The sequence below is a fragment of the Lysobacter humi (ex Lee et al. 2017) genome (assembly GCF_054781815.1).
Genome location: NZ_BAAGTR010000006.1, coordinates 1 through 57,037, shown reverse-complemented (window position 1 = coordinate 57,037; position 57,037 = coordinate 1). Strand labels below are relative to the sequence as shown.

Here is a 57,037-nt window from a genome sequence, read left to right as displayed (position 1 = left end):
CGCGGTCACGACCGATGCGAGCGCCATGCCGATTGCCGCGCCGAGCGCGCACAGCAGCAATGCCTCGGCGAGCACGAGCCACAGCACGGTGCGATCGGTGAAGCCCAGGCACTTGAGCACCGCGAGCTCGGGAATCCGCTCGCGCACGGCTTGGCTCATCGTGAAGCCGGTGAGGATCAGGATGGTGAAGAACACCGCGCCGCAGATGGCGTTCATGATGAAGCCGATGTCGCCGAACTGGTTGATGAAGCCGAGCTGGAAGTCCTGCTCGTTCTGGCTCTTGGTCTCGTCGGCGGAGTTCGCGAAGCGGCGGTCGATGTCGGCGGCCACGCGGGGCGAGTCGAGCGGATCGCGCACGCGCACCACGAAGACGCCGGCCAGCCCGCGCGCACGCTCGCTGCGCCCTTCGTCGAACTGACCGAAGTTGAGATACATCAGCTGCGTCTGGTCCTGCCACTTGCGGTCACGGCCGTCGAAGATGCCGACGATGCGCCATTCCCACAGGCGATCGCCGTCGGCCTTGGTCCAGATGAAGGAATTCAGCGGCACGATGTCGCCGAGCTTCCAGCCGTACTGGTCGGCGAGCTTGCGGCCGACGATCGCGCCGTCCTGCGTCGAGATGAAGCCGCGCCATTGGTCGTCGGGCATCACCCACTCGGGATAGGTGTCGCGCAGGCGCTGCGGATCGACCGCGAACTGCGGGAAACCTGCTCGCTCGTCCCGATACTGGCCGCCGAAGAACTGTGACCAGCCGACCCGCTCCACGCCGCGCACCGATTCGATCTGCGGGAGCATGCGCAGTGGCAGCGGCTGGGTGAACGAGGTCTTGGCCTGCACGATCAGGCGATTGGCGCCGAGGAAGTCCGCGCCGCTCGCGAACAGGGAGTTCACCGCCTGCAGAAGGCCGATCAGCAGGAACGCCGCGGCGAGCGAGAGCAGCGTGAGCACGGTGCGCGTCTTCTTGCGGAAGAGCGAGCCCCACACCAGCGGCGCGTACTTGCGGATCATCGGGTGACCCCGGGGTGCAGGGCCGCGACGCGCGCCGAGCGCGCGTGCCAAGGCATTGCATGCGACCGCGATGCGCACAGGGCATCCGCCGCTGTGCACCCGATCCGATCAGTGCGCGCCCGGATCATCGACCAGCGTGCCCTTGTCGAGATGCACGGTGCGCCGCGCGTAGTCGGCCGCCTTCGGATCGTGCGTCACCATCACGATGGTCTTGCCGAAGTCCTCGTTGAGGCGCTGCAGCAGCGTGAGCACCTCGTCCGCCGTCTTGCGGTCGAGGTCGCCGGTGGGCTCGTCGCAGATCAGCAGCAACGGATCGGACACCAGCGCACGCGCGATCGCCACGCGCTGCTGCTGGCCGCCGGAGAGCTCGTTGGGCTTGTGCCGCCCACGCTCGCCGAGACTGACGAGCTCGAGCGCGATCGCCGCGCGGCGCGCGCGCTCGCCGGCGCCCATGTCGGTGAGCAGAAGCGGCAGCTCGACGTTCTTCTGCGCCGTCAGCACCGGCATCAGGTTGTAGCTCTGGAAGATGAAGCCCACCGTGTTCGCACGCCAGGCCGCGAGATCGTCGCCGGAGAGGTCGTCGATCGCGACGCCGTCCACGCGCAGCTCGCCGCCGCTCGGCGAGTCGAGCCCGCCGATCAGGTTCAGCAGCGTGGTCTTGCCCGAGCCGGACGGGCCCATCAGCGCGACGAAATCGCCGCGCGGGATGTCGAGGTCGATGCCGTGCAGTACCTCGACGCGTTCCTTGCCGCGCTCGTAGGCCTTGGTCAGCGCGCGGATCTCGACCAGCACCGGCGCATCGCGCGAGGGGTCGGCCACGTCACTTCGCCCCGGCGCCGACCGTCACCTTCTGCCCGTCGCGCACCTTCGCCGGGTCGACGATTACCGGCGTGCCCGCGGTAATGCCCGATGGAACACGCCGGTCGGCATCGCGCACCTCGGCGAGCGGTACCTCGCGCGCATCGGCGCGCCCGTCGGCGACCACGAAGACGGTGCCCGTGCGCGCCTTGGCGGCCTCGCCGTCCGACGTGCCTTCCGGCAGCCGGATCGCGCGCGCGGGGATCCAGACGCCCGTCGGCTTCGGCGCGTTAGCGCCCGCACGCTCGAGGAAGCTCACGCGGACGCCCATGTCCGGCACGATCCGCGCGTCGCGCACCTTCAGCGCGATGCGCACCTTCACCGTCGCCTTGGTGCGGTCGGCGGTGGGGATGATCGCGATCACGTCGCCGGGGATGCGCCACTCCGGATACGCATTGAGCACGGCCTCGACCGGCATGCCCGGCTGCACGCGGCCGATGTAGGCCTCGTTGACGTCGACCTGCACCTCGAGCGAGTCCATGTCGACGATCGTGCCGATACCGGTGCGGGTGAAGCCGCCACCGGCGCTGATCGGCGAGACGATCTCGCCCGGCTGCGCGGCCTTCGCGGTGACCACGCCGTCGAACGGCGCGCGCACCACGGTGTTCTCGACGCCGATGCGCGCCACTTCGAGTTGCCGGCGCGAAACGTCGGTGCTGCTGCGCAGGGCACGCAGCTGTGCGGCGAGCGCATCACGCTGCGCGACGGCCGCCTCGAACTGCGCACGGGAGACGAGCTTCTGACGCGCCAGGGGCGACAGGCGGCCGACGTTCGCATTCGCCTCGCGCAGCTGCGCCTCGACCTGCCCGGCCTGCGCGCGACTTGCGCCCACCTGCGCACTTGCGAGCGCCTCCTGCGCGCCGGCCTCCAGCGGATCGAGCGTGGCGAGCACCTGCCCTTCGCGCACGCGCTGGCCTTCCTCGATCAGCACCTCGCGCACCTTGCCCGTCACCTTCGACGAGACCGTCGCCATGCGACGCGCGACGATGTAGCCCGAGGCATCGAGCACCGAGGCATTGGCCGGATCCGCGGCGTCACGCGCGGGCGTCGTCTCCACGGGCGCCGCGCGCATCGCGCCGAGCGCGACGACGGCACCGATCGTCAGAAAGGCGAGGCCGCCGACGATCCACGGCCAGCGACGGCGGCGCCGGGCGGGCCCGCCCGGGCGGCGCTCGATCTTGAGTTCCTTCAGGGCGTCCTGCGTCGTGCTCATGGCATCCGTCTCGTGGTCGACGCGAGGATGGGGGCGCCGGCCCCGTTCCACCAGCCTGCCGGAAGTCAGTTTCCGCCGGAGGCCACGTCCTGCAGGAGCCGGTACATGGTACGCAGGCCCTGCGCCTCGCCGCCCGCGGGCTTGCCCGGTCGGTCGGCATCGTTCCAGGCGTAGACGTCGACGTGCAGCCACTTCTGCTGCGCCGGCACGAAGCGCTCGAGGTACAGCGCCGCGGTGATGCTGCCGGCCATGCGCGAAGGCCCGCTGTTGGCGAAGTCGGCGATGCCGCTGGTCAGGTAGCGCATGTAGGGGCGCCACAGCGGCATGCGCCAGAGCGGATCGCGCAGCATCGCGCCGGCCTCGAGCACGCGCGCGGCGAGCGCCTCGTCGTTCGCGTACAGCGCGGGCAGGTCCGGCCCGAGCGCGATGCGCGCGGCGCCGGTGAGCGTGGCGAAGTCGAGGATGAGCGCGGGCTTGAGCTCGCCGGCGAGCACCAGCGCGTCGCCGAGGATGATGCGGCCTTCGGCGTCGGTGTTGTCGATCTCGACGTGCACGCCGCTGCGCGTGGCGATCACTTCACCTGGGCGCAGCGAATCGGGCCCGATCGCGTTCTCGACCGCGGGCACGAGCAGCGTGACGTGCAGCGGGAGCCGACGCGCCATCACCAGTTCGGCGAGCGCGAGGGCATGGGCCGCGCCGCCCATGTCCTTCTTCATGTTGCGCATGCCCTCGCCGGGCTTGATGTTGAGCCCACCCGTATCGAAGCAGACGCCCTTGCCGACGATCGCGACGTGCGGATGCGCGGCATCGCCCCAGTCGAGGCGGATCAGGCGCGGCGCCTGCTTCGCCGCGCGGCCGACCGCATGGATCGCGGGGAAGCCGCGGTCGATCAGGTCGTCGCCGCTCACGACCTCGATGCGCGCGCCGTGGCGCTCGCCGATCTCGCAGGCGGTGCGCTCGAGGTCGTCCGGCCCCATGTGCTGCGTCGGCGTGTTGACGAGGTCGCGCACGCGCACGCAGGCGGCCAGCACGTCGAGCAGCGCGACGTCGGCGTTCTCGACGACCAGCGTGGCAGGTGCGCGCGGCGCGGCGCGGTAGCGGCTGAAGCGGTAGGCACCGAGCCCCCAGCCGAGCTGCAGCGCGTCGCGCTCGGGCGCGGGCAGGTCCGTGGCCAGCGCCCAGGCGCGCGGCGGCAGGGCCATCGGGCCGTGCGCATAGGCGAACGGATCGAGCGGATCGTTCACTGCGAGCAACGCCCCGCCGATACCGCCGGCACTGTCCGGCAGTGTGAGCACCGACGACGGCGCCGCGTCGAAGGCCTGCGCATCGAGCCAGGCCTGCACGTGCGCCGGCTGCGCTTCGCGCCAGGCCGGCAGCCGCGCGCGATCGACGACGTGCAGGGCGAGTGCGCCCTCGGCGCGCGAGGTGAAACCGTTCGGAAGGTTCATGCGGCGGTGGGATCCTGGCGGAGGTGCGCGTCGACCCAGTCGGCGAGCGCGGTGAGATCGGTGAAGGTGAGATCGGGCCGCGGATCGCGGTGCGGCCACTCGCGTGCCTCGCGATCGATCCAGCAGGTGCGCAGGCCGGCGCGCGCGGCGCCGACGACGTCGAGCTCGATGTCGTCGCCGACGTGCAGCACCTCGTGCGGCGCGACGCCGAGGCGCTCGCAGGCCGCGAGGTAGATGCCGGGCTCGGGTTTCGCGGCGCCGAATTCGCGTGCGCCGAGCTGGAAGCGGAACAGCGGCATCAGGCCGATGCGCGTGAGGCAGGCATTGCCATTGCTCACCGCGGCGAGCGGCAGCCGTGCGGCGAGGCGTTCGAGTGCGGGCACGGTGTCGTCGTAGTGCTCGACCTCGCAGCGACCGGCGAAATAGGCCTCGAAGGCGCCGTCGGCGAGCGTGGCGTCCTCGCCGGCCTCGGCGAGCATGCGCTCGAGCATCCAGCGTCGCTGCGCGGTCATGTCGTGCGCCATCCGGGGACGCTCCGCGTCACAGGCCAGGCGCAGTTGCTGGCGCCGCGCGAGAGGCCAGCGTTCGGCGGCACGCGGTGCATGCGTCGTCAGCCAGGCGTCGAGCGCGGCCTCCGCGCGATCGATCGCGGGCATGATCGGCCACAGCGTGTCGTCGAGGTCGAGGGTGATCGCGCGGACGGTGAAGGCCATCGCCCTATTCTAGCGACCGGCCGTCTTCCGACGCCGGCTCACAGGCCCGGCGGCAGGAGCGCCTCGAAGCGTGCACCGCCGAGCTCCTCGGACGCGGTGACATCGAGCGAGCCGCGATACGCGCGCACCAGGTCCTGCACGATCGCCAGGCCGATGCCGTGGCCCTGCACGCGCTCGTCGCCGCGCACGCCGCGCTGAAGGATCAGTGCGACCTTCTCGGGCGGAATGCCGGGGCCGTCGTCGTCCACGGCCATCAGCAGGCCGGGGCGGCGGCCGTCGCTGCAGGGCACGGCCTTGACGGTAAGCAGCACGCGCGACTTCGCCCATTTGAAGGCGTTCTCCAGCAGGTTGCCGAGCAGCTCCTGCAGGTCGCCGGCCTCGCCGAAGAATTGCAGGCCCGGCTCGAGCTCGAACTCGCAGAGCACGCCCTTGGCGGCGTAGACCTTCTCCAGCCCCTTCACGATCTCCTCGGCATGCGGCTCGATCGCGATCGGCGCGGAGAAGAGCGCATGCCCGCGACTGGCGCCGCGCGCGAGCTGGTAGGAGACGATGTCGTTCATGCGGCGTACCTGCGTGTCGACCTCCTCGCGCAGGGCGGCTTCGCCGGCGGTGGTGTCGTCCAGGCGCGAGCGCAGCACGGCGAGCGGCGTCTTCAGGCTGTGCGCGAGGTCGGCGAGCGTGTTGCGCTGGCGGTCGAGGCCCTCGCGCTCGCTCTCGATCAATGCGTTGATGCTGTCAGTGAGCGGCTGCAGCTCACGCGGATGCTGCTCGCTCATGCGCGAGGCCTGCCCGCGTTGCACGCGCTTGAGCTCGGCGATCACCTGCCGCAGCGGCAGCAGGCTCCATCGCATGATGATGCCCTGCAGCAGCAGCAGGATCAGGCCCGCGCCGCCGAGGTTGCGCCACAGCGCGCCACGGAAGATCTGCACCTGCTCGCCGAGTGCGTCGGCGCTTTCGTAGACGTAGATCGTGTACGGGAATTCGGCCGACGGGTTCTCCTCGCTCGACCAGATCAGGCCCATGCCGTAGCGGTAGACCTCGCCGGCGCGGCCGTCGATCTCCTTCATCGGCAGCGGGCCGTCGAAGCGCTCGGTGCCGGCAGGCAGCAGTGCGGCATCCGGAAGCGCCGGGCCCTGCGCGGACTCGGAGTCCCAGTGCCCGTTCGGGAACACGACCTCCGCGTACAGGCCGCTGCCGGGCCGCGCAAAACGCGCATCCGGCGGGTCGTACGGCTCGACGAACGACCCGTCACGCGCGAAATCGCTCTCGCGCACGAAGGCGAGCGCATGGCTCGCCAGCCGCTCACGCAGATAACTGCGCGCCGTCTTGGTGAAGGCACGATCGAGCGCATAGCCCGCGAGCGCGAGGAACGCGATCAGGCCCAGGCTCGCCGCGAGCAGCTGGCGGGTCTGCAGCGAGCGGGGCTGGCCGATCCTCATCCGGGCGATCATGCGTGAACGTCGTTCAGCCGGCTACTGGCGCGTCGATCACGTACAGCCGCAATTGCGGCTGGCGAAGAACACGTCGATAGAGCCCAGAACGCACGACGCCGCGCGGACGCGGCGTCGGAAAGCGGCGGGCGCCACGCGGGCGCGCGGTTCACTCGCCGCTGCGCGGAATCGCGAAGCGGTAGCCGCGACCGCGCACGGTCTCGATCGGCTTGAGCGTGCCGTCGGGATCGAGCTTCTTGCGCAGGCGGCCGATGAAGACCTCGAGCACGTTTGAATCGCGGTCGAAGTCCTGCTGGTAGATGTGCTCGGTGAGATCGGCCTTCGAGACCAGCTCGCCCGCATGCATCATCAGGTACTCGAGCACCTTGTACTCGTAGCTGGTCAGGTCGACGTTGCTGCCGTTGACGGTGACCGTCTGCGCGGCGAGGTCGAGCACCACCGGCCCGCATTCGAGCTGCGGCTTGCTCCAGCCGGCCGCGCGGCGCACCAGCGCGTTGATGCGCGCGAGCAGCTCCTCCACATGGAACGGTTTGACGAGGTAGTCGTCGGCGCCCTGCTTGAGGCCCTCGACCTTGTCCTGCCAGCTCGAGCGGGCGGTCAGGATCAGCACCGGGAATTTCTTCCCCTGCTCGCGGAGCGCCCGGATGAGCTCCATGCCCGACATCTTGGGCAGGCCGAGGTCGATGATGCCGACGTCGAACGGGACTTCGCGGCCCATGTAGAGGCCTTCCTCGCCGTCCTGGGCGGCATCGACGGCGAAACCTTCGCGCCGCAGGCGCGCCGCCAGCGTTTCGCGCAGCGGGGCCTCGTCTTCGACCAGCAGAATTCGCATCGGTGAGCTCCTGAGCAACGGCCCGTCGGCCTCGGGCGGCAGGTCCGCCCGCTGTTCAGGTAGCTTAGCCGCTTCAGTCGTCGTCGCGGCGTGTAGGCGCGGGGCCGCGCGGATCCTCGGTGATCACGCGCACCCGACCGGTCGAATCGAGCACCTTGATCCGGTTCATGTCGCGGCCGTCGAAGGGCACGCGCTCGGCGCTGAGGATCCGCCCGCCGGTGGCGCGCTCGACCCGGCGGACCGCCTCGGCGAGCGACTGCGGGTCCGGACGCTGGTCGTGCACGCGCGTCGCCCGGGCCTCCGGGCCATTTCCGCGGCCGCGGTCATTGCCCGGATCGGCCATCGCCGGCGCAGCGGCGAACAGCAGGACGGGCAGGAGGACGCGACACACGGGGGAGACGGACATGGACGGACTCACGCGGCGACCGGGCAGATCACCTTGCCCGCGAATTCTTGGAATTGTGCGGTGAATCCGATCTGAACTTTTTCTTCACGAATCGAGTCCATTCAGCCCCTCAAAAAATCTCGGCGACGCAGCAGCGCAGCGAGCCACCGGCCGCTTCGATGGCATCGAGCGCGACACTTTCCACACGCAGGCCCGCCGCGTCCAGCCGCTCGCGCGTCGACACCGACAGTGCGCCGGCCGCGCGCGCGCTCATCCACACCCGCCCCGGATCGAGGCTGATCGCATTGCCGGCGAAGGCCGCGTGCTCGACGTCGGCGAGCTCGATCGCATGCGGTGCGTAGAGCGCTGCGATCGCGTCGACGGCGGCGCGGTCGGCGAAGCCCGCGGGACAGACCAGCGCAGCGCGGCCGGCGAGTACGGCGAGCACGACGTTGGTGTGGTACTCGCCCGGCGCGAGGTCGAACATCAGCGTGGCGCGCAAGCCGAACGCCTCGTGCATGAGCCGCGCACCCGTCTCGTCGCAACGCTCCGACAGGCCGGCGAAGCCGATGCCCCGCGCGCGGTCGATCACCAGCGCACCGGTGAGCTCGCACGGATGCGGCTGGGTCGACAGGTCGACCGTCGGGTAGCCGAGCACGTCGCCGAGGAACCCGCGGATATCGGCGCGCTGCGACTCGCGTTGACGCACCGGGTGGCGCATCCGCCCGATGATCGCGCGCCCTTCGCCGGCCACGCGCGCCGTGGCGAAGACATTGTTCGGGAACGTGGCGTCGGGCGTGTCGGGCGCGCCGGGAAAGCAGAGCGTCGGCACGCTCGTGGCGAGTGCCTGCTGCAGGGCGCGGTGCTGCGCGAGCGCCGCGCCGGGATCGAAGCCGTCCGCGCCCGCCATGTAGCGGTTGTCGCGTGCGGATTCGTCGGCGCGACGGAAATCGTCCGGCGCGACGAGGAAGGCCGCGCGCGCGGTGGCCGGTCCGAAATCCGGCGCGAGCCCGCGCGTGGCCGCGAGGAAGGCGGCGACGTCGCGGGTGACGAGGCCACCTGCCGTGGAGGGCACGACCGGATCCGGGCTGGCTCCAGCCTGCCGGTGTTTCGCCGCCGAGCCGGAGCTACCCGGGGATCTCACTGCCGTCACGAGGCCTGCCTCCAGTCGGGATCACGCGTGCAGTCGAGCGCGCGCTCGACCAGGGAGAAGTCTGCACCGGGACGATGCGCACCTTCGCTCAGCACCTGGCGGAAACCGCGCCCGCCACGCTCGCCCGAGAACAGCCCGAGCACGTGGCGCGTGATGTGCTTGAGCGCGACGCCGCGGGCGAGCTGCGCCTCGACATAGGGCCGGAACGCGAGCAGCAGCGCCTCGCGCGACTGCAGCGGCGCACCGGTCATCGCGGCGTCGAGCTCGTGCAGCCGATACGGGTCGTGGTACGCCGCGCGCCCGAGCATCACGCCGTCGACGTGCGCGAGATGGTCCAGCGCGGCCGGCACCGTCGCAATCCCGCCGTTCACCACGATCTGTAGGTCCGGGCGCTCGCGCTTAAGCCGGTAGGCCCAGTCGTAGCGCAGCGGTGGCACCTCGCGGTTCTCCTTCGGGGACAGGCCCTTGAGCCAGGCATTGCGCGCGTGCACGACGAACAGCCCACACCCGGCCGCCGCGACGGTATCGACGAAGCGCAGGAACAGGTCGAAGTCGTCGTCCTGATCGACGCCGAGGCGGCATTTCACGGTGACCGGCACGGCACGCGACGCATCGCCGGACGACCCGGCGACGGCTTCGCGCATCGCCGCCGTGCAGTCCGCAACGAGCGCCGGCTCCCGCATTAGGCAGGCGCCGAATCGGCCGGCCTGCACGCGGTCGGACGGGCAGCCGCAATTGAGGTTGACCTCGTCGAAGCCGTGCTCGACAGCGATGCGCGCTGCCTCGGCGAGCAGGGCCGGGTCGCTTCCTCCCAGCTGCAGCGCGACCGGATGCTCGGTCGGATCCATCGCGAGCAACTTGCCGCGATCGCCATGGATCACGGCATTCGCATGGACCATCTCGGTGTAGAGCAGCGCCGACGGCGCAAGGATCCGGTGGAACGCGCGGCAATGCGTGTCCGTCCAATCCATCATGGGGGCGACGGAGAGGGGGGAGAGGAGACAGGTACTTGCGTCCCGCAGGGGCACGGCTCGATTCACTTCATCAGCTGGCGGTTCACATGATACCCGCGGGTAGCTATAGGCATCGATGCACGCGCATATCCCGGCAACTAACGAACGCGCACTGGCTCCACGCAATCTGCGAAGAAAACTTCGCAATCTTGGGTATCAGCACTGCACTCGCGGCGCGCCTTCTCGGCAGCTTCAGCGACCGTCGCTGCCGTGGCTAGGGTGCGAACCGTGCGGCCCCACACAATTACGCCGCATTGATTTCCAAAGGAAAAAACGAGCTTGCAGTCGTCTCCTCCTCGAGCTCGGCAGCCTCGCACCGCATCCTTTTCAGCCTTCCGCTGTGAAGCTAGAGGTCCAACGGCCGTGAACCCCGAGGCAGCCTTGCCCATTGCCACTGCAGCGTATCTGCTCTCCCACTGAGCGCTCGGGCGAAGCGGCTGGACCGAGCGCCGATAAGGAGAGCTAGGATGATCCGGGGGCAGGCAGTTTGGCTGCCCTGCGAGACCCGTAGGACATTGCTGCGCAAAAGCCTGGCCGCAGGTAACCAATAGCCCCACAGCTAACCACAGTTCTCTCATTAGACCTCGCCCCGTGCACCCGATCTAGGAAGCGTCTTTACCGCATCCTGCGTTAATGAAGGCGTACTAGGTTGATAAACACCTTGTCCGAGCATTGGCTTGGGCTCAATTGCTTTGGTCCCTGCCGGAAGGTTGTCAGTTCGAGCTACCGCTGCACCACCGTGGGCAGTTCTCCCCTGCTGAGCGTAATCCGACATCTGCCGCCCGGTCACACCAAACATCGAGTACGCACTGAACTGACCAAGCGTGCCCTGGAAGAACTGCGCCGCCATCGGCGGCGTCGTCACCAGCAACACCGTAAGGATCAAGCCGAGTCCGCCCTGCTGCATTGCCATGCTGCTGATGCCTTCCGACACGCCGCCACCGCCGGCCATCGCGACGAGATACTGGGCGACGAAGGCCGCCGCGACTGCGCCGATCAGCTTCATCGCGACCGAGACCATGAAACTCAGGACAGCGAGCGAGAACATCGTGCCGATACCGTAGTACAGCCATCGGCTGAAGAGCTGCTTGGTCTGCTCGAACAACAGGCTCAGAACGAACAGCGGTCCGAGACCGATGAAGAGCGCCAGTGCGATCTTGTAGAGCAGCAGCATCGCGCCACCGACGATCGCTGGGCCGGCCACGCCGATGCCCGTCAGCCAGATCGCGCGGTCCTTGTCGCCCTTGTTGTTCTCGTTCGTGGCGGCGATCGAGTCGATGCCGATCATCGCCAGCTGCATCACCTGGAGCGCATCGTCGATGGAGTCCGCCGGGCTCTCGTCGTCGCCGGTGACGATCTGGTTGATCTCCTTCGGCATCTTGTCACTGAACATCTCGTACAGGTCGGAGCCGCCCATTGCCATCGACGTGGCGATGGTGAGCACCAGTACCGAGCGCAGTGAATTCGTGACCAGCACCATCATCGAATCACGGGACTGGCCCGTGACGATCCGGAACGCCTGGAAGAAGATCCACATCGCCAGCAGGATGAGCGCAACGCCGGATACCCAGGTCAGGCTCTCCCCGAGCATGTTGTCCCGGAACACCGCGACCTCATCGTCGAGAAACTCGAAGATGAGCTTGAAGAAGGCCCATTGCGCGACGCCATTGAGGAAGGCGCCGCCTGCGGCCAGCGGGGAAAAGCCGAGCCCGCCGAGAATCATTTCCATCGATGCAAATACTCCGAGACTGGGCGGGCGTATGCGGCGGGGCCGCGCTTACTGCTCGCCGGTTCGCCAGTTGCCGTTCCGCTGCGTCTTCAGCGCCTCGAGGGCGCCGGCGAGGACCGCACCGCCGGTGATGGCTCCGGCCACGCCTCCGCCGGTGGTCTGCTTGCTGCCGTTCAGCGCTTCCTCGCTCAGGGTGTCCTGGGCGACGGTGAGGTACTGGATGCGCGCGTCATACGCGGCCATGTAGGCGGCGTGCTGCTGCCGGTCGAGCTGCATCAGCGACATCAGGGCAAGCAGCTGGTTGCTGTTGCTTTCGAGCTTGCCGTAGTCGTGGCTTTGCAGATTGCTGCGCTCGCGCTCGAGATCCTCGAGGCGACGCTTCCGCGTCTCGGTGAGCTTGTACATGCGCAGCGAGTACATGTACTTCGCTTTTTCCGTCTTCATCAGCTCTTCGCAGATCAGGCGCTGCTTGACGGCCATGGGACTCGCGCTCATTGACGGGCAACGCTGGTCGGCGTTGATGGTCACCGGGCTGATCACCGCCTGGTTGAGGCGCTCGTCGCCCGTGGGCTCGGGCTCGAGGCTCCCCGCGGTCTGCGACGAGCCGATCTGGTGCGAGTCGTAGATCTGCCCGAGCTTCTCGTTGGCGTTGCCGTTGCCGATCCGGTCGTTGATCTGGTCGAGGATCCGCTGCGAGTTGCGGTCGTTCACCTCCCAGGCCGCCTGCGCGCCGCCGATGGCGACGCACGAGGCCACGAGGGCGGCGAGCCGGAGGCTGCGGCGGGTACGGGTGAAGCTGGGTCGATGGGTCATGGCACGTCCCTGTCGGCGGTGGACGGAAGTCGGATTCAGGAAGCCTGTGCGAAGGCCTGGCGGCTGCGCGACGGCGACGTCGGCGCGGCCTTGCCCGAGCCCTTTCGTTGCGCATAGAACTCGTCGAGCCAGTCGGCCGGCCGGAGATCGTCGGGCGTGACGCCCAGCGCCGCGGCGCGCTCGTCGAGCACGCGGTGCATGATCTCGATGTTGTCGGTGGACGCGGAGATCACCGCGAGAGCGTCGTCCATGCCGCGCAGGTTGAGCTGGCAGACGCTCGAGGCGTGGCCTTGCTTGACCAGGAAACAGCGCGATCGCTCGTCGAGGCTCACGACGACTTCGTACTCGGCCTCGGTCAGCTTGAGGCCGTCGATGTAGTCCTCGCGACTCGCATTGGGATTGGGGAGCAGGATCATCGTCGCGGTCTGCTCGATGAGTGCGGCGGCGATGTCGCTGGCGAGTGCGTCCTCCGGGCTCTGCGTCGCGAAGATCCCCATGCCGTTCTGCTTTCGGATCGTCTTCTGCTTGTTCTTGGCGAACTCCTTGAGCCCGCCCTTGCCGTCGAGGATCTTCCAGAACTCGTCCATGACGTAGATCAGTGGACGACCGTCGATCAGCGCTTCGAGACGGTGCAGCAGGTAGTTGATCACCGGCACGCGCACTTCGGGGTTGTCGATGATGTCGGTGTAGTCGAAGCCGATGATCGACGCGCGCGAGAGGTCGACGGTGTCGCGCGGATTGTCGAAGACCCAGCCGAGCGAGTTACCCGCGGTCCACTTGCGCATGCGTGCGAAGAGGCCGTCGTCACCCATGTTGGGCAGGCTCTTCTGGAAGTTCGTCATCGTGCGCAGGTGGATCGGCGTGTCGAGCATGTTCTCGACGGCCCGGAAGATGTCCTCCTCCTCGCGGGCGGTGTAGATCGCCTTGCCGGCCAGCACCTTGACGAGGTCGGCGAGGAACTGGACGTTCGCCTCGTTCGCCTCGCACTGGAACGGATTGAAGCCGGTGGGCTGGCCGTTCTCGAGTGCGAGGTAATTGCCGCCGCAGGCGCGCACGAAGATCTCCGCGCCGCGGTCCTTGTCGAAGAAGAAGATGGTGGGCACGGGATCGAACTTCTGCGCCTGGCTCAGCAGGAAGTTGATCAGGGCCGTCTTGCCGGTGCCGGACTTGCCGATCACCATCGTGTTCGCGATCGCCTTCTCGCCGAAGGAATTCTCGGCCGGATGCGTCGCGTGGAAGTTGAAGAAGTAGGGCTGCCCGTTGGTCGTCTGCAGCGTGGTGACGCAGTCGCCCCAGGGATTGTTCTCGCGCTTCCCCGAGGCGAAGTTGTGCAGCGGCGAGAGCCCGAGGAAGTTCAGCGAGCTCACGTTGGCCAAGCGCGTGCGGTACTTCCAGTTGGCCGGCAGCTGCGAATAGAACGAGGCCACGACGGCGAGGTCTTCCTTGGTGGAGACGAAGCCGGCGTTCGACAGCTCCGCGCGGCCGGTCGCGATCACCTGCGAGAGGCGCTCCTGCGAATCGGCGTAGAGCGTGAGGGTGAAGTGGTACTCGCCGAGCACGAAGTTGCCGGACGCGAGCTGGTCCATCGCATGGTCGAGCTCGACGATCTGGCTGACCGCCTTGTCGCCCGACGAGATCATCATGCCCTTGGTGCGGTCGAGCACCTTGAGCGCATCCTGACGGCCCATCGGGCTGAAGGAATGCGTGATCACGTATTCGACGTCGAGGTACTTCAGGCGGTTGAGGATGCCCGGATAGGTGCCGTCGGCGTATTCCTTGATATTGAGGATCGCGCCGAAGTGGTTCACGCCGTGCGGCGTATTGATGATGAAGTCGCCGGTGCGGCTGGAGAACAGGTGGCGACTCACCGGCAGGTAGCTGTGGACCGGCGCGTCGAGCACGGGGACCGGCTCGTCGATCCGGTTCATCAGGTAGCCGAAGAACTCGAGGGCTTCGGAGAAGACGATGCCGTTCGAGGCCTCGTACATGCCGAGCCGGTACGGCGCGTAGTCCTTGAGCACGGCTTCGAGGTTGCCGGCAAGTTCCTGGATCTTGGCGATCGCCTCGTCCTGTTGCGCCTGCAGCCGCGCGACGTCGGTCGACTTCTCGACGAAGCGCTTACCGGCCACCACGGGCCGGTAGATCATCGTCAGGTACAGCTCGTTCTGCATGATCTTCTGCGACGACAGCGACTCGAAGTAGCCGTCGGACAGGGTCTGGTTGAAGGCCTGTCGGAACGCGGGACGTTCCTCGACGCGGCGGCGGCGGCGCACGTCGTGCACCCAGAAGGCGACGTTCACGAAGTCGGGCGCGCGCAGCGTCTGCAGCATGCGGTTGAACGTGGCGTGGCGGTGCTCGATCTCCCATTGCTCGCGTCCCACGAACGGCAGCCCGCCGAGGCGCCACACCATGAGGAAGTCGCCGCTGGTCGTCTTGATGACCGTCGGCGAGACATGGGTGGACAGCGGGATGAATTCGCTGATCGGGGTGTCGGGCGTGAACATGGACGGCGTTTCTCGAGGGTCGGCCGGTCACCCGGCCGGACTGCCGGGCCTCGCGGCCCGGCAGGGGTCACTTGCGTGTCTTGTCGCGCGGATCGCGATAGGCATTGGGGGTGAAAACCCACATGCCCTGGTGATGCGGGATGTTGCGCACCCGCGTCCGCACCTGCCAGCGCAGCCCGAGCATCCGGAAGATCATCTCGTCGCGACGCGCCATCTGGCGCATGACGAAGATCGCCGGCGGGATCAGGAACAGGCAGAACAGGTTGGTGTAGAACGTGAGCAGCAGCAGGCCGCCCGCGACCAGGAAGAACGGGACGTAGGGCACGCCCAGGAACATCGCCGGCCGCGTGCAGCCGCGGAAGAGCACGTCCTTACGCATGCGTCGCCGGCAGGGCGTTGAGCACGGCGGTGATCGCGGTGCTGTCGTCGCCCGAGCCCAGGAGCATGTTGGCGATCTGCGCTGCGGCGCCGATCAGGAAGCCGCCGATCAGGATCGGTGCGACGTCGGAGATGCGCTTATGCGCGAACGCGATCTGGTAGCCGGCGAAGATCACCGCGATGGTCACGACGGCGACCGAGGCGATGTTCAGCAGGCCGTTGATGTTCTTGAAGAACGACTTGACCGTGCCGTCGGTGCCTTCGAACGCGCCGCCACTCGTCGCCATGGCGATCTCCGGGAGCGCGAGCACGGCGACGAATGCGGCGGCCTTGAGGAAGGCCGAAGCGGCGCCACGGGACGCGCGAACGGCCGAGGTGTTCTTGGACTGCATGGTGGATCTCCTTGTCGAAAGCGCCCGGACGGGCATGCGGGTGGTTCAGAACACGAAGGCGGCGTCGGACGGCGCAGCCTCGATGCGGGGGGCGGCGGACGCCGGTGCGGGCGTCGCCGGAACGAGGGTCGGTGGGCCGGAGGGGCTCAGTACCGCGACGCCATCCGCGGCGGGTGCGGCCGTCGCGGGCGTCGGCGCGGCGGGGCCTGCCATCGCGGGCGCAGGGGCGGATGCGATCGGGGTCGTCGGGGCCGCCGAGGCCGGGACGATGCGCCGCGACCAGGTCGCCGCTGCCGCGGGCAGCGCGGACGCGCGTCGCGGCGTGGCCGCCGTGCGCGGCTTCGGCGCGCGCGGTGCCGATCCGGCGGCCAGCGGGATCGCGCCCGGATATCCGGCGGAGGGTGCGGAAGGCGTGGCCGCCTGCATCGAGGCGAAGACCTTCTGCACGTAGCCATGGCGGAAGCCGGTCGTGAAGTTGCCGGAGTAGTAGCAACTGAACGCCTTGCCCCAGTCGCCGCCGGAGCGCGACTTGCATTCGGCGAGGATGCGCGAGCCGGCCTGCAGGTTCGGGCAGCGCTCGAACGCTTGCTCGTACGACGCGAGGCCGTACTTGGCGAGGTTGTAGCGATTCACCTGCGCCAGGCCGAGCGAGAAGTTGTAGCCGCGCGCCTCGAGCATCCGCGCGGTCGCGACGGCCTCGACGAGGTTCTTGGGCTGGCGCACGAGGCGACCGCCGACCACGCCGATCGCGTACGGGTTGAACGAGGACTCCACGCGCACCACGTGCTGCATGACGTGGGGTGGCACCGCCATCGCGGGGCAGGCCATGACTTCCATGCCGGGCAACATGGGTTCCCTCCCTAGTGACTCGTCGCCGGACGGGCGACTTCGAGGATTCCTTCCTTCACGCGGACCGCCCGAAATCGAGCGATCCACGCGGACGATTTACCCACAGCCCCGAAATTGGTGTCAACGCACACGTTCGGGGCGACGGACGGCTTGAAATCGGGGGTCATGCGGCTTGCGCCTGCAGTGAGCGTGCCGGGTCGAAGTCGATCCCGGTGATGCAGCGTCGGCCCGCATGCGCCTTGATATGCACCACGATGTCGATCGTGAGCTTGAGGAGGCGCTTGATGACCTCGAACTCGAGACCGGAGCCCTCGTTGGACGCCTTCACCATCAGCGCGAGCTGGTCCCAGGTCTGCGACGTGCTGCCCGCATGGCAACTGGTGATCGAGCCCGGATGGCCGGAGGCGCAGTTGCGGATGAAGTAGAACGACTCGTCGCCGCGCAGCTCGGCCAGGATGATGCGGTCGGGCTTCATGCGCAGGCAGGCTTCCATGCAGCTCTTCGCCGTGACGTTGCTCGTGCTCTGCCCGCCCTTGGAATACAGCAGGTGGACGACGTTGGGCTGGTTGAGGAAGAGCTCGCGCGCGTCCTCGATGGTGACCAGGCGCTCGTCGGGCGGGATGTGGTCGACCAGCGACTTCATGAAGGTGGTCTTGCCGCTGCCGGTCGCGCCGGCGACCACGATGTTCTTGCGGTAGGCGACCGCCTTGCGGAAGAAGCCCGAGTAGTCGCGTGCGCGACGCAACTCGAGCAGCTCGCGATCGTGCTCGGAGATCTCGGGCGCATCCTCGAGGATCTGGCGGAAGAAGCCGTCCTCCTCGTACTGCTGCAGCGTGCGCGTCTGCCGCGAGGGCAGGCGGATGGTGATCGAGACCTTGCCCGCGTCGCAGGCCGGCGGAATGACGAACTGCGCGCGCTGGCCGGTCGGGAAGGTCAGCGAGACCACCGGGTCGGCATCGGTGATGCGCTGGCCGGTGTTGCTCTCGTTGACGACCGCGGTGCAGAACTGCCGCGCGCGCTCGAACGTCAGGCCGGGCACCTCGACGCGCCGCCAACCGTCGCGGCGCTCCAGGTAGACCTCGCCCGGCCGGTTCACGCAGATCTCGGTGACGTCCGGCGACTTGAGGAACTCGGCGATGCCGAGCACCTCGTACTGATAGTCGAGGAACTCCGAGGCGATGCGCGCGACGGGCGAGGTGTCGTCCATGGCGATCGTGCTCAGCGGCTCGCCAGCACGCCGGTGAAATCGATGTCTCGCGCCACGTAGACGTTCACCACCGTGCCCTGGTGGATCGTCACCGTCGGGCGACGCGCGGCGCCGGCCTCGAGCGCCTGCTGCGCGAGCCGCTCCATCGTGCGTGCGGTGTTGCTCTCGAACGGCATCTCGACGACGTTGGTGCCGTACGACACCACCGTCGGCGGGCCATTCTTCGCGGCGGCGTACTTGAATGCATCGCTGACGAGCGAAATCATGAGCGCAGAGGCAATGCGCGAGCCCCAGTGCGCGTCGTAGTCGCCGGGATGGCCGGCGCCGCCGAGGCCGTCGACGCCCGGGCTGGCCATGTTCACGTCGATGCCGTTCGGCGTGGTGATGCGGTCCCAGACCACCGAGACGCGCGGGCCGTTCGGCGTGTCCTGGTACCGCCCGGAGACCTTCGAGCCCTTCGGCAGCAGCAGGCGACGACCGTTGATCGAGTACACCGGCTCGGTCACGACGCAGGATGTGAAGCCGGGGATGTCCGTGACGATGTGCGTCTCGAGCACGCAACGGATGTACGTGCCACGCACCAGCAGCCCGTCCGGGTTCTGCAGCACGCGCGCACTGCCCGCGGCGCGCGCCGGGGCGGCCGCGACCGGCGCACCCGGCATGCCGGGCACGCCCTGCGGGCCGTAGGCCTCCGCGGCGCCGTCGACGTTCGCCGGGTCGCCGGCGGCGACGCCCATGCGGCGCTCCATCAGCGACGGCGGACGCGGCGCGGGCGGCGGCACCGCTGCGGCACTCGCGCCGTAGCTCTGCGAGCCGCCCATGTCGGGATCGGCCGGCGGCAGTGGCGGGAGGCCGCCGTCGACGCCCGCCGAGCCTGCGCCATAGCCTTCCACCGCGATCGGCTCCGCCGGTGCGACCGGGCCGGCCGCGGCCTGCGGCAGCTCGGGGATGCTCACCGCTTCAGCACTCGGCTTCGCGACCTTCTTTTCGTCGTCGCGGCCGCCGGCGAAGACCCACGTCGCCATCAGAACGAGCAGCAGGACGATGCCGGCGAGGAAACCGAGCGCCTTGCGGTTGAGGCGCTGCACGTCGCTCGCGCGCAGCAGCGGCGCCTGCGCGTCGAGGTCCGGCGTCGGCGCGGCCTGCGCCTGCTGCAGGTACGGGTTGACCGGCTCGTGCGGCGGCGGCGCGGCGACGGTGTCGGCGCCCGCGTCGGGCGTGCCGTAGGGATTGGGCGTCTGGGGATTCACTGGGCGGGCTTCCTGCGCAGGCCGACGATCTCCTTGCCGTGGCGGATCACCAGGTAGGGATAGGTGCCGTGGACGATGAGCGTGTCGTTCTCGACCGTGGTGTTGAGCACGAAGTCCTCGCCGCGCAGGCGGTCGCGCCCGAACACCGCGGGGAAGTTGCCGCTCGGGAACGCGGTCATGTCGTTGAGGCGGATGTAGGTGAACTGCCCGTCGTCGTGCACGCTCACCGGCACCAGCCAGCGGTTCTTCGTGCGCGTGGCGTAGTCGTAGGCGAAGTGGTACGGGCGGCCCGGCTCGAGCGTGGTGCTGAGCTTGGGCGCCTCGTCGGCCTTCGCCTTGAACTTGGTGTCGTTCGGATAGCGGAAGCTGATCTTGTACTGCACGCCCGCCTGCTTGGCCTGGTCGAGCGCCTTCCAGTCGGTGGCGACCACGCGCAGCTCGAAGATGTAGGAGTGCGTCTCGGTGCGGACGACGAGATTGGTGTCGACGTCGACGTTCTTCGGCTTGAGGTAGAAGACGTTCTCGCGGCGCGTGAGCTCCCAGCCGCTCGAGAAGCCCGTGCTGTAGTCGACGACGACCTCGTCGGGGCTCAGCTCGATCTGCGTGGTGATGCCCAGGCCCGTGCGCACCGGATAGATGCGGTTGGGGGCGTATTCGTATTCCTGGATCGCCTGCTGCGCCGAAGCGTCGTGCATGCCCGATCCGAGCAGCAGCGCGAGGGCCAGCAGGGGCGTGGCGAGTCGGATCATCGCGGCGCGGCTCCCTGCGCGGTGGACGGAAGAGTGGCGGGTGGGACAGTGGCCGGCGCGGCCGCGGTACCGGGTGCCGCGACCGGCGCGGCGCCGGGTTGCGCGGGCATGCCCGGCTGCACCGGCGGTGCCTGCATGGCGGCGGGCAGCATGTCGGCGCCGGCAGGCTGGCCCGGCATCGCAACCGCGGCGGTCGTGGGGCGCGGCGTCGCCGGCGGCGGCGTGCTCGAGTAGTCGCGGTCGACGCGGTAGGAGGTCACCTGGAATCCGAGCGGATTCTCGATGCGCTGCTTCTCGTCCAACGCCAGGTCCTTGTAGGTGAACGTGAGCGTGGCGATGCGGTTGTCGAGGAAGTCGGTCCAGCCGTTGGTCTTGTCGTACCGCGTGCGCTGGAAGCGCACCGTGGCGCCCTTGGGCATCGCGCCGTCCTCGCCACCGATCATCTGGATGCTGTTGATCTGCACCCGGATGGCCTTGTCGTTGCGGTAGAGGTTGAACGGGCTTTCGGGGTTCTGCGAGGAATTGGCCGCCGTGTACGAGCGCGCCACTTCCGGCGCGGACATCGTGTAGACCACCGTCCAGTCGCGCAGCTTCAGCAGCGCGAGGTCGTAGGCCTCGCGGGCCTGGATGTAGTGCGCGACGTTGCTGCGGTGGATCGCCTCGCTGCGCGCGATGCTCGTCTTGCCCAGGTCGCCCGTCAGCCGCGCGACGGTCGCGGTGCCGGACGAGGCGTCCGCCATCACGAGGTAGGGCACCTTCTGCTTGAGCGGCAGCATGTAGAAGTAGCCGCCGGCGAGGATCAGCGACATCACCGTCGATGCACCCGCCACGCGCCAGGCGCGGCGCTCGCTGCGGCGCGCCATGTCGGCGACCGTCACCTCGTAGTTCACCGCGCGGCCGACGGCATGCTCGACCTGCGCGGAATCCTTGATCTTCTTCGTGCCCATGGTCGTCTCCGCCTCAGGGCGTGCCGGTGCGGCGTACGACGATCCGGTCGCCTTCCACGGCGACCTGTACCTGCTGCGGCGCATAGACCTCGTTGATCCGCGCCACCGCGCTGCCGAGGTCGCCGGTGCGCAGGTCGGCCATGGGCGCGTGCAGGGTGAAGTCCGAGCCGTGCTGCCAGGCGAGCGTCATGCGCTTGTCGCGCGCCCAGCGCTCGAGCATCGCTTTGAGCGTGCGGTCCATCGGCGTGGCCTGGTAGACGTAGGGCGCCTGCAGCGGAATCTCCTGCGTCGTCGGGCTGAAGCGGTTCACCGGCACCCAGCGCCCGCGGATTTCCGAGGTGGGCGTGGTGCCGCAGGCGGCGAGGACGAGGGCGAGGCCCGCCGGCATGAGGCCGAGGCGGACGGAGGCGCGGGCGGATGGAATGCGGTTCACGGTGCTCTGGATGCGACGTGCCGGCCGCCGCGAAGCGCGCGCGAATGCGCGGCGCCGTTCGACGTCCCGGTCGATGGATGAGAGCAGGTGCGCACGTACTGACGCGGCATCCTGCCGACGGAATTCGAGTCCCTTTTCGTTCCCCCTGACGACCCCTTCCCTGTCCGACGGTCACTCGACGGTCCGCGATACGGACCGCCCTCCCTGGCGATGCATCAGCACACGCCGGCATGCAAGGCCCGGCGCCGTGATGGAGGTTACGTTATCGAAACGTTCAGGCCAGCGTCAATGGTCGGAATGTTTCAAACCTGAAGATGCGGAACGGCGACCTTCGGGCGCAGGCGCGCGGTGTAGCGCGGATCCTTGTAGTAGCGGATCTTCTCGCACATCACCGGATGGGCGACGCCCTCGTAGAGCACGACTTCCTTGTCGGGGCCCATCGCCTTGAGCTCCTGCGGCAGCATCAGCGCACGACGCTCCTCGGATTCGCTGCGCGAGAACTCGCGGCCGCGGGTGACGTTGTGGCGGCGCACCGTGGTGTAGCCGAGCATCTCGGAATAGTCGTTCGCGTCCTGCTGCTCGCGCGGGGCGTAGAGGATCTGCAGCGCGTGGTTGGTGATCAGCGTGCGCGCGAGCTCGCGGCCGTAGGTCGCGTCGAGCTGCGCCATCGACTGGATGATCGGCAGCAGGCGCAGGTTGTAGCCGGCCATGTAGGCGACGGCGGAGGCGATGATCTCGACGCGGCCGATCGAGGTGAACTCGTCCATCAGCAGCAGGCACTGATGCTTCAGCGCGGGATTGTTCTGCGGCAGTTCGCGCGTGTTGAGGTTGATCAGCTGGCTGAAGAACAGGTTCACGATGAGCCGGCTCTCGGCGAGCTTGTTCGGCTGGATCCCGACGTAGATCGTCATGCGCTTGCGGCGCACGTCGGTGAGAAGGAAGTCGTCGCCGCTGGTGGCGGCGTCGAGCACCGGGTTCACCCACGGATTGAGCGGCTCCTTGAAGGTACCGATGATCGAGGCGAAGGTCTCGTCGGCCTGCGAGAGCAGCGTGGCGAAGGCGAGCTTCGCCGCCTCGCCGAGGAAGGCCTGCTCCGAGAGCGTGCGCAGGTAGGCCCGCAGGTCGGTGCCGGTCCCGGAGGAGAGGCGGTACACCGCCCCCAGCGTAGGCGCGCGTGCGCCGGGAAAGCCGCAGCGCGTCTCGTAGTCGTGCTTGTCGAACAGGTAGAGCGTGAAGGCCAGGAAGGCATTGCGGCCCTGGCTCACCCAGAATTTCTGGTCGTCGGCGCCGTCGGGATAGAGCATCGCGCCGATCGCCTGCACGTCGGAGACGCGGAAGGCCGGGTCTTTCGAGACGTAGGTCAGCGGGTTCCAGCGATGCGTGCGGCGGTCCTCGGCGAAGGGATTGAACAGGTAGACGTCATGGCCCTGCTCGGCGCGCCAGCCGCTGGTGAGGTCGAAGTTCTCCTGCTTGATGTCGAGCACCACGACCGAGTCGAGGTACTCGAGCAGGTTCGGGATCACGATGCCCACGCCCTTGCCCGAGCGGGTGGGCGCGGCGAGGATCGCGAACTGCTGGCCGGGCAGGCGCACGAGCTTGCCGCCGTGCTTGCCGACGACGAGGCTGGTCGGGCCGTCGTCGAACAGGCCGTGGCGCGCGAGGTCGCTGCCGCGGGCAAAGCGCGCGTCGCCGTGCAGCGCCTTCGACGGCCCGCGCAGCGCGAGGACCACGAACGCGACGTAGGCGAGCGACGGCACGCCGAAGCCGACGTAGCCGGCCGCGCGGATCTTCGCCGCGTGCGGACGCACCTGCGGCAGGTCGAGCGTCTTCAGGTACTGCAGGTAGACGGACCAGTCCGCGCCGTGCCCCTCGATGCCGAGGAAGGCGATGGCGAGGCGCCCGGAAAGGTAGAGACCCGCGACTGCGGCCAAGGCCAGCAGGACGAACGCGAACAGGAGCTTGTAGCGCGCCATCGGCAGGCCTCAGCGACGCCGCGCGCGCGGCGCGGTGGACACGAACGCGGGTTCGAGACGGCCGTCGACCCACGCACGGGCCGCGTCGAAGCTCGGCTCCTCGCGCAGGCGGGCGCCGGCGGTGTCGGTGACGACATAGGCCCGGGCGGGAACGTCGTCGCCGGCCGGGTCGAGCGCCGCGGCGGCGAGGACGCGGTAGGGGCCGCGGGCATAGAGGGGGGTTGTGGTGTCCATGGCGGACCTCCCTATCCGCTCACGCGCCCGTCCCGGGCGCCGGTGCCGCGACGGCGGCCCGCGTAGCCTAGCGCAAGTGGATGGCGGTCCGGCAAGCACCGCATGCGCACCGCACATGCGCGATCGGCGATCATGCGGCGATGAGCCCCGCCTCCGACCTGATTTCCCCGCTGGGACAGCTCGAGGCCGTCTGCGAGAACGCGACGGTCGCGCTGTTCGTCATGGACGAGCACCAGCACTGCATCTACATGAACGCCTCGGCGCAGGCGCTGACGGGCTTCACGCTCGACGAGGTGCGCGGCCGGCCCCTGCACGACTTCGTCCACCACACGCGCCCCGACGGCCGCCCCTACCCGCTGGCCGAGTGCCCCATCGACCGCGCCGCGCCGCAGAACATGCAGGAGCAGGGCGAGGAGGTCTTCGTCCACAAGGACGGGCATTTCTACCCGGTGGCCTTCACCGCCAGCCCGATCCGGCGCGACGGCGCCGTCGTCGGCACGGTGATCGAGGTCCGCGAGCTGAGCGTCGAGCGCCAGCGCGAGGCCGAGAACGATGCGATGCGCGAGCTCGCCGAGGTCATGCTCAACGAGCTCGACCTCCCGCGCATGGTGCAGGCCGTGACCGATACCGCGACGCGCCTGACCGGGGCGCAGTTCGGCGCGTTCTTCTACAACACGTTCGACGAGCAGGGCGGCGTGCTGATGCTCTACGCGCTGTCGGGCGTGCCGGCGGAGCACTTCTCGAAGTTCCCCCATCCGCGCGCGACGCCCCTGTTCGGCCCGACGTTCCGCGGCGAGGGCACCATCCGCATCGCCGACGTGCGGCAGGACGCGCGCTACGGCCGATGGGCGCCACACGGCGGCATGCCGCCGGGGCACCTGCCCGTGTGCAGCTATCTCGCGGTTCCGGTGATGTCCGATACCGGCGAGGTGCTCGGCGGTCTGTTCTTCGGGCACGGCGACTGCGGCGTCTTCGACGAGCACCACGAGCGGCTCGTGGAATCGCTGGCGGCGCAGGCGGCGGTCGGCATGAGCCGGCTGCGCCTGTTCCGCGCGCTCGAGGCCGAAGTGCGCGAGAAGGAGCGCCTCTACCAGGAGGCCGCGCGCGCGAGCCAGATGAAGGACCAGTTCCTCGCCACGATCTCGCACGAGCTGCGTACGCCGCTGACGTCGATCCTCGGCTGGAGCGAAATGCTCGCCTCGGGGCGCCTCGCGCCGGAGATGCGCGACAAGGCGGTGGCGACGATCGACCGCAATGCACGCGCGCAGGCGCAGATCATCGAGGACCTGCTCGACATCTCGCGCATCGTCAGCGGCAAGCTCAACCTCGATGTCCGCGACGTCGACCCGCGGCTGGCGGTGGACGCCGCAGTGGAGTCCGTGCGCCCGGCGGCGCTCGCGCGTGGCGTCGAACTGCATGTGGCACCGGCCGAAGGCCTCGGCATCGTCCGCGCCGACCCCGACCGCCTGCAGCAGGTGGTCTGGAACCTCGCGACCAATGCGGTGAAGTTCACCGACCGCGGCGGTCGCGTCGACGTCCTGCTCGCGCGCGACGCCGAAGCCCTCGAGATCCGCGTGCGCGACACCGGCCGCGGCATCGATGCCGCGTTCCTGCCGCGCGTGTTCGAGCGATTCAGCCAGGTCGACTCGTCCTCCACGCGCGAGCACGGCGGGCTCGGGCTCGGCCTGTCGATCGTGCGGCACCTGGTGGAGATGCACGGCGGCACCGTGCGCGTGGCGAGCGAAGGCACCGGGCGCGGCGCCGAATTCACCGTGCGCCTGCCGCTCGCGGCCGCGCCACAGGCGCCGCGCCCGATCGGCCGCCCGGGCGTCGAGTCCGACAGCGCCGCGCCGGACCCCACGCTCGCGCACGATGCGCTGCGCGGCTGCCGCGTGCTGGTGCTCGAGGACGATACCGACACGCGTGCGATGCTCGTCTCGCTGCTGGAGGGCCACGGCGCGGAGGTCGACGCGTGCGCGTCGGCGTCCGATGCACTCGAGCGCGTGCCCGTGTTCCAGCCGACGCTGATCGTGAGCGACATCGGCATGCCGGGCATGGACGGCTACGACTTCATCCGCGCAATGCGCAGCTGGGAGCAGTCGACGGGCCGCGACGGCCTGCCGGCGGTCGCGCTCACCGCCTATGCGCGCGCCGAGGACCGCACCCGTGCGCTCGCGAGCGGCTTCCAGATGCACGTCGCCAAGCCCGTGCAGCCGTCGGAGCTCGTCGCGATCGTGCATTCGCTGTGCGGCTGGCGAGGGCTCGCCGGCGGTCGCTGACCGCAGCGGGGCGCTACCCTATGCGCCCCACGCAATCCGGAGCCTCCCATGAGCCTCAAGCAGCGCCTCACCGACGACATGAAGGCCGCGATGAAGGGCGGCGACAAGGCGTCGCTCGCCGTGATCCGCCTGATCAACGCCGCGATCAAGCAGAAGGAGGTCGACGAGCGCATCGAGCTCGACGACACCGCCGTGGTCGCCGTGCTCGACAAGATGGTCAAGCAACGCCGCGACTCGGTGACGCAGTACGCCGCCGCGGCGCGCGAGGACCTCGCACAGGCCGAGCGCGACGAGATCGTCGTGATCGAGCGCTACCTTCCGCAGAAGATGGGCGAGGCGGAGATCACCGCCGCGATCGATGCCGCCGTCGTCGAGTCCGGCGCGCAGGGCGCCGCCGACATGGGCAAGCTGATGGCCGTGCTCAAGCCGCGACTCGCCGGCCAGGCCGACATGGGCCTGGTCTCCAAGCTGGTGAAGGCGCGCCTGGCGGGCTGAGCCCGTGTTCGGCCTGTTCCGTCGCAGCCCGCGCGCCGCGCGGATCACGCGAGTCTGGCGCGACGCGGAGGCGCGCCTGGCCGGCCTTGCCGCCGAGGCCGGTCGCGCCGATCGGCCGATGCTGATCGCGGTGCGCGATGCAGCCGCACTCGACGGGGTCGCGCAGGCCCTGCGCCTGCCGGCTGCGGCGATCGTCGACGACGGCTACGCGCTCGCCGATGCGCTCGATCGCCGCGACGGCGGCCCGTACGTTACCCGGGTCGACGGGCTGCTCCGGCGCGCACCGACGAAGGGCGACGCCGGGCCGCAGGTGCATGTCGTTGGCGTCGGCACGGGCGTGGCGGAGGATGCGCGGCTGATGGAGGCGCTCGCCTGGCACGACGGGCCGGTGGTCGTCCACGCGGCCCTGGACGATGCATTGCTCGCCCGGATCGCGCCGCAGATCGGCGCGCTGGTCGACCGTCTCGGCGTGGCGCGCGATGTGCCGATCGAGAGCCCGCTGGTGGATCGCGCGATCGAGCGCGCGCAGCGGCGCGCCGGCTGAGGCACGCGCCGTCGCGGGGTCCGCGGCGACACTCGGGGACCTCGCGGCGCCATGACGTCGCCGCCGGCACCCTGCGCGCATGGCCCGACCGATCGATCGCACGCCCGCGCCCGCACCCGACCCGTCCGACGCCCCGGTGCAGCCTGCGGCGCAAGCACCCGACACCGACGCACCCATGCCCGCGCGCGACGCGCCCCCCCCCGCCGCCACGAGCGAGGCGCCGCGCAGCGACGCGCCCGCGCCGGCCGCCCCGCCCGTCATCGCCCAGCTCGATCCGACCGAGAAGGCCTCCATCACGCAGGCCGACGGCGCGCCGCCGCCGCCCGACGTGCGCAAGCTCGTGCGCAGGGCGAACATCGGCACGCTGCCGATGGCGCTGTTGCGGCGGTTCCTGGATTCCGAGGTGATCACCCGTGCCGCGGCACTGGCCTTCTACGCCGCGCTGTCGATCGGTCCCCTCGTGCTGTTGATGCTGTGGATCACGGCGTCGAGCGAAGCCGCGCAGGCGGCGGTGATCGCACAGGTCGGGATGCTGGTCGGCCCCGAGGCGCAGGCCGTCGCGCGCACGATCCTCGCGCAGGCCGCATCCACGCCCGACACCGGCTCGATCGCCGGCTGGTGGAGCGTGCTGCTGCTGTTCGTCGGTGCCAGTGCGGTGTTCGCGCAGTTGCAGGACGCGCTCAACCGCATCTTCCGCACCGACGCCACCGCCCTGCCCGGCCCGCTCAACTGGATGAAGAAGCGGCTGCTCTCGTTCGGGCTGGTGCTCGCGGTGGTGTTCCTGCTGGTGATCTCCATGACGGTGACCACGCTGCTCGACCTCACCGTCGGCCGATTCGCGCAGGGCGAGACGGCCGTGGCGACGCTCGCGGCGCTGATCGTCTACACCGTCACCTTCGCGCTGATGTACCACTACCTGCCCGACCGCCGCGTGCGCTGGCAGCTCGCGGTCGCCGGCGGCGCGCTCACCTCGGTGCTGTTCCTCGCCGGCCGCGCCGCGATCGCCTGGTACCTCGCGCACCAGGGCACCGCCTCGGCCTACGGCGCGATGGGCACGCTGGTGCTCACCATGCTCTGGGTCTACTACGCGGCGATGATCCTGTTCGGCGGCGCGGTGGTCACCGCCACCCTCGACGAGCGGCTCGGCAAACCCTTGAAGGCCGTCTGACCGGTCGCAGCGGGTGATGCTGGGGCGAGGCAGGCTGGCGCGCCCGGGGTCGGCGGCCCGGTCGACTACACTGCAGCGGCGATGGACGCGTGCAGCCGTCGCCGGAGGATGCACGCCGCATCGGGCCTGCATCCGCGCAGGATGCATCCGGCCCCTCCGTCCCGCGCCGAGCGGCTCGCACCGCGCCTCATGAACGTTGAAATGGCCCGCATTCCCGACGCCTTCATCGATGACCTGCTGGCCCGCACCGACATCGTCGAGGTGGTCGGCTCGCGCGTGCCGCTCAAGCGCCAGGGCAAGGAGTTCTCCGCACGCTGCCCGTTCCACGACGAGCGCTCGCCGAGCTTCACCGTCTCGCCGGTCAAGCAGTTCTACCACTGCTTCGGCTGCGGCGCGCACGGCACCGCGATCTCGTTCCTGATGAACTTCGACCGCCTCGAGTTCCTCGACGCGGTGGAGGAGCTCGCCAAGCGCGTCGGCATGGAGGTGCCGCGCGAGACGCAGCAGCGCGCCGCCGATCCGCAGCTCGTCGAGCTGTACGCGGTGCTCGATTCGGCGACCACGTTCTACCGCGAGCAGCTCAGGGCCACGGACAAGGCGCGCGACTATTTCGACCGCCGCGGCGTGGACGAATCGATCCGCGCGAAGTTCCAGCTCGGCTATGCGCCGGACGGTTTCGAGGCGCTCAAGAACGCGCTCGGCACCAGCCCGCAACGCCTGGCGCTGCTCGAGCGCGCGGGCCTGTTCTCGAAGAACGATTCCGGCCGCGTCTACGACAAGTTCCGCGACCGCGTGATGTTTCCCATCCACGACCGACGCGGCCGGCCGATCGCCTTCGGCGGCCGCGTGATCGAGAAGGACGCGAGCCCGAAGTACCTCAACTCGCCCGAGACGCGCCTGTTCTCGAAGGGCCGCGAGCTCTACGGGCTGTGGCAGGTGCGCGGCGCGAACCAGAAGATCGAGCGGCTGATCGTGGTCGAGGGCTACATGGACGTGATCGCGCTGTTCCAGCACGGCGTGCCGCAGGCGGTGGCCACGCTCGGCACGGCGACCACGCCCGACCATGCCGAGCTGCTGTTCCGCAACGCGCCGGACGTCTACTTCTGCTTCGACGGCGACCGCGCCGGGCGCGGCGCGGCCTGGAAGGCGGTGGAGTCGGTGCTGCCGCGCATGAAGGACGGGCGCCAGGCCTTCTTCCTGTTCCTGCCCGAGGGCGAGGATCCCGACACGATCGTGCGCAGCGAGGGCCGCGAAGGTTTCGACGCGCGGCTCGCCGGTGCCACGCCACTCTCGCAGTTCCTGTTCGACTCGCTCGCCGCGGACGTCAACCTTGGCACGCTCGAGGGCAAGGGGCGGCTCGCCGAGCGCGCGAAGCCGTTGCTCGCGCAGATCCCGGACGGTGCCTTCGCCGACCTCATGCGGCAGCGTCTCACCGAGCTCACCGGCGTCGGCGCGCGCGCTGCGGGGCCGGAAACGCATGTCCCCGTGCAGCGTGCGCGCAACGCGGCCGGGCGCGGCGCTCCGCCGCCGAAGCAGAGCCTGGTGCGCAGCGCGATCCTGCGCCTGCTGCACCTGCCGTCGGTCGCGCTCGACGTGGCCTCGCCACCGGCGTTCGCCGGCCTGCAGCAGCCGGGCGTGCCGCTGCTGGTGGAGCTGATCGGGCTCGTGCACGCGCGGCCGGACATCGGCGCCGCGGCGCTCGTCGAGCTCTTCGCGGGGCGCGAGGAGCACGAGCCGCTGCAGAAGCTGATGGTGCAGACGCTGCCCGGCATCGACAGGAAGTGGCGGGAGGAATTCGTCGACACGGTGCAGCTGCTGGAACGCGCCGCGCTCGAGCAGCGCCGCGACGAGCTCAAGGGCAAGCTCGCCGAGCTCGGCTACGGCGGCATGAGCGCCGCGGAGAAGGACGAGCTCAAGGCGCTGCTGACGCGCGTCTGAGGATTCCCTCAGCGGTCCTCCGCGGCGTGCACGCGGTTGCGTCCCGCGCTCTTGGCCGCGTAGAGCGCGCCATCGGCCCGCGCGAGCACCTCGGCCACCGGCTCGCCCGGGCGGTACTGCGCGACGCCCGCGGAGAACGTCGCGGGCAACGGCCCCGCGCTCGTCGCGAACGGCTCGGCCTCGACGAAGGCGCGAATGCGCTCGAGCGCGCGCGCCGCGCCGTCGAGCGGCGTGTGCGGCAGGAGCAGGAGGAATTCCTCGCCACCGTACCGCCCGAAGGCGAGGTCGAGGTCCTGCCGTGCGAGCAGGTCGAGGTCGCGCGCCTGCGTGCGGATGCGGTCGCAGAAGCCGCGCAGGATCTCGTCGCCCACGTGGTGGCCGTGCGCGTCGTTGAAGCGCTTGAAATGGTCGATGTCGATGATCGCGATCGAGAACGGCGGGCCGAAGCGCTCGCCGCGCGCGCGCTCGAGCTCCAGCGCATGCATGAGGTAGCGACGGTTGCGTGCGCCGGTGAGCTCGTCGCGCTCGGAGAGGTCCTGCACCCGCGCGAGCGCCTCCTGCAGCGCAGCCTTCCGCTCCGAGAGCTTGGTGCGCAGGCTCGCGAAGTAGCCACCGAGGAACGACATCCACACCGTCATCATCACCAGTGCCACCAGCCGCAGCAGCTCCATGCGGAAGTCCGGCGAATCCAGCGGGCGCCCGCGGAACTCCCAGGCCATCAGCCCGGCGTAGGCGGCGATCGCGAGGGCCGCCAGCCCCAGGAACTGCCGCGTAGTGAGGCTGAACATCCCGAAGAAGAACAGCGCGACGAACAGCATCAGCATGATGCTGCGCGCCTCGCTGGCCATGTAGTGGATGAGCACGATGGCCAGCCCGATCGCGACCAGCATCTGCGGCACCAGCAGCGACGGGTCGGCGAAGCGCCGCGTCAGCCCCGCGCGGATCGCGATGAAGAAGGCGGCGTTCACGACCACGGACACCGCGCAGATCGCGAACAGCCCTTGGTAGCCGAACGTGGCCCAACCCGAGTCGACGGCGAGGATCCCCGGCGCGAGGAACATCAGGTAGCTGCCGAGCCCCATCAGCTGGCGCGTCAGCCGCATCCGGGTCACGCGATCGGTGGACAGCAGTCGCTCGAGGGCCATCAGCGCACCTTACCGGGCGGCGATCCACGCGCCGTCGATGACGCATGCGCGGGCGATGCCGGCCGCGGGCGCGGGTTCGGCCCGACGCCGGTCGCGGCAAGCCCCAGGCGAACGAGTCCATCGAGAGGATGCCGTCGGTGAGGCCGCCGTCGATCCACGTCGCCGCTGCACCCTGGGCGGCACCGAGCGCGACCAGCAGGGGCAGGAAATGCTCCTCGGTGGGATGCGCCCGCGCCGCCTGCGGCGCCCGCGCGCGATAGTCGACCAGCGCTTCGACGTCGCCCCGCAGCACGGCCGAACGTACCCAGTCGGCGAACGCCTGCGCGTACTCGGGATCGCGCACGTCGCGCCGTAATTCGTACAGGTTGTGGGTGAGGCTGCCTGAACCAATCAGCGCGATGCCCTGCTCGCGCAGGGGCGCGAGCGCGCGTCCGAGCCGCAGTGCGCCGGATGCGTCGAGGTCGGCCGGCATCGAGACCTGCAGCAGCGGCCGGTCGGCCTGCGGCCGCAGGTGCAGCGCCGGCACCCATGCACCATGGTCGCGGCCGCGCGACGGATCGGACTTGGCCGCGAGGCCCGCCGCCGCGAGCACCTCGACGACCGCTGCGGCGACCTCGGGCGCGCCGGGGGCGGGATAGCGCAGGCGGTACAGGGCCTCGGGAAAGCCGCCGAAATCGTGCAGCGTCGCAGGCGCGGCCCCTGCCATCACGCGCAGGCCGGGCGTGGTCCAGTGCGGCGAGACGACGAGCAGGGCGCGAACGTCGTCGAGGTCGCGGCCGATCGTTTCGAGCCGGGGCCCGAGGCGGCCCGGCTCGATCGCGAACATCGGCGAGCCGTGGGAAACGAACAGGACGGGTGCGGTCGGCATGGTGGGTCCAACGATGATCGGGATCATGGGTTCCCGATCTGGCGCCGCGAATGCCGGCGACCATCGCGACGGATGGAATCGAGCGTCGCGCGGGCGCCGCGTTCCGCCTCAGCGCGCGCCCTTCACCACCTCGCCGCCCTTCATCACGAACGGGATGTCCTCGAGCAGGCGGACGTCCTGCAGCGGATCGCCCGGGACCGCGACGAGGTCGGCGAAGCGCCCGGCCTCGACGATGCCGACGTCCTCACGCCCGAGCGCCTGCGCGGCGTTGAGCGTGGCGCTCTGGATCGCCTGCGCGGGCGTCATGCCGTAGCGCACCATCACCGCGAACTGCCGGCCGTTCTGGCCGTGCGGGTATACGCCCGCATCGGTGCCGTAGACCATCCGCGCACCGGCCGCATGCGCGCGCTTGAAGCCCTGCCGCTGCACCTCGGCGATCTCGCGGTCCTTGCGCAGGTTGTCCTCGAGCACGCCGTTCTTCGCGCCCTCGGACTGCGTGTACTCGGTGTTGTAGATGTCCATCGACAGCCACGTGCCGTGCTGCTTGGCGAGGCGGATGCCCTCGTCGTCGATCAGCGAGGCATGCTCGATGGTGTCGATGCCGGCGCGGATCGCGTCCCGGATGCCTGCCGCGCCGTGCGCATGCGCGGCCACCTTCAGGCCCATCATGTGCGCGTCCTCGGCGATCGACTTCATCTCGGTATAGCTGAGCTGCTGCTGGCCCGGCTCGGTATTGCGTGAGAACACGCCGCCGGTCGCGCAGATCTTGATCACCTGCGCGCCGTACTTGCGCAGCGTGCGCACCGCGCGGCGTGCTTCGTCAGGGCTGTCGGCGTTGAACGGGCTCTTCTGCTCCATCGACGGCGGGAAATACGTCGAGTCGCAGTGCCCTCCGGTCGCACCGAACGACATGCCGGCGGTGACCACGCGCGGGCCGACGATCTTGCCCTCGTCGATCGCCTGGCGCAGGCCGACGTCGTTCCAGGCCTCGGCGCCGACGTTGCGCACCGTGGTGAAGCCGGCCATCAGCGTCTTCTGCGCATTGGGCACGGTGAGCACCGACCAGAAGCGGTCGGAGAACTGCAGGCCGGTGTAGCCGCCGTAGCTGGGGTCGCTGTCGAGGTGCACGTGCATGTCGATCAGGCCCGGCAGCAGCGTCATGCCCGGCAGGTCGATGCGTCGCGCATCGGCGGGCGCGGTGTCGCCGGCGCGACCGACGCGCGTGATGTGCCCGCCTTCGACGAGCACCTGCGGGCGTTCGACGTAGCGGCCCGTGCGCACGTCGAGCAGGCGCTCGGCGGTGACGACGGTGGCCGCCGACTGCGCGGCGGCGGAGGTGGCGGCGGCGAGGCCGAGCGCGAGGCTCGCGAGCGTGGGAAGGGGCTTCACGGACGATCCTGCGAAAGGCGGTGGCCGAGTATAGGCAGCGCGCCCGCACACGATCCGTGCGCTCAGTCGACGCGCTGCAGCTCCATCACCGGCTGCGCACCCATCAGGGGCTGCAGCCAGTGGTCGACGAGCAGGAAGGCGAACAGCGCCATGAGATACACGATGGAGTAGTTGAAGACCTTCATCGCGTAGAGCTCGTCCGGCGGATCCATCAGCTTCCAGGCATGGACCAAGAAGACCAGGCCGAGCACGAGCGCGCCGCCGAGGTAGAACAGCCCGCTCATGCCGGCGGCCCACGGCAGCACCGTCACGGCTACGAGCAACACGGTGTAGATCAGGATCTGCCAGCGCGTGTACACCACGCCGTGCGTCACCGGCAGCATCGGCACCAGCGCGCGCGCGTAGTCCTCGCGGCGGAAGATCGCGAGCGCCCAGAAGTGCGGGGGCGTCCAGACGAAGATGATCAGCACGAGCAGCAGCGCATGTGCCCAGTCCCACTCGCCCTGCATGCCGGTCACCGCGGACCAGCCCAGCAGCGGCGGCGTCGCGCCCGCGATGCCGCCGATCACGATGTTCTGCGGTGTCGCGCGCTTGAGGAAAGCCGTGTAGACCACCGCGTAGCCGATCAGCGACGCGAACGTGAGCATCGCCGTCATCGCGTTGACGAACACCACGAGCAGCAGCATCGACAGCGCGCCGAGCACGAGCGCGAAGGCGAGCGCGCACGCCGGGCTGATCTGCCCCACCACGATCGGCCGCCACGAGGTGCGCGCCATCTTCGCGTCGATGCGCGAGTCGAGCAGCTGGTTGATCGCCGCCGCGGACGAGGCCGCAAGCCAGATGCCGAGGAAGCCGAGCACGGATTCCTTCAGCGGCGGCAGCCCGGGCACCGCGAGGAACATGCCCACCAGCGCGGTGAACACGATCAGCGCGACCACGCGCGGCTTGGTGAGGGCCCAGTACTGGCGGAAGGTCGCGATCATCGGTGCCCGGCCCCGTGGTGGTGCGCCACGGGCCTCAGACCCGCGGCGTGCGCAGCCGCGCGAGCAGCGTCACCAGGGTGGCGAGCAGCAGCGCGGCGCCGGCATTGTGCGCGACCGCGACGTGGAGCGGCAGGCCGAGGCGGACATTCGCGATGCCCAGCGCCACCTGCGCGAGCGTCAGCACGGCCAGCACGCTGCCCCAGCCGCGCATGCCGGGCGTGCGGAGCAGGCGCAGCGCGAGCCACATCAGGTAGACGAACACCACCACCGCCATCAGCCGGTGCGCCATCTGGATCGCGATCCGCGAGGCGCCGTCCAGCACGCCGCCCTCGTAGTCGACGCCGATGCCGCGCCAGAGCACGAAGCCCTCGCGGTAGTCCGCCGGCGGCCACCAGCGGCCGACGCAGGTCGGGAAGTCGTTGCCGCAGGCGAGCGCCGCGTAGTTCGCGCTCACCCAGCCGCCCAGCGCGATCTGCACGCCCAGCACGACGAGGCCCGCGATCACGAACCGCCGGAGCAGTCGCGCCTGGGCGAGCTGGATCGGCAGCCCGGTCGCGCGCCAGGCCGTCCAGATCAGCAGCGAGAACAGCGTCAGTCCGCCGAGCAGATGGCCCATGACGACGATCGGCTTGAGCAGCCAGGTGACCGTCCACATGCCCAGCAGCGCCTGGAAGACGATCGTCATCAGCAGGATCGCGCCGATGCGCGCGAAGTCGCTGTTGTCCCAGCGCACGGCGGCGGCGAGCAGGATCAGCTCCCCGGCGATCGCGAGTGCCGCCGCGGGCACGTGCTGCCCCTGCATGTAGAGCGGGATGGAGAGGCCGACGAGCGTCGCCGCGGCGAGCACCTGCAGCGCGCCCAGCCGGCGACGGCGCGCGGCGAGCAGCGCCAGCGCCAGCACGAGCAGCCCCAGCAGCGCGGCGAGGTGGCGGTGCACCTGCTCGCGCCAGGCCTTGCTGTCCTCGAAGGCGCGCACGGCCGTCGCCGCGTGGTCGGCGGCCTCGTCGGCATGCCCCGGCCAGGTCGCGCGGCCGTAGCAGGTCGGCCAGTCCGGGCAGCTCAGGCCCGCGTGCGAGAGCCGCACGAAGGCACCGAAGACGATGATGCCGAGCGCGAGCGCCACCGCGAACCATGCGAGCCGGTGGAAGTGGCGGTGGACGGGGCGGCTCGATTCGGTGCGGGGAATGCTCATGGGCTCACCGGAGCTTCAGCAGTTTGGACAGGTCGCTGCGAAGGCCACCGAGATCGCTGCCCGGCGCGTAGCGCAGCACGACGAAGCCGTTCGGATCGACGACATAGACCGGCACGCCCTCGAAGCCGGCGACGCCCGGCAGCCGCGCGCGCAGCGGGTCGGGTGCGATCAGCAGCAGCGTCTGCGGTCGCTCGTGCTGCGCCGGCCAGCCGCACGGCTCCGCGCCGCACCACCACAGCACGTCGACGCGATGCGACTCGCGGCCGAGCGCGCTCCACACCTTGGCGACATCGCCGGCCGTGCGGATGCATTCGTCGGCACATACGGCCGGGGGCGCGACGAGGATGCGCCACCGGCGCTCGACCGGCTTCCAGTCGTAGGCCGCGCCGTCGGTCGTGCGCAGGTGCGCGGCGCGCAGGTCCGCGGGCGGCTGCAGCAGCTCGCCCTTCTGCCGCGAGGCCGCCGGATGGATGTCGGCGAAGCGCAGGATGCCGGCGACGATCATCGGCACCAGGAACACCGCGACGATCGCGAGCAGCTTGAGCCGGTTGCGGCGACGGTCGGGCGAGGCGGGCGGGGGCACGGCGATCATCGGCGGCTCCGGTAGGTCAGGACGGACGCGATCACCAGCACCGTGATCGCGAGCCCGTACCACTGCACGGCATAGCCGCGGTGGCGCTCGGGAGTGAGGGTGTTGGCGAGCAGCTCGAGGTCGCGGGCATGGCCGATCGGCAGGGCCGGGTCCAGGCGCAGCACGCGCGCTGCGGGCGCCGCGTCGAGCCGCAGCGCGGCCGCCACGGCCGCCGGGTCGACGCGCAGCATCAGCCACGCGCCGTCGCGGCGGGTCAGTGCGTCGCCCACGTCGAGCCCCGGCGACGGCGGCGGCGCGAGCAGGCCGCGCACCTCGACGTCCCCGTCGGGCAAGGCGACCGCCGGCAGGCGACGATCACCGGGCAGCGGCAGCCAGCCGAGGTCGACGAGCAGCGGCGCTCCGGCGTCGGGACGGAACAGGCCGTACGCGCGCACGCCGACCCGCCCCGCGCGCTGCTGGTTATCGAGCAGCAGCACGCTGCCGGGCACGAAGCGCCCGCGGCCCGCGGCCCAGTCGTACGCCCCGGAGCGCCGGGGATCACCTGCGACGGCGAGCGGTCGCGGCACGCGTGCTTCGAGCACCGCGGCGACGTCGTCGAGGCGGCGCTGCTTCTCGTCGCCGCGCCCGGCCTGCCATCGCCCGAGGTGCGCGAACAGCGCCGCGACCGCGAGCGCGAGGATCCAGCCGCCGACGAGCAGGCGCGCGCGGCTCACCGGATGCCGCCCCGCACGCGGGATAATGCCCGCCACTTCCCCACGACCGCCCGTCCCCGGACGCGGCAGGAGACCTGCGTGAACGATTCGCTGAAGACCCTCGTCGTCATCGCGTTCCTGATCCTGATCATCTGGAACCTGGGCGCCGGCCTCTACTACATGCTGACCGACAAGGGCGGCAGCAAGCGGACGGTGAATGCGCTCACGCGCCGCATCGTGCTGTCGGTGGCGCTCATCCTCGGCGTGATCTTCGCCGCATGGATGGGCTGGATCGACTTCCACGGCGTCGGCTCGAACCCCGTCCGCTGATCCCCCAGACGCGACGGGCCGGCAGTGCCGGCCCGTGCGCATCGATCGTCCGGCCGGCTTACAGCACGTAGACGAACAGGAACAGCGCCAGCCAGACCACGTCGACGAAGTGCCAGTACCAGGCCACCGCCTCGAACGCGAAGTGGTTGTCGCTGGTGAAGTGGCCGCGCAGGCAGCGCAGCCAGATGATCGCCAGCATCAGCGTACCGAGGAAGACATGCATGCCGTGGAAGCCGGTCAGCATGAAGAACGTCGAGCCGTAGATGCCCGAGCCCAGCGTCAGGTTGAGCTCGCGGTAGGCGTGGATGTACTCCTCCGCCTGGAAGAACAGGAACACGATGCCGAGCAGTACCGTGATGCCGAGCCACAGCAGCAGCTGCTTGCGATGGCCACCCTTGAGCGCGTGGTGCGCCGCGGTGACGGTGCTGCCGGAAGTCAGCAGGATCAGCGTGTTGAGCAGCGGCAGGCCCCAGGCGGGGATCGTCTTGAACGCGCCGCCGACCGCGGCCGGGCCGTTGTTCGGCCAGCCCGAGCTAAAGCCTTCCCACAGCAGCGCATTGGTCGCCGCGCCGTCGCCTTCGCCCGCGAGCCACGGCAGCGCGAACTGGCGTGCATAGAAGAGCGCGCCGAAGAACGCCGCGAAGAACATCACCTCGGAGAAGATGAACCACACCATGCCCATGCGGAACGACACGTCCACCTGACGGTTGTAGTGGCCGCGGATCGATTCCTTGATGACGTCGCCGAACCAGTAGAACAGCACCGCGAGCGTCAGCGCGACACCGGTGAGGAAGACCGGCTTGCCCCAGCCCTGCTCATTGAGCCAGCTGGCGACGCCGACCATCATCACGAACAGCGCGATGGAGCCGAAGAACGGCCACTTGCTGCTGTGCGGCACGTAGTAGATGTTGGCGTCCGGCGAATGGGCTTGGGCCATGGCGGTGTTCCGTAGGTCGAATTCGAAGGTCCGCGATCACGGCGCCGCGCGCGACGCGACCGGCGCGGCGGCCGTGCGCAGGCGCGCGGTGAGCGCATCGTTGCGGAAGAAGGTGTAGGACAGGGTGATCGTGTGCACGTCGTCGGGCAGGTTCGGATCGACGACGAAGCGCACCGGCATGTCGCGCGACTCGCCGCCGGCGAGCGTCTGCGCGGTGAAGCAGAAGCATTCGGTCTTGACGAAGTAGGCCGACGCGCGCGAGGGCGCGACCGACGGCGCGGCGCTGCCGACGATCGCGTTCTTCGACGCGTTTCGCGCGAAGTACATCGTCTCGTATGGCTTGCCCGGCTGCACTTCCATCGTCAGCTGTTGCGGCTTGAACTCCCAGTCGAGCTTGGAGTTCACCGTGCCGTCGAACTGCACCGTGACCCAGCGCTCGCTCGCCGCGCCCGTGCGGGCCTGCTGCGGGCCATCCGCCAGGCGGATGCCCAGCAGCTTCTCGCAGGCGATGCGGTACAGCGGCACCAGGCTGAAGGTGAAGCCGAACGCCAGCACGGAGACGGCGGCGAGCTTCATCCAGCCGGCGTTGCGGCGGGGCTGCGGCGTGCTCATTTCAGACCGGCAAGCAGGAGGAACGTGACGTAGACCAGCACCGCGACACCCGCGATCCACAGTGCCGTCCGGCGCACCCGCGTGCGGCGGGCGGCCAGGTCGGCATCACGGAGGTCGCGGGGATCGCTCATGCGGGGCTCAGTGGCTGATGTCGCCGTGCGCGAGATCGCCGTCCTTGACCACCGGCGGCACGCTGAAGGTATGGTGCGGCGCCGGGCTCGGCACGGTCCACTCCAGGCCCTTCGCGCCTTCCCAGACGCGTGCGGTGGCCTTCTGGCCGTACTTCAGCGAGTGCCACAGCACGAAGGCCATGATGAACGGCGTGGCGAACATGCCGAACGCGCCGATCGAGCTGATCAGGTTCCAGTCCGCGAACACGACGTTGTAGTCCGGGATGCGGCGCGGCATGCCGGCCAGGCCGAGGAAGTGCTGCGGGAAGAACAGCAGGTTCACGAACACGATCGACCACCAGAAGTGGAAGCTCGCGAGCTTCTCGCTGTACATCCGGCCGGTCCACTTCGGCCACCAGTAGTACACGGCCGCGATGATCGCGAACAGCGCGCCGGTCACCAGCACGTAGTGGAAGTGCGCCACCACGAAGTACGTGTCGTGGTACTGGAAGTCCGCCGGCACGATCGCGAGCATCAGGCCCGAGAAGCCGCCGATGGTGAACAGGATCACGAACGCGATCGCCCACTTCATGGGCGACTCGAACGTGAGCGAGCCGCGCCACATGGTGGTGATCCAGTTGAAGACCTTCACGCCCGTCGGGATGGAGATCAGCATCGTGGCGAACATGAAGTAGATCTCGCCACCCAGCGGCATGCCCACCGTGAACATGTGGTGCGCCCACACGATGAACGACAGGAAGGCGATCGCGGCGATCGCGTACACCATGGCCTGGTAGCCGAACAGCGGCTTGCGGGCGAAGGTCGGGATGATCTCCGACACGATCCCGAACGCCGGCAGGATCATGATGTAGACCTCCGGGTGCCCGAAGAACCAGAAGATGTGCTGGAACATCACGGGGTCACCGCCACCGGCCACGTTGAAGAAGCTGGTGTGGAAGTACTTGTCGGTGAGCAGCATCGTCACCGCGCCGGCGAGCACCGGCATGACGGCGATCAGGAGGAAGGCGGTGATCAGCCACGACCAGCAGAAGATCGGCATCTTCAGCAGGTCGACGCCCGGCGCGCGCATGTTGAGGATGGTCGCGATGATGTTGATCGCGCCCATGATCGAGCTCACGCCCATCAGGTGGATGGCGAAGATCGCGAACGAGACGTTGAAGCCGCCCTGCAGGCTCAGCGGCGGATAGAGCGTCCAGCCGCCGGCCGGCGCGCCGCCCGGCAGGAAGAACGTCATCAGCAGCAGCGCGAACGCGAACGGCATGATCCAGAAGGACCAGTTGTTCATGCGCGGCAGCGCCATGTCCGGCGCGCCGATCTGCAGCGGGATCATCCAGTTGCCCAGGCCCACGAACGCCGGCATGACTCCGCCGAAGATCATGATCAGCGCGTGCATCGTGGTGAACGAGTTGAACAGCATCGGGTCGAAGTGCTGCAGGCCCGGCGTCTGGAGCTCAAGGCGGATCAGCACCGAGATGAAGGCGCCGATCAGGAACATCACGAAGCTGAAGACGAGGTACAGCGTCCCGATGTCCTTGTGGTTGGTCGAGAAGAACCAACGCTCGATGAAGCCCTGCTCGTGGCCGTGCTCGTCGGTCGGCTGAGCGTGATCGGGATGCGGATGCGTGACGGCCATGGACTACCTCTGCGAATTCGGTTCGATCAGCCGGCGACCGGAGCGGTCGTGCTGTCGGCGGTCGGCGCGGCGCTCGCCGCGGCCGGGGATTCCTGCGTCGCCGCCGGCGGCGCGGTCGGGTTCGCGCCCGCGGGCTCGACGGCCGGGGTCGCCTCGGCCGGTGCGGCCTTCTGCGCCGCGATCCAGCGCTCGAACTCGGCCTTCGGCACCGCGCGCACGACGATCGGCATGAAGGCGTGGTCCTTGCCGCACAGCTCGGTGCACTGGCCGCGGTAGACGCCCGGGGTCTTGACCCGCGTCCAGGCCTCGTTGATCAGGCCCGGGATCGCGTCCTGCTTCCAGCCCAGCGCCGGCACCCACCAGGCGTGGATCACGTCGTCGGCGGTGACCACGAAGCGGATCTTGGTGTCGGTCGGGATGACCAGCTCGTTGTCGACCTCGAGCAGGTAGTTCGGGGCCTCTGCCGCGGTCGGCACGGCCTTGCTCTGGCGGATCCGGTCGCTCTCGCGCGCGAGGCGGCTGGTGATCGCGACGTCGCGGCCGAGGTAGTCGTACTTCCACATCCACTGGTAGCCGGTGACCTTGATGGTCATCTCCGACTTGCGGACGTCGTACATCTGGATGAGCTTGCTGGTGGCCGGGAAGGCCATCGCCACGAGCAGCACGATCGGGATCACCGTCCACAGCACCTCGAGCTTGGTGCTGTGGGTGAAGTCGACGTCGGCCACGGCGCCGCGCGACTTGCGGAACTTGAACATCGCGATCGCCATCGCGCCGAACACCAGGATGCCGATGCCGACGCAGATCCACAGCGCGACCATGTGGGCGTCGTACGCGTTCTCGGAGATCAGCGTGACGCCGCGGTTCATGTTGAGCTGCCAGCGCTCGGGCTGCGCATTGGCCGGCGACTCCGGCTGCGCGGACGCGAGGACCGGCAGGGCGGCGGCGGCGAGGCCCGCGGCCCACTGCTTGATACGACCGGCTTTCATCAGATGGAGCCCCAGAGATCTGCTAGATGCGTGGAATTGGGTGCCGCGGCGGTCGCCCCGCGCCGCGCCGCGCGCGATCGTCAGGGATTTGGAGATGCCGCCGGCGGGCGTCCGGCCCGCGGTTTCTGGCCGGGCCAGAGGGCTACGGAAACCTCGAAATGTTAGCCCTGCGCGAGGGTCCGGGCAAGGTGCGGTCGCCTCGCGGAGCGTGACCTGCGCAGCGTCCCCGCGTCGCAGACCGCGATCCGGCCGAGGGCTAAACTACGCGCCTTCCGTCGCAGTCGCTGGGAACCGATGTCGACCCCCTCCCCTGCCGTGCCCGGCCCCGAGCCGGTGCGCGCGCTGATCGCACCCGAACTCCCGCCTCCGCCGCCGGGCCCGCGCGCCGCCCTGACCGCCGGCTGGGTCCGCGACGAGGCCGTCCACGTGCGCGCCCTGCTCGAGCAGGCCCGCCTGACTGAACCCGATGCCCGCGCCGTGCAGGCCACCGCCGCCGACCTGGTGACCCGCGTGCGCCGCCGCGCGAGGGACCAGGGCGCGATCGAGGCCTTCATGCGCCAGTACGACCTCGGCTCCGAGGAGGGCGTGCTGCTGATGTGCGTGGCCGAGGCGCTGCTGCGCATCCCCGACGCCGAGACGGCCGACCGCCTGATCCGCGACAAGCTCGGCGAGGCCGACTGGAAGCGCCACGTCGGCCAGTCGCCGTCGGTGCTGGTCAATGCCTCGACCTGGGGGCTGATGCTTACCGGCCACCTCGTGGACCTGGCCGACGACACCAAGCGCGACGTGCACGGCGCCTTCAAGCGCCTGCTCGGGCGCGTCGGCGAGCCGGTGATCCGCCTCGCGGTGCGCCAGGCGATGCGGATCATGGGCCACCAGTTCGTCATGGGCCGCACGATCGACGAGGCGCTCGCGCGCTCGCGCAAGGGCGAGAACGCCGCGTACCGCTATTCCTTCGACATGCTCGGCGAGGCCGCGCTCACCGCGGCCGACGCGACGCGCTACCTCGACGCCTATCGGCAGGCGATCCATGCGATCGGCCGGCATTCGCGCGGGGAAGGCACGGTCGATGCGTCGAACGCGGCGGCCGTGTTCGGCGCGCCGTCGATCTCGGTCAAGCTCTCGGCGCTGCATCCGCGCTACGAGCACGCCAAGCGCGCACGGGTGTTCGCCGAGCTCACCCCGCGCGTGCTCGAGCTCTCGCAGCTCGCGAAGTCCTACGCCATCGGCTTCACCGTCGACGCCGAGGAGGCCGACCGCCTGGAGCTCTCCCTCGACGTGATCGCCGGTGCGTACGCCGACCCGTCGCTCGACGGCTGGGAAGGCTTCGGCCTCGCCGTGCAGGCGTATTCCAAGCGCTGCCCCGAAGTCATCGACTTCATTGCCGACCTGGCTCGCCGCACGGGGCGCCGGATCCCGGTGCGCCTGGTCAAGGGCGCGTACTGGGACGCCGAGGTCAAGCGCGCGCAGGTCGACGGGCAGCCGGGCTATCCGGTGTTCACGCGCAAGCCCAACACCGACGTCAGCTACCTCGCCAATGCGCGCCGGATGCTCGATGCCTCCGACGCGATCTACCCGATGTTCGCCACCCACAATGCGCAGACGATCGCGCACGTGCACCGCATGGCGGCGGGCCGCGCGTTCGAGTTCCAGAAGCTGCACGGCATGGGCGACGACCTCTACGCCGAGGTCATCCCGGCCGATCGCCTCGGCGTGCCCTGCCGCGTGTATGCGCCCGTCGGCTCGCACGAGGACCTGCTGCCCTACCTCGTGCGCCGCCTGCTCGAGAATGGCGCGAACTCCAGCTTCGTCAACCGCATCACCGACGAGTCGATCCCGGTCGAGGAGCTCGTCCGCAATCCGATCGACGTCGTCGCCGGCTTCGATCCGATCCCGCATCCCCGCATCCCGCTGCCGGTCGACCTCTTCCGCAGCTACGGCCATACCAGGAGCAATTCGATGGGCGTGAACCTCGCCAACGACGACGCGCTACGCGCCCTCGCCGACCAGGTCAACGCGGCCGCCGCGCAGGCGTGGACCGCCGAGCCGCTGGTGGCGGGTGCGCGCGCCTCGGGCGAGCGCATCGAGGTGCGCAATCCGGCCGACCGCCGCGAGGTCGTCGGCCATTGGATCGCCGCCGACACGGCGCTCGTCGACCGCGCGCTCGCCAACGCCACGGCCGCGCACGATGCGTGGAACACCACGCCCGCCGCGAGCCGCGCCGCGATCCTCGAGCACGCCGCCGACCTGCTCGAGCAGCGCATGCCGGCCTTCATCGCGATGTGCACGAAGGAAGCCGGCAAGACGATCCCCGACGGCGTGGCGGAAGTGCGCGAAGCGGTCGACTTCCTGCGCTACTACGCCGAGCAGGCGCGTGTGCTCTTCAAGCCGGAGGCGCTCCCGGGCCCGACCGGCGAGTCGAACACGCTGCAGCTCTCCGGGCGCGGCACGTTCGTCTGCATCAGCCCGTGGAACTTCCCGCTGGCGATCTTCATGGGCCAGGTCTGCGCGGCGCTCGCCGCGGGCAACTGCGTGATCGCGAAACCTGCCGAGCAGACCAACCTCGTCGGCTTCGCGGCGGTGAAGCTGCTGCACGAGGCCGGCGTGCCGGAGCCGGTGCTGCAGTTCCTGCCGGGCGACGGCGCGACGGTGGGCGCGGCGCTCACGCGTGACGAGCGCATCGTCGGAGTCGCGTTCACCGGCTCGACCGAGACGGCGCGCGCGATCAACCGCGCGCTCGCCGCGCGCGAGAACGCGCCGATCGGCACGCTCATCGCCGAGACCGGCGGGCAGAACGCGCTGATCGCCGATTCGTCGTCGCTGCCCGAGCAGGTGGTGAAGGACGCGATCGGCTCGGCATTCACCTCCGCCGGCCAGCGCTGCTCGGCTGCGCGCGTGCTGTTCGTGCAGGACGACATCGCCGACAAGGTGGTGAAGATGCTCGCCGGTGCGATGGCCGAGCTCGTCGTCGGCGACCCGGGGCAGCTGTCGACCGATGTCGGCCCGGTGATCGATGAGGACGCTCTGCGCGTGCTGCAGGAGCATGCTGCGCGCATGGACCGCGAGGCCACGAAGATCGCGGCGATCGAGCTGCCCGAGGCCGCCGCGCACGGCAGCTTCTTCGGGCCGCGCGCCTACGAGCTGCGCTCGCTCGACCAGCTGCATCGCGAGGTCTTCGGCCCGGTGCTGCACGTGATCCGCTGGAAGGCCGACCAGCTCGATGCGGTGATCGATGCGATCAACGCGACCGGCTACGGCCTGACGCTGGGCGTGCATTCCCGCATCGATGCGACGATCGAGAAGATCGCCAGCCGCATCAAGGTGGGCAACTGCTACGTCAACCGCAACCAGATCGGCGCGGTCGTCGGCGTGCAGCCCTTCGGCGGCCAGGGCCTGTCGGGCACCGGCCCCAAGGCCGGCGGCCCGCACTACCTGCCGCGGTTCACCACCGAGAAGACGATCACCGTGAACACCACCGCGGCCGGGGGCAATGCCTCGCTGCTGACACTCGGCGACTGACCGCGTCGAGTGCTCCGGCAGGCACGCAAAGAAAGAGCCCCGCGGATGCGGGGCTTTTTCGTGGAGCGGGAGCGATCGATCAGAACTTGTAGCCCACGCGCGCGTAGTAGAAGCCGCCATTGAAGCCGTAAGGCGTGTGCACCGGGTACTGCGCGCCCGCGATGCCACCCCACGGGTTCTCGTCGGGCACCTCGTCGAAGAGGTTCTGCGCGCCGATGTTGAAGTACAGGCCCGAAGCGAAGTTCATGCCGACTTCCGCATCCACCGTCACCGCGCTGTCGCCGTAGATCGGCAGGCCGCCGTCGTCGAGGTGATCCTCGAAGAACGAGCCGTAGTAGTTCACGCGCACGTTCGCGTTGAACACGCCCTGCTGGTGGGCCACGCTGAAGTAGCCCTTCGTCCGCGGCAGCGACTCCTCGAGCTTCTGGATGCGGATCGGCGTGATGATGCCCGGCGTGAAGTCGTCGACTTCCGTCTTGTTCCAGTTCGCCGCGAGCGAGTACGTCGTCTTGCCGCCGAACAGCTGGCTCTCGTAGCTGGTGACCAGGTCGACGCCGGTGGTGGTGGTGTCGAAGTCGTTGACGAAGAACTGCACTTCCGAGATCGACGCCGCCTCCGGATTGCCGCCGGCCACCAGCGCCGCGCGATCGGCCGGCGAGACGGTGAAGAACGCGCTGAGCGCGATGCGGCCTTCGGTCTGGATGCGGTACCAGTCGAGCGTCGCCAGCCACTTGTTGCGGGCGAAGACGAAGCCGAGCGACGCGTTCTTCGACTCTTCCGGCTGGAGCGGCTCGGCGCCGTAGAACCGCGCGATCGCATTGTTGGGCGACAGCACGGCGGTGTCGCGGAGCTGGCCATTGATGAACGAGGTGGTGACCTGCTCGGCGTTCGACTGGCCCGGCGTCGGCGCGCGGAAGCCCGTGCTCAGCGCGCCGCGCATTGCGAATTCCGGCGTGAAGTCGTAGCGGCCGGTCAGCTTCCAGTTGGTGGTGCCGCCGAAATCGCTGAAGTCCTCGTGGCGCACGGCACCGGCGAGCAGAAGCTTCTCGGTGAAGCGCGCCTCGGCATCGACATAGACCGCCCAGTTGCTGCGGTCGAAGGAGCCTGCGGTACGGGGATTGAAGCCGTTGAAGCCGTTGGAGCCGAGTGCGAAACCCTGCGGGGTGAGCGGGCCGATCGCGGTCGACGGGCCGTCACCGGCCTTGACCTCGAACTCCTCCTTGCGCCATTCGGCACCGATCGCGAGCGCGATCGGCTCATGGGTGAAGCCGGTCTCGATGTCGTGGCCGAGGTCGAAGTTGATGCCCTGCTCGGTCTGCACGTTGCCGCCCGGGCGGAACACGAGCCCCGCCGGCTGGTTCGGGCCGAGCGAGGCGTTGACGGTGTTCTGGATGTAGAAGTCGATGTCGTTGCGGCCGTAGGTGGCGCTGAGGTCCCAGTGCCAGCTGCCGCCCCAGACGCCCTTGACGCCGCCGGTGATCGAGCGGTCTTCCATCTCGCCGCCGAACTGCGGGGTGAAGCCCCCCGGGGTTCCGCGCAGGAACGTGAAGCATTCGGCCGGCAGCGCGGTCACCGCGGCATTCACCGTCGCATAGGGCAGCAGGTTGCCGTTCGTATCGCGCAGGCGGACCGTGGGGCAGGTGATCGCATTGGCGGTGTTGGTGTCGCCGATGAGCAGCGTCTGGCCGCCGTCGTTCGAGTAGACGCCGCTGCGCGTGGTCGGGTTGCGGTAGTAGAAGCCGCCGAGGGTCTCGCGCTTGGCCCAGTTGCCGAACAGGTAGAGGTCGACCGCGCCGGTCGACAGGCCCATGTTGGCGACGAACTTCATGTCGTCCTTGACCTCGGGCGAGCCCCAGACCTGCGCGGGATTCGGCACGCCCGGGTAGCCCGCGGCGGCGACCGCGGCCGCGTCGTCGCGCTGCACGCTGCGCGAGGTCGCGTCGGCCTCGCGCCATTCGGCGGTGAAGGTGGCGAAGCCGTTCTCGGTGATCGGCAGGCCGATCTGCGCGCTGTACTGCTGGGTGAAACCGTCGCCCTCGTAGTACTGGCCGGCGAAGGCCTCGACCTGCCCGCCGTGGTCGAGGCGCTTGAGGCCGAAGTTGATCACGCCGGCGATCGCATCGGAGCCGTACTGCGCGGCCGCGCCGTCGCGCAGCACTTCGACCTGCTCGAGCGCGAGTGACGGGAAGACCGAGATGTCCGGGCCCTGCGCGCCGTCCGACAGGCCGTGGCCGAGGAAGGTAATCACGGCGGCGCGGTGGCGGCGCTTGCCGTTGACGAGGATCAGCGTGTTGTCCGGCGGCAGGCCGCGCAGGTTCGCCGGGCGCACCAGCGTGGCGGCGTCGTCGATCGGGATGGTGGAGACGTTGAACGACGGCACCAGCGTGCGCAGCTTGTCGAGCACGTCGACGGCGGGCTGTGCATGGAACTCGTCGCCGTCGAGGATGTCGATCGGCACGGCGGACGTCGACTCCGTGCGCGGCTTGGTGCGCGAGCCGAGCACCGAGACGGTGTCGAGCGTGGTGGCCTGCTCGTCCCCGGTGTCCTGCGCGGCGTCCTGCGCGCGCGCCTGGCCCGGTGCGGACAGCAGCGTGGCGGCGATCGCGAGCGAAATGCCCGCGGTCAGCGAATGACGCGCCAGGCGGCGCTGCATGGTGGTGCTCGACTTCATCAACGTTCCCTCGGTTCGATGTATGTGGTGTCGCAGGGCGCGGCCGCGTCCCCTGTCCCTCGCGGCCCGGATCGGTCTTAACAGGAATTGAACACGCAAGGCAAGCGCCGATCGTCGTCGCGACCCGCGCCCGTGCGTGCCCTGCAACGAAAAAGCCCCGCCGGAGCGGGGCTTTTCGTCATCGGTCGCGCGGGGCTCAGAACTTGAGCTGGCCCGAGAAGCCGAGGATGTTGACGCTGCTGTCGTAGCTGCCGAAGAGGCTCTGACCGCCCGCCGCCGGCGCCGTCATGATGCCGACCTGCGGCTTGTCCGGGCTGATGTGCGTGTAGGCCAGGTCGAACGTCAGCGCATCGCTGAAGGCCCAGGTCGCACCGAGCGAGTACCACTTGCGGTCCTCGTCCGGCAGGCGCGGGGTGCGGTGCGCATAGGTCGTCGGCGTCTCGTCGTAGGCGTAACCGGCGCGCAGTGTCCAGGCGTCGTTGAGCTTGAACTCCGCGCCGAGGGCCATGAACGCAGTGTCGACCCAGCGGAATTCCTCGACCGAATCCGGATCGATGTTGTCGAAGTCGATGCGCACTTCCTGGATCGAGCTCCACTCGGTCTCCGAGTACGTCGTCATCAGCTTGAGGCTGTCGCTGACGTCGTACGCGATCGAGAACGTGGTGGTGGCCGGCGTGGTGAGGTGCGCACCGGCGCCGCCGTCGTTGAAGAACGCCGCGCGACCGACCGCATTGAGCTGCGCGCGCGCCTGCGTCGGCACGGTCCAGTCGGCGGTGCCGCGCAGGTCGTAGTCGATCTCGGAGCGGTGCGACAGCGCGACGGTCAGGTTCTCGGTCGGACGCAGGCTCATGCCGAGCACGTAGCCCACGCCGTTGTCCTGGCCCTCGATCTCGGCGAAGCCGTCCGAGCCCTGCGGGCGCGCGAAGGCGGGCGCGAACGGGCGCTGCGCCGCCGGCAGGCCGAGGAACAGCAGCGTGCCGAAGTCCACGGCCTTCGACAGGGTGACGTCAGCGCGCGAATAGATCAGGCCGGCGCCGACGGAGAACTTGTCCGGCACCAGATCGACCGCGCCCGACAGGGTCAGGTCGACGATCTTCACGTCGGAGGTCTGCGCGTAGTAGCGGCCGACCCAGCCCTGGTCGTATTCGGTCTTCAGGCCGAACGGCGCGGAGACCATCGCGCCGAGCGCGACGCCGTTGTCGAACTTGTGCACGACCGACAGCGCCGGGATCGGCGTGGTGCCGCCCGCGTTGCCGCCGTTCCCGCCCGAGATCGGACGGCCCGCGACGTCGTAGCCGGCGCCGGTGAACTCGGCGTCGACCGAGATCACGCTGACGTCGGACTTGACCGTCGTGCCTTCGAGCGACGTCATCTGCGCGGGGTTGTTCACCACGACCGAGGTGTCACCCTCGGCGGCGGCGCCGGCGGAGAACGCCGAGCCGAGCTGGCGGACGCTGTTTTCCTTGAGCTGGAAGCCCGACGCCTGGGCATTGCCCATCGCGAGTGCGCCACCGATGCCGAATGCGAGCGCCGTGAGGCGCATGAAGCCGTGTACCTGCATGTCTCTCTCCGAAATAGGAATCGCTGACTTGGCCGGCGCGCCGGCTTCCTGGGGCGGTACTCCGCCTCCATGCGGTGCCGAATATAGCTCTTAACCCGTACGTAACAATAGCCTCGGGTCGGCCGCTGTGCTGAACGGGTCGGCTGGCGCATGATGGCGCCGGCCGTCCCCCGAGCCCGAGCGTGTTCGTCGCCATCCCCCCCCGAGAGAAGTCCGCGCTGCGCTGGGCCACGCCTGTCGTGTTCGTGGCACTGTGGGGCTGCTTCGTGGCGGCGAGCCTGATGCCTGACGCCGGGCAGCGCCGGCTGCTGCTGGAATGGGGTGCGCTGTCGGTCGATCTGCAGTCGTGGCCGGCGCTCGCCCGCTCGACCGCCGACGGCCACCTGGCGCGGCTCGTCACGGCCCTGTTCCTCCATGCGGGCTGGGCCCACCTGATCGGCAACCTGCTGTTCCTGCTGATCTTCGGCGCACCGGCCGAGCGGGCGATGGGCCCCTGGCGCCTGCTGCTGCTGTTCCTGCTGGGCGGCGCGGTCGCGAACCTGGCGACGGTGCTGGCGATCGGCGCGCCCGGGCGGCTCGTGATCGGCGCCTCGGGCGCGGTCTCGGCGCTGATCGGCGCCTACCTCGCGCTGTTCCCGAGCGCGCGCCTCGGGCTCGTGGTCCCGCTCGGACTGTTCCTGCAGTTCGTCAAGATGCCCGCGGCGGTGCTGATCGGCGTCTGGGCCGCGCTCCAGCTGGTCTTCACCTTCACCGGCCCGGCGCTCGGCACCGTGGCCTGGTCGGCGCATTTGGCGGGGTTCGCCTTCGGCGGCGCCTTCGCGCTGATCGCGCGGGCCGGGATCAAACGCCGCATGAAGCGTCGGCAGGGCTTCTGACGGGGAGCCCGGCCGCAGGCGCACTATTGAAGTCCCGCGGCAGCGCCCCATCTCGGGCCGGCCCGTTCCCAGCGACCGACCGATGCCCAAGCCCCTCTACAAGGTGACCTTCCTCAATGCCGGCAAGGTCTACGAGCTCTACGCGCGCCACGTCGGCTCGGGCAGCCTGTGGGGCTTCACCGAAGTCGGCGAGCTGGTCTTCGACGTGCACGACGGCTTGGTGATCGATCCCACCGAGGAGCGCCTGCGCGACGAGTTCGGCGCGACGCGCATGCTGCACATGCCGATGCATTCGATCGTGCGCATCGAGGAGGTGGAGCGCAAAGGCCAGTCGGCGATCCGCGACGCCGCGACCGGCGAGCGCGTGGTCACGCCGTTCCCGATGCCCGGCAAGCCGCGCTGAGGCCCGCGCTCAGCGCGCGAGCACCGGCGCCTTCTTGAGCTCGGCGAGCGCCTGCGCGACGTAGGCCTCACCCTCGAGCACGTCGCCGGCCTGCGAGCCTTCCTCGTCGCCGCGCAGGTGGCCGGGCAGGCTCGCCTCGGTCAGGCCGGGCCGCGGCGCGTCGCTCTTGGGCGCGGCGAACGCGACGTCCGGCACGATGCCGAGCGCCTGGATCGACTTGCCGCTCGGCGTGAAGTAGCGCGCGGTGGTGAGCTTGACCGAATCGCCGTTGTCGAGCGGGAGCACGGTCTGCACGGAGCCCTTGCCGAACGTGCGGCTGCCGACGATGCGCGCGCGGCCGTTGTCCTTGAGCGCGCCGGCGAGCACCTCCGAGGCGCTCGCCGAGCCTGCATCGACGAGCACGATGACCGGCGCGCCATCGAGGCGGTCGCCCGGCGTCGCGTTGAACTGGGCATCCGTGATCGGCAGGCGGCCGCGCGTGCTGACGATGCCGCCGCGCTCGAGCAGGTCGTCGGCGATCTGCACCGCGCTCGTCAGCAGGCCGCCCGGGTTGCTGCGCAGGTCGATGACCAGACCCTTGAGTCGCCCGCCCGCCTCGCCCTTCAGGCGCGCGACCTCGCGCTCGAAATCGGCGGCGGTGTCGGTCTGGAAGGCGCTGATGCGCGCATAGCCGTAGCCCGGCTCAAGCATGCGCGCGCGCACCGAGGCGATGCGGATCGTCTCGCGCTCGACGGTGACGTCGAACGGCCGCGCGCGGCCTTCGCGCAGGATCGTCAGCACGATCTTGCTGCCGGCCGGGCCACGCAGCGGTGCTGAGGTGTCGCCCTCGTCCGCGCGGAAAGGCTTGCCGTCGATCGCGACGATGCGATCGCCCGACTTCAGCCCCGCGCGCGCCGCGGGCGTGCCGTCGATCGGCGCGATCACCTTGAGCGTGCCGTCCTCCTGCCGCTGCAGCTCCACGCCGATGCCTTCGTAGGCGCCGCGGGCGCCCTCGTCGAAGTCCTCGGCGGCGCTGCGCTCGAAATACATGGAGTGCGGATCGAGGTCGAGCAGCAGGCCGCGCACGGCGGCCTGCATCAGGTCCGCGTCGTCGACCGGCTCGACGTAGGCCTGGCGCACCGCGTTGTAGACGGCGACGAAGCGCCGGATCTCCTCGAGCGGGAGGCGGTCGGCGTCCTTGGCGGCCCGTGCGGTCGCGTCGCCTGCGGGCTTCGGGGCGGGCGGGGCCGACGCGGGTACCGGCACCTGCTGTGCCGGCGGTGCGGGCGCGGGCGCAGGCGCGGGGGCCTGCTGCGCGAGCACGGGCAGCGTGGCGAGCATCAGGGCGAGGACGAGCGGGGAACGACGCGGCATGGAGGCTCCGGACGAGGGGAACGTCAGCGAACGGATCGAGTGGAGCACGTTAGACGGGGCGCGGGAAAGCCGTCGTGCAGGTCAGCGACGCAGCCAGGCGCCGGGGTCGACGGGCTGGCCGCCGCGCCGCAATTCGAAGTAGAGCGCGGCGCGTCCCTGGCCGCCCGACGTGCCGACCGTCGCGACGGGATCGCCGCGGCGCACCCGCGCGCCGGCGTCCTTGAGCAGGGCATCGTTGTGCGCGTAGAGCGACATGTAGCCGTTGCCGTGGTCGACGATCAGCAGCATGCCGTAGCCGGTCATCCATTCGGCGTACACGACGGTGCCGTCGGCGACCGCGCGCACCGGGCTGCCGGCGGACGCGCCGATCAGCAGGCCGTCGCTGCGACGCCCGTCCGGCATCTGTGCGCGGTAGCCCGCGAGCAGCGCGCCGGCCACCGGCCAGCCGAGCCCGCCGACCTGCGGCGCCGGCGCGCTCGCGACCTGCACCGGGGCGCGCGTGGGCCGGGGCGTCGATCCCTGCGAGGTCGCGGGCGCCGACGCCTTCGCGGCGCGTGCGGCCGCGGCGGCCTCGCGCGCGCGTTGCGCGGCGATGCGCTTCTGCTCGGCGCGTGCCTGCGCCGCGGCGGCGCGGAGCTTGGCGAGGAGCTGCTCGAGCGCTTTGGCGTCGCGGCCGAGCGCCTTCTCGCGGGCCTCGCGGTCGCGGTACTTCGCGTCGAGCTCGGCGACGAGCGCCGCACGGGCCTCGCGATCGCGCTGCAGCTGCGCGAGCTGCTCGGCCTGCGCGCGCTGCGCCGCGGTGAGCTCGCCGGTGCGGCGCGCGATGTCGGCCTCCACGCGCTCGAGCTCGGCGAGCTGCGTGCGCAGCGCCTGGATGCGACGCGCACGCGCCTGCTGCAGGTAGCCGTGGTAGGCGAGCATGCGCTGCGCGTCCTCGACCCGGTCGCGCGCGAGCAGCGACTTCAGCGGGCCGGCCGTGCCCTGGCGGTCGGCCGCGCGCAGCAGCGACGCCAGTTCCTTGCGCGCGCCCTTGAGCGTCGTGCGCAAGGTCGCCTGCCGGGCGCGCAGCTGCGCGAGTCCCGCACGCTCGGCGGCGATGCGCGCCTGCGTCTCGCGCAGGCTGCGGTCGGACTGACCGACCTCCTCGTCGGCCGCGCGCAGCTGCTGGCTCGCGCTGCCGCGCTGGCCCTCGAGCCGGCGTCGCTCGCTGGCGACCGACTTCAGCTCGCGCTTCAGGTCCTGCAGCTTGCGCTCGGTGCCGCGCGTGTCCTGCGCCGGCGCGAGCACCGGCAGCAGGGCGAGCAGCACGAGCGCGGGAATGCGCATCAGCCGGCGAGCAGGCTCGTGCCGGTCATCTCCACCGGCGGCGCCACGCCGAGCAGATCGAGCACGGTGGGCGCGACGTCGCGCAGCGCGCCGCCGGTGCGCAGCGTCGCCGCGCGCGGGCCGCAGTACACGAACGGCACCGGCCCGACGGTGTGCGCGGTATGCGGCTGGCCGGTCGCGACATCCCGCATCATCTCGAGGTTGCCGTGGTCGGCGGTGATCAGCAGCGCGCCGTGCATGTCCGCGACCGCCGCGCGGATCGCGCCGAGCGCGGTGTCGACCGCTTCGGCCGCCTGGATCGCCGCGCTGATCACGCCGGTGTGCCCCACCATGTCGGGATTGGCGATGTTGCAGATCGCCACGTCGACCTCACCCGAGCGGATCGCCGCGCAAAGCCGGTCGGTGACCTCCGGACAGCTCATTTCCGGCTGCAGGTCGTAGGTGGCGACGTTCGGGCTCGGCACGAGGATCCGCGTCTCGCCGGGGTATTCGTCCTCGCGGCCGCCGCTGAAGAAGAACGTCACGTGCGCGTACTTCTCGGTCTCGGCGATGCGTAGCTGGCGCAGGCCACGCTCGGCGAGCACCTCGCCGAGCGTGTTGCGCAGGTCGTCCGGGCCGAAGGCGACGGGCGCGGGCAGGCGTGCGTCGTACTCGGTCAGGCAGACGAAGCGCGCGAGCTGCGGGCGGCGCGCGACGAAGCCGTCGAACGACGGGGACACGAACGCGGCGGTGAGCTGGCGCGCGCGATCGGCGCGGAAATTCATGAAGACGACCGCATCGCCGTCGCGCATCGGCACATGGCCGGTGATCACGGTGGGCGCGACGAATTCGTCGTTCTCGCCGCGTGCGTAGGCGTCGCGCAGGGCGATCGTCGCGTCGTCGGCCGTGTGCGTGCCCTGCGCCTCGACCATCGCGTCCCAGGCACGGCGCAGGCGATCCCAGCGCTTGTCGCGGTCCATCGCGAAGTAGCGCCCGCTCACCGTCGCGATCGTTGCATTGCCGAGCCGGGTGCAGAGCGCCTGAAGCGCGAGCAGGCTGGGCTCGGCCGACTGTGGCGGCATGTCGCGGCCGTCGAGGAAGGCGTGCACGGCCACGCGCGGCACGCCCAAGCGCGCGGCGAGCTCGAGCATCGCGTGGACATGGCTCTCGTGGCTGTGCACGCCACCGGGCGAGAGCAGCCCCATCACGTGCAGGGTGCCGCCACTCGCCTTGGCCCCTTCGCAGGCCGCACGGAGCTCGTCGTTGCCGAAGAAGCTGCCGTCCTCGATGGCCGCGTCGATGCGCGTGAGGTCCTGGTAGACGATGCGCCCGGCACCGAGGTTCATGTGGCCCACCTCGGAATTGCCCATCTGCCCGTCCGGCAGGCCGACGTGGCGGCCTTCCGTGTGGATGAGCGTGTGCGGGCAGTCGCGGAGCAGCGCCTGCCAGTTCGGCAGCGTGGCCTGCGCGAGCGCATTGTCGGTGGGGTCCTCGCGATGGCCCCAGCCGTCGAGGATGAGCAGGACGACGGGCTTCACGATGACTTTCGACACAGCGGCTCCTGTGACTTCGGGCAGGTGTCCGCGCGGGACGGAGGCGCGATTGTAGCGGGGCGGGCGGGATCGTCCGCCGCACGCCGCTTAAACCATCGCGCCGCCGCCCGCATCCCAGCTGCATCATCCATCGAGGAATCACCATGCGTCCCGTCCTGCTCCTGCTGCCGCTCGCGCTCGCCATCGCCCCCGCGCTCGCCGCGGAGAACATCGACAAGGTCAACGGCAGCATCCGCGCCGAGTCGGGCCGCACCTACGGCTCGCTCGAGACCGTGAACGGGAGCATCCGCATCGAAACGAATGCGCGCGCCGGCGAAGCGGAGACCGTGAACGGCTCCATCAGCGTCGAGAACGGAGCCCAGGTCGGCCCGCTGTCGACGGTGAACGGCTCGATCCGCATCGAGCGCGACGTGCGCGTGGGTGGCGCGGTCGAGACCGTCAACGGCAGCGTCTTCATCGACCGGGGCGGCGTGGTCGGCGGCAATGTCGAGACGGTGAACGGGGCGATCGGCCTCGTCGCGACGCAGCTCAGCGGCGGAATCGAGACGGTCAACGGCGACGTCACCGTCGGCATCGACAGCCACGTGCGCGGCGCGATCCGCATCTTCAAGCCGAAGAAGCAGTTCATCTCCGTCAAGCGCCGCGACCCGCGCGTGATCATCGGGCCGAATGCGCGTGTCGACGGCCCGCTCGTGTTCGAGCGTCCGGTCGAGTTGTGGGTGCACCAGTCGGCGCGCATCGGCACGGTGACCGGCGCGACCGCGCAGCGCTTCACGACGGCGACGCCACCGGTCTCGCGGGGCGACTGATCGCCGCGGTGTGCAGGCCGCCGAATATTGCGTCGGCGGCTGCAAGGTGTGGAGCCGTGCTGTGCGATTCGGTCTGGCTTGCTGCGATGGACCGGGGTCCGGCTTAGTGCGGCGCAGTGCGATGCTGTCCGATCAAGCGCCCGTTATGGTGGGGCGCGATGCAGTGCGAGGTGCGCCGTTGCGGATCCGTTCGATGCCGTGCACTCCGAGGATGTGTGCCGGCGTCGTTGGACGTCGCGGCGGCATGTGCGGCCGATCGCCGGTTGCATCCGCCCCCGTCTGTCGCGTGCGGTACCGTCGGAGCGGTTGCGATGCGGCGGCGCGACGAGCGCGGTGTTGGCGCAGTCGCCGGGCGGCCGCCAACCTGGAGTGCCAGAAGCACGATGACGCTGCATCCGCGCGGTGTGGGGTGGCGGCCGGTAGAACCGTGCCTACATGCTGGTCGCGTTGCACGAGCGTTTGCCGTGGCGGTCCGTCGCATGCCGATGTGCGCTACTCGGACCGCCGATCGCATCGCGACGACCACTAGGCGGACCGGCCAGGGCCCGCTAGGCTCGGAGGTCCTACCGGGCGGAGTCCTGATGTGAACCTCGCGGTCGCCTACTGGTGCGTTCTCGTCGCCGCCGTGCTGCCCTACATCTGGGTCGGGTACGCGAAGTCACGCGGCCAGCGCTACGACAACCGCGATCCGCGGGCCTGGCTCGCCCGACAGGACGATCCACGCGTGCAGCGCGCGACCGCGGCGCAGCTGAACGCCTTCGAGGCATTCCCTGCTTTCGCTGCGGGCGTGGTACTCGCACAGCTCGCCGAGGTGCCCGAGACGCGGATCGCGGGGCTCGCACTTGCCTTCCTCATCGCACGCGTTCTGCACGGCGCGTTCTATCTGGCAGGGAAGCCGCTACTGCGAAGCCTGAGCTGGATGATCGGCATCGCGTGCAGCGTTGGCCTTCTCGCATCAGCGGCCGCTTCGGTCGGTCGTCTCGTGTCCTGAGCCACGGATCACCGTCGCTACATCAGCGCCAGGCTTGTTCCGCGCTCGCAGGGAGCATTTGTTACCCAGCGATCCCCGCTACGGGTAACGGATATGGCGACCGATCCATTCGGGCGGTCGTCGATATCCGGTCGACCTGCTGCCTGTCGTTCCGGGCACAGGTAATCGCCGACGCGGGCGGAGTAACGGCTTCGGCCCTGCAGTCTCGTGGCCGGCGGCACCGCCGCGGTACTTGCCGCAATGGTCGCATTCTCGACGTTCGTCGAACTGTCACGACCGATAACGCTGACCTAATACTCGGGTCGGTAGCCGCCCCACCGCTATGCCATCGCCAAGCACGATCGCGTGAGATGGCAGAAGGCCGGATGAACCCTTGAGCCTCCCTAGTCGTGACGCCGACCTTGTAGCTTAGACGCCCCCCGGCCCGCTCGCACCCTGTTTCCGCCCCCCAAAAGGACGACCCCCACCCGTTTTCACGGATGGGGGTCGTGGGGTAAAGACCCTGGCGATGACCTACTCTCGCATGGCTTGAGCCACACTACCATCGG

At 69.8% G+C, this 57,037-nt stretch carries 51 protein-coding genes and 1 pseudogene (1 of these 52 cut by a window edge); 11 read left to right on the top strand and 41 right to left on the bottom strand.

Annotated elements, in window-relative coordinates:
• From ACYVJJ_RS05750 to ACYVJJ_RS05635, 24 genes are all read right to left on the bottom strand, one after another.
• A protein-coding gene (locus tag ACYVJJ_RS05750) for an ABC transporter permease (RefSeq protein WP_460831868.1) crosses the window boundary here: on the bottom strand, positions 1-1,008 show its 5' portion. 153 nt of this gene lie to the left of the window's left edge; only the first 1,008 of its 1,161 coding nucleotides appear in the window; the start codon lies at positions 1,006-1,008; its stop codon lies off the left edge, out of view.
• A 108-nt stretch (positions 1,009-1,116) separates the two neighbouring features.
• Complete coding sequence (locus ACYVJJ_RS05745) at positions 1,117-1,800, bottom strand: ABC transporter ATP-binding protein (RefSeq protein WP_460831949.1); 684 nt, start codon at positions 1,798-1,800, stop codon at positions 1,117-1,119.
• 28 nt (positions 1,801-1,828) lie between these two features.
• Entirely contained in the window at positions 1,829-3,079 is a 1,251-nt protein-coding gene (locus ACYVJJ_RS05740) for an efflux RND transporter periplasmic adaptor subunit (RefSeq protein WP_460831866.1), read from the bottom strand.
• Positions 3,080-3,144: 65 nt separating this feature from the next.
• A complete protein-coding gene (locus tag ACYVJJ_RS05735) occupies positions 3,145-4,527 on the bottom strand; it encodes a leucyl aminopeptidase family protein (protein ID WP_460831865.1) in 1,383 nt (460 codons plus the stop codon).
• Entirely contained in the window at positions 4,524-5,240 is a 717-nt protein-coding gene (locus tag ACYVJJ_RS05730; protein WP_460831863.1) for an HAD family hydrolase, read from the bottom strand. Before ACYVJJ_RS05730 ends, ACYVJJ_RS05735 begins: the two co-directional genes overlap by 4 nt.
• Positions 5,241-5,278: 38 nt before the next feature.
• The gene (locus tag ACYVJJ_RS05725; RefSeq protein ID WP_460831862.1) at positions 5,279-6,679 is read right to left on the bottom strand and encodes an ATP-binding protein; all 1,401 of its coding nucleotides are present in this window, start codon (positions 6,677-6,679) and stop codon (positions 5,279-5,281) included.
• A 160-nt stretch (positions 6,680-6,839) separates the two neighbouring features.
• Positions 6,840-7,523: a response regulator transcription factor gene (locus tag ACYVJJ_RS05720; RefSeq protein WP_460831860.1), complete on the bottom strand. Its 684-nt coding sequence runs from the start codon at positions 7,521-7,523 to the stop codon at positions 6,840-6,842.
• Between the two features lie 73 nt (positions 7,524-7,596).
• Positions 7,597-7,929 carry a PepSY domain-containing protein gene (locus tag ACYVJJ_RS05715; protein ID WP_460831859.1) on the bottom strand — a complete coding sequence of 111 codons (333 nt, stop codon included), beginning with the start codon at positions 7,927-7,929 and terminating at the stop codon, positions 7,597-7,599.
• A 109-nt stretch (positions 7,930-8,038) separates the two neighbouring features.
• Positions 8,039-8,983: an arginine deiminase-related protein gene (locus ACYVJJ_RS05710; RefSeq protein ID WP_460831857.1), complete on the bottom strand. Its 945-nt coding sequence runs from the start codon at positions 8,981-8,983 to the stop codon at positions 8,039-8,041.
• Positions 8,984-9,057: 74 nt separating this feature from the next.
• Positions 9,058-10,089 (bottom strand): tRNA dihydrouridine(20/20a) synthase DusA, encoded by a 1,032-nt coding sequence (gene dusA, locus ACYVJJ_RS05705; RefSeq protein ID WP_460831856.1) that lies wholly within the window; start codon positions 10,087-10,089, stop codon positions 9,058-9,060.
• Positions 10,090-10,172: 83 nt separating this feature from the next.
• The gene (locus ACYVJJ_RS05700; protein ID WP_460831854.1) at positions 10,173-10,652 is read right to left on the bottom strand and encodes a DUF4189 domain-containing protein; all 480 of its coding nucleotides are present in this window, start codon (positions 10,650-10,652) and stop codon (positions 10,173-10,175) included.
• Positions 10,652-11,803, bottom strand: coding sequence for a TrbL/VirB6 family protein (locus tag ACYVJJ_RS05695; protein WP_460831853.1), 1,152 nt, complete (start codon positions 11,801-11,803; stop codon positions 10,652-10,654). Before ACYVJJ_RS05695 ends, ACYVJJ_RS05700 begins: the two co-directional genes overlap by 1 nt.
• A 48-nt stretch (positions 11,804-11,851) precedes the next feature.
• Positions 11,852-12,616 carry a hypothetical protein gene (locus ACYVJJ_RS05690; RefSeq protein WP_460831852.1) on the bottom strand — a complete coding sequence of 255 codons (765 nt, stop codon included), beginning with the start codon at positions 12,614-12,616 and terminating at the stop codon, positions 11,852-11,854.
• Between the two features lie 35 nt (positions 12,617-12,651).
• Positions 12,652-15,120 (bottom strand): VirB4 family type IV secretion/conjugal transfer ATPase, encoded by a 2,469-nt coding sequence (locus tag ACYVJJ_RS05685; RefSeq protein ID WP_460831850.1) that lies wholly within the window; start codon positions 15,118-15,120, stop codon positions 12,652-12,654.
• Between the two features lie 67 nt (positions 15,121-15,187).
• Entirely contained in the window at positions 15,188-15,499 is a 312-nt protein-coding gene (locus tag ACYVJJ_RS05680; RefSeq protein ID WP_460831849.1) for a VirB3 family type IV secretion system protein, read from the bottom strand.
• The gene (locus ACYVJJ_RS05675) at positions 15,492-15,890 is read right to left on the bottom strand and encodes a TrbC/VirB2 family protein (protein ID WP_460831847.1); all 399 of its coding nucleotides are present in this window, start codon (positions 15,888-15,890) and stop codon (positions 15,492-15,494) included. The genes ACYVJJ_RS05680 and ACYVJJ_RS05675 overlap by 8 nt, the downstream gene beginning before the upstream one ends.
• A gap of 45 nt (positions 15,891-15,935) precedes the next feature.
• Positions 15,936-16,727, bottom strand: a complete 792-nt coding sequence (locus ACYVJJ_RS05670; RefSeq protein WP_460831947.1) for a lytic transglycosylase domain-containing protein — start codon at positions 16,725-16,727, stop codon at positions 15,936-15,938.
• Between the two features lie 175 nt (positions 16,728-16,902).
• Positions 16,903-17,946: a P-type DNA transfer ATPase VirB11 gene (gene virB11 / locus ACYVJJ_RS05665; protein ID WP_460831845.1), complete on the bottom strand. Its 1,044-nt coding sequence runs from the start codon at positions 17,944-17,946 to the stop codon at positions 16,903-16,905.
• Between the two features lie 11 nt (positions 17,947-17,957).
• Positions 17,958-19,196, bottom strand: coding sequence for a TrbI/VirB10 family protein (locus ACYVJJ_RS05660; RefSeq protein WP_460831843.1), 1,239 nt, complete (start codon positions 19,194-19,196; stop codon positions 17,958-17,960).
• Positions 19,193-19,891: a TrbG/VirB9 family P-type conjugative transfer protein gene (locus ACYVJJ_RS05655; protein ID WP_460831945.1), complete on the bottom strand. Its 699-nt coding sequence runs from the start codon at positions 19,889-19,891 to the stop codon at positions 19,193-19,195. Before ACYVJJ_RS05655 ends, ACYVJJ_RS05660 begins: the two co-directional genes overlap by 4 nt.
• Before the next feature lie 50 nt (positions 19,892-19,941).
• On the bottom strand, positions 19,942-20,892 hold the full coding sequence (locus tag ACYVJJ_RS05650) for a VirB8 family type IV secretion system protein (protein ID WP_460831841.1): 951 nt from the start codon (positions 20,890-20,892) through the stop codon (positions 19,942-19,944).
• A 13-nt stretch (positions 20,893-20,905) separates the two neighbouring features.
• On the bottom strand, positions 20,906-21,325 hold the full coding sequence (locus tag ACYVJJ_RS05645) for a TcpQ domain-containing protein (protein ID WP_460831839.1): 420 nt from the start codon (positions 21,323-21,325) through the stop codon (positions 20,906-20,908).
• A 302-nt stretch (positions 21,326-21,627) separates the two neighbouring features.
• Positions 21,628-23,298, bottom strand: coding sequence for a type IV secretory system conjugative DNA transfer family protein (locus ACYVJJ_RS05640; RefSeq protein ID WP_460831837.1), 1,671 nt, complete (start codon positions 23,296-23,298; stop codon positions 21,628-21,630).
• A gap of 9 nt (positions 23,299-23,307) precedes the next feature.
• Entirely contained in the window at positions 23,308-23,532 is a 225-nt protein-coding gene (locus ACYVJJ_RS05635; RefSeq protein ID WP_460831835.1) for a hypothetical protein, read from the bottom strand.
• 140 nt (positions 23,533-23,672) lie between these two features.
• Here ACYVJJ_RS05635 and ACYVJJ_RS05630 point away from each other — a divergent pair, with 140 nt between their 5' ends.
• The 5 genes from ACYVJJ_RS05630 to dnaG all read left to right on the top strand — a co-directional run bounded on the left by ACYVJJ_RS05630 (position 23,673) and on the right by dnaG (position 29,956).
• Positions 23,673-25,811 (top strand): ATP-binding protein, encoded by a 2,139-nt coding sequence (locus ACYVJJ_RS05630; RefSeq protein ID WP_460831833.1) that lies wholly within the window; start codon positions 23,673-23,675, stop codon positions 25,809-25,811.
• A 48-nt stretch (positions 25,812-25,859) separates the two neighbouring features.
• A complete protein-coding gene (locus ACYVJJ_RS05625; protein WP_460831831.1) occupies positions 25,860-26,306 on the top strand; it encodes a GatB/YqeY domain-containing protein in 447 nt (148 codons plus the stop codon).
• A 4-nt stretch (positions 26,307-26,310) separates the two neighbouring features.
• Complete coding sequence (locus ACYVJJ_RS05620) at positions 26,311-26,850, top strand: hypothetical protein (RefSeq protein WP_460831829.1); 540 nt, start codon at positions 26,311-26,313, stop codon at positions 26,848-26,850.
• A 175-nt stretch (positions 26,851-27,025) separates the two neighbouring features.
• A complete protein-coding gene (locus tag ACYVJJ_RS05615) occupies positions 27,026-28,018 on the top strand; it encodes a YihY/virulence factor BrkB family protein (RefSeq protein WP_460831943.1) in 993 nt (330 codons plus the stop codon).
• 201 nt (positions 28,019-28,219) lie between these two features.
• The gene (gene dnaG, locus ACYVJJ_RS05610; protein ID WP_460831827.1) at positions 28,220-29,956 is read left to right on the top strand and encodes a DNA primase; all 1,737 of its coding nucleotides are present in this window, start codon (positions 28,220-28,222) and stop codon (positions 29,954-29,956) included.
• 8 nt (positions 29,957-29,964) lie between these two features.
• Here dnaG and ACYVJJ_RS05605 read toward each other — a convergent pair whose 3' ends face one another.
• The 7 genes and pseudogenes from ACYVJJ_RS05605 to ACYVJJ_RS05575 all read right to left on the bottom strand — a co-directional run bounded on the left by ACYVJJ_RS05605 (position 29,965) and on the right by ACYVJJ_RS05575 (position 36,838).
• A complete protein-coding gene (locus ACYVJJ_RS05605; protein WP_460831825.1) occupies positions 29,965-31,101 on the bottom strand; it encodes a GGDEF domain-containing protein in 1,137 nt (378 codons plus the stop codon).
• Between the two features lie 172 nt (positions 31,102-31,273).
• Positions 31,274-31,927: pseudogene (locus ACYVJJ_RS05600) on the bottom strand (DODA-type extradiol aromatic ring-opening family dioxygenase); the annotation flags it as partial.
• A 150-nt stretch (positions 31,928-32,077) separates the two neighbouring features.
• The gene (locus ACYVJJ_RS05595; RefSeq protein WP_460831823.1) at positions 32,078-33,358 is read right to left on the bottom strand and encodes a Xaa-Pro dipeptidase; all 1,281 of its coding nucleotides are present in this window, start codon (positions 33,356-33,358) and stop codon (positions 32,078-32,080) included.
• Between the two features lie 62 nt (positions 33,359-33,420).
• On the bottom strand, positions 33,421-34,341 hold the full coding sequence (locus ACYVJJ_RS05590; RefSeq protein ID WP_460831821.1) for a heme o synthase: 921 nt from the start codon (positions 34,339-34,341) through the stop codon (positions 33,421-33,423).
• A gap of 34 nt (positions 34,342-34,375) precedes the next feature.
• A complete protein-coding gene (locus ACYVJJ_RS05585; RefSeq protein WP_460831820.1) occupies positions 34,376-35,533 on the bottom strand; it encodes a COX15/CtaA family protein in 1,158 nt (385 codons plus the stop codon).
• 4 nt (positions 35,534-35,537) lie between these two features.
• Positions 35,538-36,125 (bottom strand): hypothetical protein, encoded by a 588-nt coding sequence (locus ACYVJJ_RS05580; protein ID WP_460831818.1) that lies wholly within the window; start codon positions 36,123-36,125, stop codon positions 35,538-35,540.
• On the bottom strand, positions 36,122-36,838 hold the full coding sequence (locus ACYVJJ_RS05575) for an SURF1 family protein (RefSeq protein ID WP_460831817.1): 717 nt from the start codon (positions 36,836-36,838) through the stop codon (positions 36,122-36,124). The genes ACYVJJ_RS05580 and ACYVJJ_RS05575 overlap by 4 nt, the downstream gene beginning before the upstream one ends.
• 78 nt (positions 36,839-36,916) lie before the next feature.
• On the opposite strand from ACYVJJ_RS05575, the gene ACYVJJ_RS05570 reads away from it, so the two are divergent.
• The gene (locus ACYVJJ_RS05570; RefSeq protein ID WP_460831816.1) at positions 36,917-37,147 is read left to right on the top strand and encodes a twin transmembrane helix small protein; all 231 of its coding nucleotides are present in this window, start codon (positions 36,917-36,919) and stop codon (positions 37,145-37,147) included.
• Positions 37,148-37,205: 58 nt separating this feature from the next.
• Here ACYVJJ_RS05570 and ACYVJJ_RS05565 read toward each other — a convergent pair whose 3' ends face one another.
• From ACYVJJ_RS05565 to coxB, 5 genes are read right to left on the bottom strand one after another with little or no spacing between them, the layout of a single operon-like run.
• Positions 37,206-38,084, bottom strand: coding sequence for a cytochrome c oxidase subunit 3 (locus tag ACYVJJ_RS05565; RefSeq protein ID WP_460831814.1), 879 nt, complete (start codon positions 38,082-38,084; stop codon positions 37,206-37,208).
• 36 nt (positions 38,085-38,120) lie between these two features.
• Complete coding sequence (locus ACYVJJ_RS05560; protein ID WP_460831813.1) at positions 38,121-38,696, bottom strand: cytochrome c oxidase assembly protein; 576 nt, start codon at positions 38,694-38,696, stop codon at positions 38,121-38,123.
• Positions 38,693-38,827 carry a hypothetical protein gene (locus ACYVJJ_RS05555; protein WP_460831811.1) on the bottom strand — a complete coding sequence of 45 codons (135 nt, stop codon included), beginning with the start codon at positions 38,825-38,827 and terminating at the stop codon, positions 38,693-38,695. The genes ACYVJJ_RS05560 and ACYVJJ_RS05555 overlap by 4 nt, the downstream gene beginning before the upstream one ends.
• Positions 38,828-38,834: 7 nt before the next feature.
• Entirely contained in the window at positions 38,835-40,460 is a 1,626-nt protein-coding gene (ctaD, locus tag ACYVJJ_RS05550; protein WP_460831810.1) for a cytochrome c oxidase subunit I, read from the bottom strand.
• Positions 40,461-40,486: 26 nt separating this feature from the next.
• Positions 40,487-41,449: a cytochrome c oxidase subunit II gene (gene coxB, locus ACYVJJ_RS05545; protein WP_460831809.1), complete on the bottom strand. Its 963-nt coding sequence runs from the start codon at positions 41,447-41,449 to the stop codon at positions 40,487-40,489.
• Positions 41,450-41,743: 294 nt separating this feature from the next.
• Between coxB and putA the strand changes: the two genes are divergently transcribed.
• A complete protein-coding gene (gene putA / locus ACYVJJ_RS05540) occupies positions 41,744-44,968 on the top strand; it encodes a bifunctional proline dehydrogenase/L-glutamate gamma-semialdehyde dehydrogenase PutA (protein WP_460831807.1) in 3,225 nt (1,074 codons plus the stop codon).
• A 79-nt stretch (positions 44,969-45,047) separates the two neighbouring features.
• On the opposite strand, the gene ACYVJJ_RS05535 is transcribed toward putA, so the two are convergent.
• Entirely contained in the window at positions 45,048-47,639 is a 2,592-nt protein-coding gene (locus ACYVJJ_RS05535; RefSeq protein ID WP_460831805.1) for a TonB-dependent receptor plug domain-containing protein, read from the bottom strand.
• Between the two features lie 196 nt (positions 47,640-47,835).
• On the bottom strand, positions 47,836-49,200 hold the full coding sequence (locus tag ACYVJJ_RS05530) for an OmpP1/FadL family transporter (protein WP_460831804.1): 1,365 nt from the start codon (positions 49,198-49,200) through the stop codon (positions 47,836-47,838).
• A gap of 182 nt (positions 49,201-49,382) precedes the next feature.
• Here ACYVJJ_RS05530 and ACYVJJ_RS05525 point away from each other — a divergent pair, with 182 nt between their 5' ends.
• Both ACYVJJ_RS05525 and ACYVJJ_RS05520 read left to right on the top strand, forming a co-directional pair.
• Positions 49,383-50,075, top strand: a complete 693-nt coding sequence (locus tag ACYVJJ_RS05525) for a rhomboid family intramembrane serine protease (RefSeq protein WP_460831802.1) — start codon at positions 49,383-49,385, stop codon at positions 50,073-50,075.
• A gap of 82 nt (positions 50,076-50,157) precedes the next feature.
• Positions 50,158-50,478: a DUF1820 family protein gene (locus tag ACYVJJ_RS05520; protein WP_460831800.1), complete on the top strand. Its 321-nt coding sequence runs from the start codon at positions 50,158-50,160 to the stop codon at positions 50,476-50,478.
• A gap of 9 nt (positions 50,479-50,487) precedes the next feature.
• Here the strand turns inward: ACYVJJ_RS05520 and ACYVJJ_RS05515 are convergent, their stop codons facing one another.
• From ACYVJJ_RS05515 to gpmI, 3 genes are all read right to left on the bottom strand, one after another.
• A complete protein-coding gene (locus ACYVJJ_RS05515) occupies positions 50,488-51,831 on the bottom strand; it encodes a S41 family peptidase (RefSeq protein WP_460831799.1) in 1,344 nt (447 codons plus the stop codon).
• 81 nt (positions 51,832-51,912) lie between these two features.
• Complete coding sequence (locus ACYVJJ_RS05510) at positions 51,913-53,157, bottom strand: murein hydrolase activator EnvC family protein (RefSeq protein ID WP_460831797.1); 1,245 nt, start codon at positions 53,155-53,157, stop codon at positions 51,913-51,915.
• A complete protein-coding gene (gene gpmI, locus ACYVJJ_RS05505; RefSeq protein ID WP_460831795.1) occupies positions 53,157-54,689 on the bottom strand; it encodes a 2,3-bisphosphoglycerate-independent phosphoglycerate mutase in 1,533 nt (510 codons plus the stop codon). The genes ACYVJJ_RS05510 and gpmI overlap by 1 nt, the downstream gene beginning before the upstream one ends.
• Positions 54,690-54,832: 143 nt before the next feature.
• On the opposite strand from gpmI, the gene ACYVJJ_RS05500 reads away from it, so the two are divergent.
• On the top strand, positions 54,833-55,498 hold the full coding sequence (locus tag ACYVJJ_RS05500; protein ID WP_460831794.1) for a DUF4097 family beta strand repeat-containing protein: 666 nt from the start codon (positions 54,833-54,835) through the stop codon (positions 55,496-55,498).
• A gap of 583 nt (positions 55,499-56,081) precedes the next feature.
• Positions 56,082-56,489, top strand: a complete 408-nt coding sequence (locus ACYVJJ_RS05495) for an MAPEG family protein (RefSeq protein WP_460831792.1) — start codon at positions 56,082-56,084, stop codon at positions 56,487-56,489.
• The last annotated feature ends 548 nt before the right edge of the window (positions 56,490-57,037 follow it).

Coding starts and splice junctions, on each gene's coding strand:
- ACYVJJ_RS05625 (WP_460831831.1), top strand. CDS start 25,860: ATGAGCCTCAAGCAGCGCCTCACCGACGACATGAAGGCCGCGATGAAG.
- ACYVJJ_RS05650 (WP_460831841.1), bottom strand. CDS start 20,892: ATGGGCACGAAGAAGATCAAGGATTCCGCGCAGGTCGAGCATGCCGTC.
- ACYVJJ_RS05690 (WP_460831852.1), bottom strand. CDS start 12,616: ATGACCCATCGACCCAGCTTCACCCGTACCCGCCGCAGCCTCCGGCTC.
- ACYVJJ_RS05520 (WP_460831800.1), top strand. CDS start 50,158: ATGCCCAAGCCCCTCTACAAGGTGACCTTCCTCAATGCCGGCAAGGTC.
- ACYVJJ_RS05500 (WP_460831794.1), top strand. CDS start 54,833: ATGCGTCCCGTCCTGCTCCTGCTGCCGCTCGCGCTCGCCATCGCCCCC.
- ACYVJJ_RS05700 (WP_460831854.1), bottom strand. CDS start 10,652: ATGAGAGAACTGTGGTTAGCTGTGGGGCTATTGGTTACCTGCGGCCAG.
- dnaG (WP_460831827.1), top strand. CDS start 28,220: ATGGCCCGCATTCCCGACGCCTTCATCGATGACCTGCTGGCCCGCACC.
- ACYVJJ_RS05535 (WP_460831805.1), bottom strand. CDS start 47,639: ATGAAGTCGAGCACCACCATGCAGCGCCGCCTGGCGCGTCATTCGCTG.
- ACYVJJ_RS05735 (WP_460831865.1), bottom strand. CDS start 4,527: ATGAACCTTCCGAACGGTTTCACCTCGCGCGCCGAGGGCGCACTCGCC.
- ACYVJJ_RS05560 (WP_460831813.1), bottom strand. CDS start 38,696: ATGAGCACGCCGCAGCCCCGCCGCAACGCCGGCTGGATGAAGCTCGCC.
- ctaD (WP_460831810.1), bottom strand. CDS start 40,460: ATGGCCGTCACGCATCCGCATCCCGATCACGCTCAGCCGACCGACGAG.
- ACYVJJ_RS05530 (WP_460831804.1), bottom strand. CDS start 49,200: ATGCAGGTACACGGCTTCATGCGCCTCACGGCGCTCGCATTCGGCATC.
- ACYVJJ_RS05510 (WP_460831797.1), bottom strand. CDS start 53,157: ATGCGCATTCCCGCGCTCGTGCTGCTCGCCCTGCTGCCGGTGCTCGCG.
- ACYVJJ_RS05605 (WP_460831825.1), bottom strand. CDS start 31,101: ATGGCCCTCGAGCGACTGCTGTCCACCGATCGCGTGACCCGGATGCGG.
- ACYVJJ_RS05640 (WP_460831837.1), bottom strand. CDS start 23,298: ATGGCGCGCTACAAGCTCCTGTTCGCGTTCGTCCTGCTGGCCTTGGCC.
- ACYVJJ_RS05565 (WP_460831814.1), bottom strand. CDS start 38,084: ATGGCCCAAGCCCATTCGCCGGACGCCAACATCTACTACGTGCCGCAC.
- ACYVJJ_RS05695 (WP_460831853.1), bottom strand. CDS start 11,803: ATGGAAATGATTCTCGGCGGGCTCGGCTTTTCCCCGCTGGCCGCAGGC.
- ACYVJJ_RS05720 (WP_460831860.1), bottom strand. CDS start 7,523: ATGCGAATTCTGCTGGTCGAAGACGAGGCCCCGCTGCGCGAAACGCTG.
- ACYVJJ_RS05635 (WP_460831835.1), bottom strand. CDS start 23,532: ATGGACACCACAACCCCCCTCTATGCCCGCGGCCCCTACCGCGTCCTC.
- ACYVJJ_RS05590 (WP_460831821.1), bottom strand. CDS start 34,341: ATGATCGCGACCTTCCGCCAGTACTGGGCCCTCACCAAGCCGCGCGTG.
- ACYVJJ_RS05730 (WP_460831863.1), bottom strand. CDS start 5,240: ATGGCCTTCACCGTCCGCGCGATCACCCTCGACCTCGACGACACGCTG.
- ACYVJJ_RS05680 (WP_460831849.1), bottom strand. CDS start 15,499: ATGCGTAAGGACGTGCTCTTCCGCGGCTGCACGCGGCCGGCGATGTTC.
- ACYVJJ_RS05685 (WP_460831850.1), bottom strand. CDS start 15,120: ATGTTCACGCCCGACACCCCGATCAGCGAATTCATCCCGCTGTCCACC.
- ACYVJJ_RS05715 (WP_460831859.1), bottom strand. CDS start 7,929: ATGTCCGTCTCCCCCGTGTGTCGCGTCCTCCTGCCCGTCCTGCTGTTC.
- ACYVJJ_RS05515 (WP_460831799.1), bottom strand. CDS start 51,831: ATGCCGCGTCGTTCCCCGCTCGTCCTCGCCCTGATGCTCGCCACGCTG.
- coxB (WP_460831809.1), bottom strand. CDS start 41,449: ATGAAAGCCGGTCGTATCAAGCAGTGGGCCGCGGGCCTCGCCGCCGCC.
- ACYVJJ_RS05675 (WP_460831847.1), bottom strand. CDS start 15,890: ATGCAGTCCAAGAACACCTCGGCCGTTCGCGCGTCCCGTGGCGCCGCT.
- ACYVJJ_RS05580 (WP_460831818.1), bottom strand. CDS start 36,125: ATGATCGCCGTGCCCCCGCCCGCCTCGCCCGACCGTCGCCGCAACCGG.
- ACYVJJ_RS05585 (WP_460831820.1), bottom strand. CDS start 35,533: ATGAGCATTCCCCGCACCGAATCGAGCCGCCCCGTCCACCGCCACTTC.
- ACYVJJ_RS05740 (WP_460831866.1), bottom strand. CDS start 3,079: ATGAGCACGACGCAGGACGCCCTGAAGGAACTCAAGATCGAGCGCCGC.
- ACYVJJ_RS05655 (WP_460831945.1), bottom strand. CDS start 19,891: ATGCACGACGCTTCGGCGCAGCAGGCGATCCAGGAATACGAATACGCC.
- ACYVJJ_RS05725 (WP_460831862.1), bottom strand. CDS start 6,679: ATGAGGATCGGCCAGCCCCGCTCGCTGCAGACCCGCCAGCTGCTCGCG.
- ACYVJJ_RS05670 (WP_460831947.1), bottom strand. CDS start 16,727: ATGGAAGTCATGGCCTGCCCCGCGATGGCGGTGCCACCCCACGTCATG.
- virB11 (WP_460831845.1), bottom strand. CDS start 17,946: ATGGACGACACCTCGCCCGTCGCGCGCATCGCCTCGGAGTTCCTCGAC.
- putA (WP_460831807.1), top strand. CDS start 41,744: ATGTCGACCCCCTCCCCTGCCGTGCCCGGCCCCGAGCCGGTGCGCGCG.
- ACYVJJ_RS05615 (WP_460831943.1), top strand. CDS start 27,026: ATGCCCGCGCGCGACGCGCCCCCCCCCGCCGCCACGAGCGAGGCGCCG.
- ACYVJJ_RS05630 (WP_460831833.1), top strand. CDS start 23,673: ATGAGCCCCGCCTCCGACCTGATTTCCCCGCTGGGACAGCTCGAGGCC.
- ACYVJJ_RS05555 (WP_460831811.1), bottom strand. CDS start 38,827: ATGAGCGATCCCCGCGACCTCCGTGATGCCGACCTGGCCGCCCGCCGC.